The following is a 57,671-nucleotide window of genomic DNA, read 5'->3' as shown; positions in this document are numbered from 1 at the left end:
CAACCCCATCGAGCGAAACCCCTTCTGTTGAAATAGCAACGCCTGTTTTTTGTTTGGTAAACTTCACGGGCGTATTGCTGCCTAGTATCTTAACTCCTTTTATTTTAAGCCTGGCATCGGGTAATGTAATGGTGTTGCCTTCGGGCGATTTGAATATATGTAAGTAAATGAGTTTGCCCTTTTGCGTTGTTACACCCCAGGGTTGTGGTGATAGCGGTCCGCCCCGGGTACCATAAACACTTTCGCCATATTGTTGTAACCATTTGCCTGCGATAGCCAGCGTATCGGCAAATTCTGATTGTATTAAACCTGTTGGCATTGGTCCTACATTCAGCAGCAGGTTGGCATCGCGGCCGGCTGCTCCTACTAACAATTGCACTACCTGTTTTACCGATTTATAGTTGCGATCGGTAATATTATAACCCCAGGCGCCGTTGATGGTTTCGCAGGTCTCAAGCGGAAGTGCATCGGATGGTTTTTGAAAGCTTAATCCTGATTTATTTTCACCGGGCAAATCGCGTTCAAACATTTGGAAATCTTCACCGGCAAACGGTGTCATATGGTGGTTGTTGCCGATGATACATTGCGGCTGCAGTTTATGAATAAGCGAATAGATCTCATCGTACTTCCAGTTTATTCGCGAGTTGCGATCGGCATGGCCTTCGGGATTTGTCTGGTCCCAATGCCCGTCGAACCAAATACACATGATGTCGCCATAATTCGTGAGCAGCTCGGTGAGCTGGTCTTTCATAAATTGCAGGTACGAAGCGTAATTACTTTTGCCGGTGCGGCCCGTGCCTTTACCGGTTCTACCGGTTTCCCAGGGATAATCGGTGCGGTACCAGTCGAGCAACGAGTAATACAGGCCCAGCTTTATACCCTGTTTTTTACATTCTTCCGATAACTGCTTCAACACATCTTTACCATAAGGGGTATTGGTAATTTTCCAATCGGAGTATTTGGTGTCCCAGTTTGAAAAGCCATCGTGGTGGCGGGTGATGAAAACAATGTATTTCATGCCGGCGTTCTTTGCCGTTGCCACCCATTGTGCGGCGTTAAAGTCAACCGGGTTAAAGGCCCGCAGCAGGCGGCTGTAGTCAACCACTTTTATATTCCGGTTGTTCATTACCCATTCGCCATCGGCCAGCATACTGCTGAGGCCCCAATGGATGAACATACCATATTTGTCGGTTTGAAATTGTTGTCGGGCCTGCTGGTTTTGCGCAACCGGTTGCGCCAGTAATGTACTGCCTGCGAAGAAAAGGCTTGCAATTAATATGATGGTTTTCATGCAATGAAAGTAAGAATTTAGCAGCACTATACTACATGTTAGTGGGTTGGGTTGAACTTTTATATTATAATTTTGGTTTTTTAGTTGGCGAGTGGATGAGGAGGCAAGTTGACGAGTTGACGAGGAAGTTGAAATGTTGATAGAGGTGATAAAGTTGATTGAGGCTTTATGTGCGGCGGGCCCACGATCAACGCGAGGCCATGAGTTTCGGGTTATTGCCGATTGCCGATTCACGATTGCCGGCTCAGGAACGAGAACAACCAACTTACTACAATCACTCTTAAAAAGAAGGAACAACCAACATATGGAAATAGGAATAAGCACTTTTGTAGAACTGACGCCCGATCAGCAAACGGGTACATGTATTTCGCAGCACCAGCGTATGAAGGACCTGATGGAAGAAGTGGCACTGATGGAACAGGTGGGGCTCGATGTATTTGCCGTGGGCGAACATCACCGGCCCGATTTTATTGCTTCCTCCCCTGCCGTAATTCTGGCCGCTGCTGCCGCCATTACAAAAAATATAAAACTGAGTAGCGCCGTTACCGTACTTAGCTCCGATGATCCTGTACGGGTGTTCCAGGATTTTGCCACAGTTGATCTGCTGAGCGATGGCCGCGCTGAAGTAATGGCCGGTAGAGGTTCTTTTATTGAATCGTTCCCCCTGTTTGGCTACGACCTTAAAGATTATGATGCTCTGTTTGCCGAAAAGCTCGATCTGTTGTATCAATTAAATAAATCGGAAAAAATAACCTGGAAGGGCCAGCATCGCGCCCCTATTGATAACCTGGGCGTTTATCCAAGGCCTTATCAAAAAGAACTGCCCGTATGGGTGGCCGTGGGAGGAACTCCCAATTCGGTTATCCGCGCTGCCTATTATGGCTTTCCTTTAGCGATGGCTATTATTGGCGGCAGCCCCGAACATTTTGTGCAGCTGGCCGATCTGTACCGGGAAACCTATAAAAAATATAATCAGGATACCGGCAAAATACAAATTGGCGTGCACTCGCATGGTTATATAGCCGAAACATCGCAACAGGCGGCGGATGAGTTCTTCCCCAGTTACCAATATGTAATGACGCAACTGGGGCGCGAACGCGGATGGCAACCCATGTCGCGCCAGCAGTTTGATGCCATGCGTACGAAAAAAGGCGCCTTACTGGTGGGCAGTCCGCAGGAAGTAACCGAAAAGATCTTATACGAACAGGAACTGCTTGGGTTAACACGTTTCTTAATGCATATTAGTGTGGGCACTATGCCGCATGCCAAAGTGATGAAGGCAATTGAATTACTGGGAACGAAGGTGGCTCCTGAAGTACGGAAATACGCAAAAAAAGCAAGTGTTTGAGTTATTGAGTTGTTCAGTTATTCTGTTGTTCAGTTCCAAAACCCGAGAACTGAATAACTGAATAACTTACTAACTTGCCTCAATGATAACGCGTTCTGTCCTTTTAAGTCTAATAATTCTTAACATTCAATCATGTACTGCTCAATCCAAACCTTTTGCAGTTGGTAAGGTGATTGAAAAGGTAACCTGTTTGGCAGATACGGCGGAGTCGTACGCTTTGTATATTCCTGCCAAAGGAAATAAAACGGCGTTACCGGTCATTTACTTATTTGATCCGCATGGCAGCGGTTCACTCCCCTTGCACAAATACAAAGCCAGCGCCGATTCGCTGGGTTTTGTTTTAATAGGTAGTAATACCTCAAAGAATGGCAACGATCTTCAATATACGGAAGAACTCTGGCGCATACTGAGCGCAGATACCAGGCAACGACTGAACATAGACCCCCAACGTATATATACGGCCGGTTTTTCGGGCGGGGCCAAAGTAGCGGGTTATGTGGCTTTGAATCATCCTGAAATAAAAGGCGTAATTGCCATGGGGGCCGGTTTGCCCGATGGCGCGCCGGCTGGTAATTATGCATTTAGTTTTACGGCCATGGCCGGTGAAGGTGATTTGAATATGACCGACGTGGTGGCCGTAAATTCAGCATTTGATAAAACAACTACCCGCCACCGTATTATGTTATACCCGGCCAAACATGAGTGGGCGCCGGCCGGTATCATGCATAAAGCGCTTACCGGGTTTGAGTTTGACGCCATGTATCACAAACTAATACCGGTTAATGAAAAGTTGATCAATGCTTACATCAGCAATAGTAAAAACCTGGTAAAAGAAGCCACACCCATAAAAGCGGTGGAGCAATGCATGCTTACGATAAATACATTGAAAGGTGTAACAGACATTAGCTGGTTTGAGCAGAAGAAAACCGAAATTTCAGCCAGCGAAATATATAAACAACAAGTACAGGCCCGCCAACAGTTACTGCAAACCGAACAACAAACCAAGGCTTTGTATATGCGTCAGTTTGAACAGGGCGATTTTAATTACTGGACAAAAACCATCAACGAACTAAATATAAAAGCAAAAGCCGCTACTGCTGAAGGCGCCATGTACCAGCGTCTGTTGGCGTATTTGTCGCTGGGGTTTTATTCAATCAGTAATCAGCAGATAAGAAATAACCGCAACGACGTTGCCCAACATTTTGTGAACTTGTATAAACTAGCCGACCCCACCAATAGCGAAGCCTGGTATTTCTCGGCTCTTTTACATGCGAGAAGAAATGAGAAAGACCTTGCTGAACAGGATTTACGTAAAGCTGAAAAGCTTGGTTTCGATGATAAAGACAGAATACAGCAAGTTCGTAAGTTGTTCGGTTATTGAGTCGGCAATCGTGAAACGTGAAATGGCCCCCTCCCGGCCCCCCTCCAGACATCCCCCCGGAAGGGGGGAGGCCATTTCTTAAGTAAGTTTTTCTTTGTAAACCTTTCAACAATTAATCAATTTGTTGCACAGAAACCCTCTATCAACTTTATCACCTCTATCAACATTTCAACTATTACTCGGCCCGCTGCACATAAAGCCTCGTCAACTCGTCAACTTGTTAACTCGTCAACTTCTCCACCGCCTGCCTCGCATTCAAATCTGTTTCCCATTGAACCAACTTCCCCTCGGCCTGCAAATAAGTTGAAAAGAACAGCTTGATACTATCAATTAACGTATCTGGCAAGTCGCTCAATGTAGCAATATTCTCAAAGACCGAGCTTTGCTCAAGTATGCCAATATAACGGTCGTTGCGATACGTATGTTTACCCGCAGTTTGAGTTGCCTGTAAACAACCAGCTATACGCACATCCATTATACAACCGGGAAAACCGTGGTATTCCGAGATCACGAGTATATCGAGCGGATCGCCATCTTCACCTTTGGTGCCCGGTATAAATCCAAAATCATACGGAAATACCAAACCGGGCGCCAGCACCTTCTTCAACCGGAATAATTTAGATTCCTTTTCATATGTATATTTCTGGCGGCTTCCTTTGGGAGTTTCAATGATGATATCCATCAGTATATGTTTTGCTATTAATTGCATCAAATGATGTACCTTAATTGTGGTTTTAATTGGAGATAAGCGCCTGGTGCTGTTGATACATACATAACGGCTGTCGGTTTTCAGCGGTATAATATTTGTATAACATTAAACGCAAACATCGCTACCATGACTAACGAAACCCTACATCCTTCTATTCCCAACTTGTTTGAACTTCTCAACGACAGCAGCATTGACCGGGTAATGGCCATAGATCAGGATTGGCATATTATTGCCTGGAACAGAACGGCCGCCCAGGTTACCGGCATTGCGAAAGCTGATATCATAGGTAAACACATACTTGACGTATTTCCTAAACTGGCTGTAGATGCCGAAATGATGGAGGCCATTAAATTTGGCTTCGAGGGCAAAAAATCATTTGTACCGGTTAGGGCAGGCGCATTTAACCGACAGAGCTACGAGAACCATTTTATTCCCATTACCGATGAGGCCGGCGACGTAAAAGGCGTAATGAATATTATGCACGACGTTTCTCACCGCGAAAAAGCGGAAAAGAAACTGCAACCGTTGAATGAAGCCCTGGAACAACAATACCGCCAGCTTGAAACCGCTTCTACCGAAATGGCGACATTCACTTATATAACCAGTAACGAAATAAAGGAGCCGCTGCGCCTTGTTTATACGGCTTTTGAATTGCTGGTGAAATCGGAAGGCCGGGTGCTGTCGAATGGCGGCAAGGCCAATATCAGGCGCATACAGGGCTCGCTCAATCGTATAAACCTGTTGCTCGATGACATATGGGCCTTAAGCCATATAAACAGCTTCAAACAGGTTCGCACCGCAGTTAATTTAAATGAAGTATGTAAAGAAGCGGAGAATAAATTACAAAGAAAGATCAGCGAGAGCGGTGGCATAATTGAGACCAGGGAACTGCCCGTTATACAGGGTTATAGGGATATGCTGTTGACTTTATTTACCAATATTATTGATAATGGGTTGAAGTTTCAGGCCCCGGGTAATCAACCTCGTATTAGCATTACCAGTCGCGTGGTGCCAACAGATCAATTGCCTGCAGGTCATCAAAGTGAAGCGCCCATGGCGCTGGTTGAATTCACTGATAATGGTATTGGCTTCGATCCCGCACAGGCCAGCCGCATATTCATCATGTTTGAAAAGTTGAATGCAAAAAGTCAATACCATGGATCTGGTATGGGCCTGGCCATTGTGAAGAAGATCATGGAGGCGCATAATGGTTTTGTGCTGGCCACGGCGCAACCTGATAAAGGAACCAGTATACAGTGCTATTTCCCGGTTGAATGAAAACGCATTTCTGATTTTGGGATTTAGAGATTTTGAGATTTCATCAGGTATTAGCCGTCTGAAAAATCTCAAAATCCCGAAATCTCAAAATCCCAAAATTTCTTTTGGGCTACACCATAAACAACTTCTTATCCCACGAATATTTACCTTCGTGTTCCGCTTCTACATTAATGTATGCTTCGGCAATATCGGTGAGCATTTGATCGGTCATTTCTTCTTCCATTAATGTTTTATCGAGTATATCGGCGGCACGTTCCAAACCCAGGGTAATGGCCAGTGCTACCAAACCGCCATAGGAAGCTATTTCATAGTGTTCTATTTTTTGCGCGGCAATGATCAGTGCAGCATCGCGGGTCATAGTGTTTTCTTCGGTTTCGCGAAGAATGGTCTTTAGTTCTTTAATTAAACCATCCATGGCCTCGCATCTTTTCCCCTCCGGTTTTTGTCCGATCATTTTAAACACTTTCTCCAGGCGTTTTACATGTCGCTGGGTTTGTTTCATGTGTTCTTCTATGGCGTCTTCCAACTCTTCGGTAGTGGCGGCATTTTTCATTTCAGGCATCGTCTTCAACAATTCCTGTTCGGCATAATACATGTCTTTTACCTGGTCCAAAAAGAACTTCTGTAAATACGAAGGTGTTTCTTCAGAACCTTGCTGGCTGCCGCCTTTTTTCTTTGTTTCTGTTTCGGGGTTCATTCCGTTCTTTTTACCAGTTTCGGTTGCGGTGCCCATATTTTGCATTTTATTACGTTTATAATTAGTAAAGAAAGGATAGAGTGCATGCACTCTATCCCGATTTTAAGCCCTCTATGCACATTCCAGGTAGTTACCTGGATTTACTTTTACTTCTGTTTGAGCTGGAACTCGTACGGCTTTTTGATCCTTGCGACCGGCTGCTGCTGCGGCCCGATGATGAACGGCCCTGGCTGCTGCTGCGGCTGCTGCTGCTACCTGAACCTTCATGCGATGCGCGGCCACCCATAGCGCCTATACGGCGAACTTCATCTTTTGGCATACTGGCAAAACCACGGCGCGAAGTGCCACTGCTGCTTCTACCAGAACCCGAACGGCCGCTCATACCTCCTCTGTAATCATATTCATCTTCATTTTGGCCCATACGGCCTCCACGGCTTTGACGACCGTATTGATAATCGTCTTCATTCGATTGCATGCCGCCCATTTGACCCATGCGATGGCTTTGATCGCCACTCATGCTGCCAAAACCACGGCGCGAATGGCCCATATACGTTTGGCGGCCACCATATTCATTTTCATCTTCGTCTTCATCCTCATCATAGTCTTCGTCTTCTTCCTGACCATACTGGCCACGCATACCCATATAACCCTGGTCGTCTTCGTCATAATCTTCATCATATCCCTGGCCCATCATGCGGGTATCTTCATCGTCATCATAATCATCTTCGTACCGTTGACCATACTCACGCTGTCTGAATTGTTCGTCTTCATTCTGCTGGCCATAGCCACCTTGCTGACCCCAGTGTTGTGAACCCTGGCTGCCATAGCTGCCGCCCTGGTTACCCCAGCCGCCGCCCTGGTGTTGTCCCCAACTACCCTGGCCGCCCTGGTTGCCCCAATTACCGCCCTGGTTACCCCAGTTGCCACCTTGTTGGCCGTAACCGCTTTGACTGCCGCGATGCTGGCCATAGTCCTGGTTGTAATTTTCCTGTTCTCTGTAGCCACCTTGTCCATAACCACTGTAACCTCCGAAACCACCTTGTTGCCCACGATTACCGCCATACTGGCCGTATCCACCACCACCCTGCTGTCCACCGTATCCGCCATATCCGCCTTGCTGACCACCATATCCTCTGTTCTGTCCATAATTTTGCTGTTGACCATATTCATCGTATCTGCCTTGCCGGCCCATATTTCCTCCCTGCTGACCATATCCTTCAAATCCACCTTGTGAACCATAACGTCCACGGTTTTCTTCATTGCTTCGGCGGCCATAACCCTGCCTGCCCTGGCTTCTTCTGTTCATAATTAAATGGTTTAATCGTTAGAAAATTGATGATCCATGTATTGCAATTTTAATGCTCAGTGTGTTGATTCTTTTACTGTTGCAAACAATGATGTTGTTTTGGATGCACGACCGAGTTATACAACACGTGTTGATGTACGTTATGTATACGTTAATGTTGTTATTGAAAATTGAGCTGTAAAAAGGTTGTTTATTGCTGGTATGTATAAAAGACAAACGGTATGCTGAAGTATTAACCGTTAGCATAATAAAGCTATTTACATTTGAGAGAAAAATAAAAATATACCCCAGCAATATTTTTTGTTGATTATGATGCCCATATATTTCCTCAATATGTGTGTGATTACAAATGTGGTAAGCGTTAATTTCAATGGCACATTATTTTTAGTTATTCATCAAATGTTCTTCAAGGGGGTGGTTTATTGTAAACAAGTATTGTCCCTAATTGCGGACAAGGACATGAAAACTAAACCTGAGAATATACTCCGACAACCTGATCTGGGTAATGCCAGCGAAGGGACTGAAGAGCAAGAGAGGACTCCGGTACATCCGGAGTCTTTTTTTTGGGCCTAAGCTTCCCGCTATGAACAGTTGCAGGATACCTTCAAATATCCGTCAGATGTGTTCTTACATTCAGTACCTTACGGGCTTAATTAATGTCAATTTCATGTGTGCTCAAAAAAAGAAACCTGTTAAAGCCCAAAAGCCGCCAACTAAAAAAGCAGCCAGGGTTAAACCCGCGTTTCGCGCTGCTGAGAATTTGTTTCCTATAGCTGCAATTGGCGGTTCAGCGGGCGGTATTGAGGCCATTTCAAGGTTTTTAGCACACCTGCAACCCGATTTGGGTATAGCTTATGTTATTATTCAACATCTTTCTCCCGATCATTCCTCCATACTGCCCAGTTTATTGGAACGACGCACCGCGATGAAGGTGCACCTGGTGAAGGACGGTATGAAAATTCAGCCTGATAATGTGTATGTAATACCGCCGGCCGTGTATATGACCATAACGGATGGGCATTTGGTATTGGTAAAAAAACATCGGGGCGATAAACAACGGCATGTATTTGATCACTTCCTGCAATCGCTGGCGCCGGTGTATCAGCATAAAGCCATTGCCATTGTACTATCGGGCGTTGGTTTCGATGGCACGCAGGGTGTTCAGCTTATAAAGGCCGAAGGCGGCATTTCCTTTGCGCAGGACGATTCGGCCCTGTTTCAATCGATGGCCCGCAATGCCTATGAGTCGGGTTATATCGATTTCATTTTATCGCCCGAAGGCATTGCCGATGAGCTGGCCGTGCTGTCGCGCCAGCATTTTACTATTGAATCGCATGAAAAAAATGCGGAAGTAAATGAGCGGGCGTTAAAAAGAATTCATTTGCTGTTGCATAACCGGTTCGGAGTTGATTTTGCCCAATATAAAGGCACTACCATCAACCGGCGTATTTTACGTCGCATGGCCCTGAACCGATTGGATGAACTGGAACAGTACATAAAGCTGTTGCGCGAGAACCAAAGCGAGCTGGAATTGCTGTACCGCGATCTGTTGATCAATGTAACCAGTTTTTTCAGGGAGCCAAACCTTTTTACGACGCTTGCCAAAACTGTTTTTCCCACCCTGGTAAAGAACCGGAAGGCCGGTGAGCCTTTGCGTATTTGGATACCGGCCTGCTCAAGTGGTGAAGAAGCCTGCTCTATGGCCATTAGCCTTTTCGAATACCTGGGCGAAAAAGCATATACCACCGCTATTCAGATCTTTGCCACCGACCTAAGTGAAACTGCTATTGAAAAGGCCCGTACGGGCATTTACAGCAGAAACTCCCTGCAACACGTTTCGCCACAGCGGTTGTCGCAGTTCTTTGTAAAAATTGACGGCAGTTACCAGATCATAAAACCCATCAGGGACATCTGTATTTTTGCAACACATAACCTGCTTAAAGATCCGCCTTTTAGTCGTATGGACCTTATAAGCTGCCAGAACGTAATGATATACCTGGCGTCGAGTGCGCAAAAGAAAATATTACAGGCTTTTCACTATGCACTAAAACCAGGTGGTTACCTGGCCCTGGGTAAATCGGAGACCATTGGCAATGATACCGATCTGTTTGAGTTGGTAGATAAGGAGCAAAAGCTGTATATAAAAAAAGCCATCAGCCAGCCGCTGCCCTTCGATTTTTTTAACCGGCCGGCCCATGTTCCCCTGATGCAGCAAAGTTTTAATGACAAAACGGGCGTGCAGCCGGCGTCCGATATAGATATTGAAAAGGAAACAGATAAGCTGCTGCTGGCGCGTTACGTACCTGCCAGCCTGGTAGTGAACAAAGACCTGCAGATATTACGTTTTCACGGCGCCATCAATGAATACCTGCAACCTGCTGCAGGCAAGGCCAGCCTGCACCTGTTGAAAATGGTGAAAGATGAACTGGTGTTTGAATTGCGCGGATTGCTGAGCCAGGCCAAAAAAAGCAAACAGGCTATTAGTAAAGAAGGCCTGCACCTTAAAGATTCCAATTTTCATCGTTTGGTTAAAATTGAAGTAACGCCAATAAAATCACAGGTGCTTAGCGATCCGTATTTTCTCATCGTATTCAGTGATGATGTTGGGTCCAAACTGCAAAAAAGCAAACCGGCGCCCCCGAAAAAGGGAAGGCCCGACAGCAAGGACCGCCGAATAGATATGCTTGAGCAGGAACTGAAAGATGCGCGTGAGCAAATGAAGACCATGAACGAGGAGTTTGAGTCCATACGGGAAGAATTGCAGTCGGCCAACGAGGAAGTGCTTTCATCGAATGAGGAGTTACAAAGCATTAATGAAGAGCTGGAAACTTCGAAAGAAGAAATGCAAAGCACTAATGAAGAACTTATAACCATCAATGAAGAATTGCAGTTGCGCAATGCCGACCTGAAGGAATCGGTTGAATATACCGAAGCCATTGTACAAACCATACGTGATCCGCTGGTAGTGCTGCATACCGATCTGCGGGTGCGCACCGCCAATAAAGCTTTTTATACGTTATTCAACCTGAAACAGGACATTGATGGTTATTATTTCTTTGAGCTGGCCGGCGGGCTGCTCGATGTGCCTGCTTTGCGGCAGCAATTGAAGGAAACCGTTATGAAGGGCATCGGGTTCCAGGATTTTGAGCTTACGTATAATTTTCGCGAGCTGGGCGAAAAGACCCTGCTGTTCAATGCCATGCGTATGCATGGCGAAGGCGATAAACGCGCCCGTATTTTGCTGGCCATTGGTAATGTAACCGAACGTAAACGGGCCGAAGAATCGTTACGCAGAAGTGTTGAACAGTTTAAAGAATCGGAAGAAAGATTACGGGTGGCTATGGAAGCCGGTAAAATGGGCACCTGGGACTGGAATATCTTCAAAGACGAAATATTATGGTCAACCGATCATAATATCATGTTTGGCATTCCGGTTGACCAGCGCAGTGGTTCCTATGCAGCGTTTTTGGAACATGTGCACCCAAGCGACCGGGAGCATGTGCGTGAGGTTTTGAAAAAAGCTATTGATACCCGCCGGGATTTTGCCATGGAAATGCGCTCGCTGCATACCAATGGCCGTATTACCTGGATAGCAGCTTTTGGCCGCGCTTTTTATAACGGGCAGGGCAAGGCCCACCGCATGATAGGCGTGGTAATAGATATTACAGAACGCAAAAGGCTCGAAAGCCAGAAAGAAGAATTTTTAGGCATAGCCAGCCATGAATTAAGAACGCCCGTTACCAGTATAAAAGCATACACTCAATTGCTGCAGGAAATGCTGGTTGAGAAGAATGAAGCCGAAAGCATTGAAATAATTGACAAGCTCGACAGGCAGGTTGACCGGTTAACACACCTGATTGCCGATTTACTTGATATTACCCGTATAAGTGAAGGTCAACTAACGTTGCAACCTGAAGTTTTTAGCATCAACGATCAGATAATCGAAATAGTGGAACTGATGCAGCGCACCACGGCACAGCATGTTATTGTGAATGAACTGCAACAATTACCGGCCGTAAAAGCCGATCGCGAACGAATTGGCCAGGTGCTCATCAACCTCATCAGTAATGCCATCAAATATTCGCCCAACAGCCATCGTATAATAGTAAGTACGGCCCTGCAAAACAACCAGGTGAAGGTAAGTATACAGGACTTTGGCATAGGTATGTCTGAAGCAACACGGCTGCGGATATTCGACCGCTTTTTCAGGGCCAGCGATAACAACATTAAAACCTTTCCAGGTCTTGGGCTGGGCCTGTTTATTGCGTCGGATATAATAAAAAAACATGGCGGCGAAATTGGTGTTGAAAGTGAGCGGGAAAAAGGCACGCTTATTTACTTCACACTGCCGGTGTTTGAGAAATAAATTCAATTCTTTATGAAAAAGGTAATGATCATTGAAGACGACCCGGCCATTCTTGATGTATTGGGTATTTTATTTACACGTGCCGGGTATATTGTGGCTTCACATAAGAACGGGAATTTTATATTAAAGAATGCATTCGATATTCCCGACCTGTTCATTATAGATAACCAGTTATCGGGCATTGAGGGGATTGAAATATGTAAACACCTGCGGAAGCGACCTGAGACCATGGGCCTGCCCGTTATACTTTTATCGGCTTCGCCTTATTTGCAGCGGCAAGCCAGCGAGGCCGGCGCAAATGTATTTATGGAAAAACCATTTGCGAACAAGGAGCTGGTGCGTGTAGCCTCCACCCTGGTAGAAGCCGGTTAATTTTCAGGCGCTATATTGAATAACAGTTCTTTTAGGTTATTGATATGTGTTTCCAGTTCGCGGGCCTGGTCAGCATGCATTTCAGCCAGTGTGTGCATGTTCCTGCTCTCATCCTGCCGGGTTATTTTAACAAGCAGGTTCTTCCTTTCTTCCATCATGCGCAGGGCTACCCACAGGGTGCCGTTCAGTGCTTCAAATTGTTTTTTCAACAGGTCGTTCTGTGAAAAGGCATGGCCTATATGGCAGCGGTAACGCGTTTGATCTGCTTCTTTTATTTCCCACAGACCGCCACCGCAATCGGGGCAGGTATACACCGAATGGTTTCCCAGTTTACTAATTTCATCAATATTGGTGATGGAGTTTTCCATCAACCGGGTTTCGGCCTTAAGCTCGTACGGCACTTCTACGCCGGTTAATTTCTTCTCTGCAATGGTTTTCTGTATTGCTTGTCCCATAGCAGTAACTCCTAAGATGTGATCAACTACCGAGTTATCCAATACAGATTGTGGCATATCGGGGTAAGCCGCTTCGGCAGGGTTCTGTACCATACAGGTGCCGCCACATTTTTTTATGGCCTTCATGCACGAGGTGCCATCATCGAGCAGTCCGGTAAGAACAATGCCAATAGCCCTTTCGCTATAATGTACTGCTGCACTCCTGAACAACACATCAATAGAGGGCCGCCAGCGGTTCTCTGAAGGGCCTTTGCGCAGGTGCATGGCGCCGGCCGTAACAATTAAATGATGATCGGCCGGGGCTATGTATATATGCCCCGGTTCAATAGCCTGTGCATCAACTGCTGATGCGCAGTGCAGCGTGGTGCATTTTTGCAACCGGTTAACCAGAATGCTTTCGAGCCCATGCCGGGAAATATGCATTACTATAAAAAAAGCTGCATTAACATCCCGGGGCAATGATGCAATGAGTTTGCAAATTGCCTCCTGGCCACCAGCCGATGCACCAATAACAGTTATAAAAAAGGGCATGACTTGACTTGTGTTTAACAGGTTGAAACATTATGAGATTAAAAAATTATACCAACAGAAATATTTTTTTTTACGCTGTTCGAAGTTTTTATCTTTATATCACCTACGGTGTTCCTTTCTCCGTTTGTACATACATTTTTTCTTTAGTACCTATCAATCACTCCATTTTACGGGAGGGAAATTTCAGTTCATCTTTACTGTTTTAATGTACCACTTGCTTACTACAGATTGAATATTAACCTATAACCCGGGATCGGCCTGCAGAATACATGTAGGTGTTTTGTAATTGTTACATAAAGAAAGATGTGAAAATGACCGTTATTATGCAAAAAACGATCTTACTTATTGATGACGATGAGGAGGAGTTTTATATATTTAAACTTGCTTTAGACCTTGCAGCAATTAATTATCATTGCGTATGGGCCAGCGGGCTTGAACAGGCTACCCAGATGGTGAAAACATTGCGGCCCGATTTCATATTCATTGATATAAATATGCCCCGTTATGATGGCATTAACTGTTTAAAAAAGTTGAAAGAGATGGAGCAGATACGGCAGTCGACCTTTGTTATGTATTCAACTTATATCAGCGATGATGATCATGAGAAGGCGATGCAATTGGGCGCCGACCAATGTATACATAAACCTGAAAATATAAGAATCCTGTTGAAGCAGCTTGTAAGGTTATTTAATGATAAAACCCATTCTGCCTGATTGAACAGCGCCAAACCTGGCAACAGCATTTGCTTTTCTCAGATCTGTTGCAATTAGCCCGGTAAGTTTATTGTGCACTTCGGTAAATGATTGATGCTTCGTCCAGTCGAACGTATGATGTAATGAATGGTTCATAGGACCCCATCTATCCGGTTCCCCATCCATACTAATGATAATACTTGGTGTTCTTGTTGCAGCTGCAATGTGTGATACACCCGTACAATTTGAAATTAATAAATTGGCGTGTTTTATTAACGCAGCTACCACCCCAAGGCTTGTTTTGCCGGCAAGGTTAACCTGTTTATGTTGCATAAGGTTGGCCACATAATCCGTTATATAAGTTTCATCGGGAGTACCGGTAAGCACCACGCAATAACCGTGCTCGGCGCAATAATCGCCTAACGCGGCAAAATAACAGGGCGACCATTGGCGGTCGGTACTTCTTGAACCGGGATGTATTACCACATACGGTTCGTTATGTACAAAGGGAGCCACCTGTTGCAATTGGGCTTCTTCCTGTTCGGTAATGGGGAATTCCATTTGCAGGTCGTTAGCTGTAATACCGAGGTGCTGCATCAGTCGCAGGTGACGTTTTACTTCGTGTATTCCTTCGGGATATTCAGTAAACCACCAGTGGTTCATACGGCAATCTTTGCGGTGAAAACCTGCCAGCTGTTTGGGTTGTAGTTGTTGCAGCATTTCGTTCACTATAGTACCGTTGCCCTGCATTTGCAAAATGCAATCGAATTGCTCCTGTTGCATTTGTGAAACAAATTGCTGCCAGTTCTTTTCATCATAAGGTTGTTCGGGTAAACCGGGGTAACCGGGAAAAACAATAAGCCGGTTGATGTATTTATTATAGCGTTGTACAAAGGATGTTGCCCAGGGCAACCCTATGAGTGAAATGTCTGCTTTGGGGAATGCCTGCCGTAAAGCCCGCAAGGCGGGAACGGCGCATAACATATCGCCCAGTTGCAGGGCGCGAAAGATGGCGATCTTTGGCGTATCGGTTGTAAACTGCATCATATAAAAAAGGTCTTGAATTTTATGGCCCCGTATATAGTCCAATATACCGACAACAAGGGGATTACGGATGAGGTAAATGCTATCTCAGCTACATGTATCAAGCTCTTCGATGTTCGACGGAGCCTGATATATGTAAACCAACTGGTGAGCACTGCCCATATTATTATGCAAATGGTCATCAATGCTGTGGACCTGAATGAAAATATTATCGACAGCAGTAACATCAGGGTGATGGTATAATAATATCGTGGTGTTCGTTCCATTTTTGTTTTATTATACAACCAGGTGTGTTTCTTATATAGCAATGCATTGAACATGCCCTTTTTTTGCTCTTTGATACTAATACCCCAGGCGGCGGTACGAACGGGATGAACGATCACTGCTTCAGGTACTTTTATAATTGGTATATCCTTCTCGCTAAGGTCAAATTCCAACGCTGTGTCTTCGCGCCAGGCCATGGTGAAATCTTCATCGAGGCCGCCAATACTTTCCAGCGCTTTTTTGCTGCAGGCGCAATTGGCGGTTACAAAACGTGCCTCTTCCAATCGCCAGGTGTTCATTTCATAATCGGTGGGCACGCCTTGCAAAGGTACTTTGATTTTACCCGAAAAAGCAATGGCCGTATTGCGATATGGTGTATAGGCCAGCCAGTATTGATGCAGGCAATTGGGCGTTGGTAAAGTATCATCGTCGGTAAAAACTATCAACTCGCCCTGTGCCTTGCGCCACCCGGCATTACGAGCTGCCGCCGGTCCTTTTTTAACAGGTAATGAAATACAAGTTATAGTAACATTACCCATATACATATTAAGCCAGTGCTGAATGAACTGCAACGTTGGTTGATCGGGCCCGTCTGTAACAATGATGATCTCATAACGGTTGTCATCTATGTCCTGGTCAACCAGCGCATTTAAACACCGGTTTAATAAATGGGTTCGTTGCCAGGTGGGTATTACTACAGACATCTCGGGTTTCATGCAAAAGCATTTTTTTCAAGTAGGAATGAATTGATCACCAATGCATCAAATGGTGATGTAAAGAAACAGGCAATAGCATCTTTGGGTGAGCAAACAATAGGCTCGCCACGGGTATTGAATGATGTGTTTATCAATACCGGCACACCGGTAAGTTTATTGAACTCGTGTAAAAGATCATAATATAATTGATGTTGCTCTCTGTTCACCGTTTGAATACGGGCTGTGCCATCAACATGCCGAACGGCAGGAATTTTGTCGGCTTTGTCGGTATTAACGTTATATACAAATAACATAAAGGGCGAAACCGTTGCGTTTTCGAACCACTCACCGGCTTTGTCTTCCATAACCACCGGTGCTACCGGGCGAAAATCTTCCCGGTCCTTTATTTCATTCAGTTTATGTTGCATCTCTGCATCAATGGGTGAAGCCAGTATTGAACGGCTGCCCAATGCCCGCGGGCCAAATTCCATACGGCCCTGAAACCAGCCGATCACTTTGTTTTGCGCCAGGATGTTCGCTGTTTCTGCGGCCACATTGTGCAGCTTGCGGTAAGGCACCTTCATCCATTGCAATAATGTTTCTACCTCATCGTCGGAATAAGCAGGCCCCCAATAGGCATGTTGCATTTTTTGCATGGTGGCTGTTTTGCTGAACTTTCTATCTATCCACATGGCGGCCCCCAATGCAGTACCGGCGTCGCCGGCGGCAGGTTGTACCCAGATGTTTTTAAATGGCCCTTTATCGCGAATGACCGCATTTAACACACAATTCAATGCAACACCACCAGCCATACAAAGGTTCTCCGTTTTTGTTTGCCCGTATAACCATTCGACCAGTTGCAGTACGGTTTCTTCCAGTACTTTTTGTAAGGAATGTGCAATATCAAAAACGCGTTGTTCATACCCGCCGCCTCTTTGCCTTGCAGGGCCAAATATTTCCTCAGGCGAAAAATCATCTATGGTATAACAGCCGTTGGGTTGTACATGAATCAACGATCTGAACTGATGAACATAAACTGGTTTGCCATAAGAAGCAAGCGCCATTACCTTATATTCATCACTTGAATGCAGGAAACCCAGGTAAGTTGTCATTTTCTCATACAACATACCCAGCGAATGCGGCATACACACCTCCCCTATTTTTTCAAGTGAATTGCCTTCCCCTTTATAATAACTGGTGCTGGCCATTTCGCCGCGGCCATCGAGCGTCAAAACCGCCGCTTCCGAAAATGGCGAAGGGTAAAAGGCGCTGGCAGCATGCGCAATATGGTGTTCTGTAAAATGCCATTTATCCTGCTGCATGTTCCAACCGGCCAAACGCTTTTGCAAATGATGCGGATAACCATCGCGCAACTGATGCGGCGCCTCTTGTATATATGAAAGGAACAACTCATTTAACTTTTCGGCAAATACAGCATGTGGCTCATTGATGTTGCCTGCTGATAATAATGCAGGGTTAAATGAGTATGCAATATGATCTACGTCGTTTATTGTAATGCCTGCTTCCTGCAAACAATAATCAATGGCGTGAAAAGGTAATTCGTAAGCTGTGAACGGAATTGGTCTTTTTCCATGTTTTATATGTGTGAAGCGTTCATCTTCTGCGGCAGCGATCAATGCGCCGTCTTTTATAAGCGCAGCAGCCGAATCGTGGAAGGCTGCGTTAATTCCCAATGTATACATGTAACCGGTTTTTAGTAGTTGAACAATCGTGTTGCGATTGTATCAAATATCTTACCTCATTGTTTATTTCAATAATTCTATATAAACTGTAGACATTACTGCATATAAAAAATTGAATAACAGAGAAGCGCTTCTTTATTTCCCCAGTAACGCACGGCATTCTTTTTATGCATTTGGCATAAACAAGTTTCAATTTATTTTTTGTGTTATGACTTTTATGTTACGCAACCGGCTTAAAATATTTACCTGGCATATTCACGGCAGCTATTTGTTTTATCTTTCTCAATGTAATGTTGACATTTATATTCCCGTTAATGAAAAGAAGGATGAAGGCTATTATGGCCGCGGAAAAACATTTTTATTTAACGATAATGTAATAGAGGTCCCTGCTGATGAAGTGAAGCAACATTCATTTGATTGTATCCTTTTTCAATCGGAAAAGAATTTGCGCATTGACCAGTATGAAGTTTTGTCTGAGGAGCAACGTCAATTGCCGGCCATTTACCTTGAACATAATGCGCCCGAGCCGCATCCGGTTTACTCAGATCATCCGTTGTACGACCCTGAGGTAGTGCTGGTGCATGTTACGCATTATAACAAACTGATGTGGAAGAACAATGTTCCTCATGTTAAAGTGATACAGCATGGTATTCCCGAGCCTGCACATTTGTATACAGGAGATATAAACAAGGGAATTGTTGTGATCAATCATATTAAAGAAAGAGGCCGCATTACCGGTTGGGATATATTCGACCGGGTACGCGCTGAGGTGCCTATTGACCTTGCAGGTATGGGAACGGAGCAATACGGTGGCCTGGGCGAAGTGTTGTTTCCGCAGCTGAATGCATTCACTTCACGCTATCGTTTTTTATTCAACCCCATCAGGCATACCAGCTTTGGGCTGTCGGTTTGTGAAGCTATGATGGCGGGTATGCCCGTGGTATCGCTGGCCACAACAGAATATGCCAACCTGCTAGTGAACAAACAAAGTGCTTTTATAAACACTAATGTTGATGAGTTAATTGTTGGCATGAAAAAATTGTTAAGCGACCAGGCATTGGCCCGGGCCATGGGCCAACAGGCACGCGCAGTTGCATTGGAGCAATTCGGCATGGAACGGTTCACCCGCGAATGGGACGAGCTTTTTGAATTTGCAATCAATAAAAAAAATGTGAGTGTATGAATATGAAAAGAATTGCTTTTATCAGTGAACATGCCTCGCCATTGGCCTTGTTGGGTGGTGTAGACAATGGCGGACAAAACGTATACGTAGCCGAGTTGAGCATGCAGCTGGTGCGAAAGGGGTTTCAAATTGATATCTATACAAGAAGGGACTGTAGCACCACGCCGGAAGTTGTGGAATGGAAACCAGGTGTACGGGTGATACATGTAACGGCCGGTCCGCCTGAATATATACCCAAGGAACAGTTACTACAATATATGCAGGAGTTCACTTTTCATATGTTGTATTTTATGAGCCGCCATGAATTGTGGTATGATCTTATACATGCGCATTTCTTTATGTCGGCCCTGGTAGCGTCGAATATTAAGAAAGCGGCGGGTATTCCTTACGTGGTAACGTTTCATGCATTGGGTCTGGTGCGCAAGCTGCATCAAAAAACGGCCGATGGGTTTCCTCCTGAAAGAACAGTTATTGAAAAGCATATTGTAGAGGACGCCAATTTAATAATAGCCGAATGCCCGCAGGATAAAGAAGACCTGATGATGCATTATGGTGCCGATGCCGATCGTATTGCCATTGCGCCCTGTGGGTTCAATCCCAAAGAGTTTCACCCGGTAGATAAAGAAGCGGCGCGCGATTTTCTGCGTATTTCGCAGCGCGATAAAGTGATACTGCAACTGGGCCGTATGGTGCCCCGCAAAGGTGTTGATAATGTTATAAGGGCCATGGAGTATGCCTGCAGCTCGGTTAACAGGTTAAGATTGCTGGTAGTGGGCGGCGAATCAGATTCGCCCGATCCGGCGCAAACCCCCGAAATAGGCCGCCTGCAGCAAATAGCGAGGGATTGTAATATAAGTAATAGCGTAATATTCACCGGCCGCAAAGCCCGGTCGGTTTTAAAATACTACTATGCAGCTGCCGATGTGTTCATTTCCACACCATGGTACGAGCCGTTTGGTATAACCCCGTTGGAGTCAATGGCCTGCGGAACGCCGGTGATCGGGTCAAATGTAGGTGGTATTAAATACAGCGTTGTTGATGAACGTACCGGTTTTTTGGTGCCGCCGCATGAACCCGATGTGCTGGCTAACAGGATCATTCAATTATTAAAAGATAATGCACTGCATCAAACCATGAGCAGGAATGCTGTTAAACATGTGCGCAACAATTTTACCTGGAGTAAAGTAGCATCTCAAATACAAAAGATCTATAACACCGTATTGACCGGTGAGCAAAAGCCGGCGAAACAACCTGTAAAGCAGCTGATAACAGATCATGCAGCCCTTTTGAATATAATGAATCTGCTGCCCGCCTTTAAAAGCTCTATAGTATGAAAAAGGCCGTATTTATAGATAAAGATGGCACCCTTATCAAAAACATTCCCTATAACGTCAATACAGAACTGATAGAATTTGAAGAAAATGCAATAGCGGCCCTGCGATTGTTGCAGGATTGCGGCTATCAGTTGATCCTCATCAGCAATCAGCCTGGTGTAGCGCTTGGTTATTTTGCCGAAGATGAAGTAAAACAGGTATTCCAGTACATACAGGACAAACTGCACCAACAGGGCGTGATACTGGATGGGTATTATTACTGTCCGCACGATGTGCAGGGCGTTCGGTTATCGTATTCAAAAGCCTGTTATTGCCGCAAGCCCATGCCCGGTATGTTGCTGCGGGCCGCCATGGAACATGATATTGATCTGGAGCTTTCGTGGATGATAGGCGATATACTGAATGACACCGAAGCGGGCATTCGGGCGGGGTGCAGAACTATTTTATTGAACAATGGCAATGAAACGGAATGGGTGTTGAACGCCAACAGGCAGCCTTCCTATACCTGTAACAACTGGAAAGATGCTGCCGGGATTATTGCCCAATATGCTAAAGAAACTATTCGTGTGGAACAATTGTAAAAAGATATTATGTATACGGGCCGATAATATGGGCGACCTGGTAATGACAACACCGGCATTAAAGGCATTGAAAGAAACCTTTCTGTGTCATATAACCGTGCTTACCTCAACCATGGCGCAACATATTACCGGCTTTATTCCTGTTATAGATGAAACGATCATCTGCGACCTGCCCTGGGTAAAAGCGAATGCTGCAACAACAGGCGCCGGGTTGATGGAACTGGCGAATGAACTACGCAGTTATAATTTTGATGCTGCCATTATTTTTACGGTGTACAGTCAAAGCGCTTTGCCGGCTGCCATGCTTGCCATGTTGGCCGGCATTCCTAAACGGCTGGCCTATTGCCGCGAAAACCCGTACGATCTGCTTACGCACTGGTTGCCCGATAAAGAACCATACACTTTTGTACAACACCAGGTACAGCGCGACCTTAACCTGGTGGCTGTTACCGGCGCCAATACACAAGATGAAAGTTTGCTTGTAACCGTCAACGAAAATGACCGTTACAGCACGCATCACAAACTGCGACAGAGTGGCATTGAGCCAGGCAGGGATTATATTCTTTTTCACCCCGGGGTTAGTGAAGAAAAAAGAAAATACCCTGTGGAGCGGTGGATTGAATTGGGGAAACTGGTGGCCAATACGGGTTTGCCCATATTGCTTACCGGTACTGCTAAAGAAAGCGGGCTTACCGGGCCCATTGCAACCGGTATAGGCGATAATGCAGTTGATATGGCGGGCCGCCTTACTACTGGCGAGTTTATTGCATTAACAGATGGGGCGGCGGGTATTGTATCGGTAAACACCGCTACCATTCATATTGCTGCGGCAAGGCAAACACCGGTTATTGTATTATATGCACTGACAAATCCGCAGCATACACCGTGGAAGGTGAATGGGAAAATATTCCCGTACAATGTGGCTGAAGAGCTGCAAAGTAAAAATGAAATAATAACGTACGCACGCAAACACCGCATGGTGCAGCATGAAGCACTACCCCAGCCTGCAGATATTGCGAACGCATTGGAAAATTTATTACGCAATAGATCTTCCAATAAATATATTGCCCCCAATACCCTGATACTGTAATATGAAGTAAGAAGTAGGAAATACGAAGTAGGAAGTAGGAAGTTCGGGAGTTTTCATACCTCCTACTTCTTACTTCGGAATATTAGAAAGAGAGAATATAATTTTCAGTACTCAGTAACTTAATCAGTATCAAAATGTTTTATCATGGCATGGAGGCCTGAACCTACATTAACAGATAAGCAAGTGAACCGCGCTATGCGGCTGGTGATTGGTGATGGACTGGCATCGGAAGCTATGACCACACTTACCAGCGGCACCTTTTTAGTGGCCATGCTTGTTTTGTTGAATGCAAATAACTTTCAAATAGGGCTGCTGGCCGGTTTACCCACCTTTACCAATGTATTTCAGCTACTGTCGGTTTGGCTGGTGCGCCGTTTTAACAACCGGCGGGCCATTGTGGTAATCTGTTCTTTCTTAGCGCGAACACCCCTCATCATCATCGGGGTGCTTATACTGGTCTTTAAAAGCATACCCGTTGAAAGTATTGTGTTCATTCTTTTCTTTCATTATTTCTTTGGCTCTATTGCAGGGCCCTGCTGGAATGCGTGGATGAAAGACCTGATACCCGAAAAAGCCTTAGGCACTTATTTCTCAAAGCGAACCAGTTACACCACGTTATTAAATATCTTATTAGGACTGGCCGCAGCCTTTTTGGTTGATTACACAAAAAATAACCGTATAACGGCAGAAATAAATATATATGCCTGTTTATTTATTGGCGGTGGCATAGCCGGAATCATAAGCGCTTTGTGCCTGTCGAACACTTCAGAACCATTGGGCAAAGTTACCACTGGTAATATACTTACCGTGCTGCAACGCCCGTTGCGCGATCGTAATTTCAGAAAATTACTGGTGTTTAACTCAGCCTGGGTATTTGCGCTGAATATTGCCACGCCGTTTTTTGTGGTGTTTATGATGAAGAAGATGGGACTGTCAATATCATGGATCATTGCACTCACCATCACAAGCCAGATCTGTAGTATATTAACCGTACGCATGTGGGGGCGTTTTGCCGATCGGTATAGCAATAAGACCATTATTGGTATTTGTGCGCCGTTGTATATTCTTGTACTTATAGGCTGGTGTTACGTAGGTATTTACACCAAGGAATATCTTAATATTTTTTTACTGTTTGTAATACATGCCGGCACCGGTATTGCCAATGCAGGCATCAATCTGTCGTTAACCAATATTAGTTTGAAGTTATCGCCGGCCGAAGAATCGGTAGTATACCTTTCTACCAAAAACATTATAACAGCGCTGTTCTCTTTTATAGCGCCATTGATTGGTGGTTATATGGCCGATTATTTTAGTTCCCGCTCTTTATTGGTAGATGCGCAGTGGCAGAGCCCGCACTGGCATAAGGTCATTCATTTACTCGATTTGCATGAATTTAAATTCCTGTTCCTGATTGCGGCCGGGCTTGCCTTTATTGCTGCTGAGTTATTGCTTGCCGTAAAGGAAACCGGCGAAGTGGCAAAGAATGTAGTAAGGCGTATGATGCGCACCAGCATCAGGAACAATTTGAAAGAATATTTTCTTATTGGGCAGCTGATAGATCTGCACGATGCGTTTAGGAATTTGATCAGAAGGCGGGGAAAAGAAACCACGGAGAAGATTGGGCATCCACCTACGGAAAGCTTACCTAATTAAAATTCCCAAATCATTCTGCCACCCGTTCCAGTTCCCTGCCTTTGTACACATCGTACAAATTCAGGTCGTTCATATGTACATACCCTATATGACAACCGCAGGTGGTATTGGTACAAAGGCGGGGCTTTAAAATCGTGTTGAGCGCGCCTTCGTATATATTACCCAGTTTTTCTTTTATAAAATGGCAACGGTAAATATTGCCATCGCCATCAACACTTATTACGGTATGCCCGGTACGGCAGGCTTTGCCTTCACTTTTGTGGTAAACCATATTGTAAGGAACGTAAGGGTCAACGGCAACCAGGCGTTCGCGTTCTGCTTTGCTGTAATAATCAGCCTGCTTTTTTAAGGCGTTCACCCATAAATATCTTTCCTGGGGCAACAGCGTACGCATAAGCTCTATTTCTTCAATGGTTTCCTTAAACCCAACAATACCCACGCTGTACATAACGCCAAGGGCATCGAGCTGTTTACATTTATCGAGAAAGGCCCGGCGGCTAACCTGACCGGGGTGATAAGTGGCCCATAACGCAATTTTATCTTTATTGGCTTTTTGCAACCACCCAAGGGCACAGCTTAAATTGGTTTGAATGGCCACTTTTTGTACGTTAGGCATCTTGCTCAAATCGACCAGCGCCTGCTGGTAATGTTTTCTAATAAGCCCTTCGCCCCAGGGGGTAAAAAATAGTTTAAACTCGATGTCTTTTTGCTGTTGCACAAACTGTACAAACCGCTCAACCTGTTGTTTGTCGGTGGCCATGGTGGCCCGGGTATCTTTCCGTTTGGCAAACGGGCAATACGGACAGTCGTAATTACAACTCGATAAAACACCGCGGTATAGTATTGACAGGCTCATTGTAATTCAAATTCAGTGATCAGTTGTTTTATGTCTTCTGAATACAGGGCGGGGCCAATAGCATCGGAATAATCAAGCCCGCTTTCAGTAAGCCGCATAATGCCGTTTTTTAAACTGGCCATACCGGCTTTTATTAATTCCTGTAACAAGGGATATTTAAGCAAGGCATCGTGCCCATATAATGTTTGATACCTGTTTACATTAAGCCCGGTACCATGAAGAACTGATTTTATTACGAACCGGCGTTGCTGTTCTTCTTTATTTAATTCTATACCATAATCCACTTCGTTGAAATGGGTTTTGGCAATGTATTTCTCAATGATGGAACGAATGTTTTGCCGGGCCACTGCATATTCAGAAGAATAATGAACCGTATGGGTGTATGATCTTGCTCCAGCGCCCAGGCCTATCATGCCATCTTCCTGACAACTATAACTGCGAACCGCCTGTTTGTGTGGTGTATTGGCTTTGCGAAACATACGCATAGATACCTGATGGTAACCTGCGGCAAGCAGCATTTGTTTTGCCTCGCGGTAAAAAATAAACCGGTTGTCTTCGGGTCCCTGATTGAGTTTGGTAATACCTGTAAGCGGCCTTACATACAAGGGATACATAAATACTTCTTCTGCCTCGTACCTTATTACTTCCTGTACAGAATGCAGCCAGGAACTGAGGGTTTGTCCGTACGCCCCATAAATAAGATCGAGATTGATGGTAGAAAAAGAATATTGTTTTAAAAGATCGAGCGCGGCATATACCTCATTGTTCTTTTGCGGACGTCCCAATGCCTTTACTTCGGGTTCCAAAAAACTCTGCACTCCCATGCTTACCCGATCGATGCCCTGCTCGTTCAGCAGGCCTAATTTTTCGCGGGTAACAGTAGCTGGTGATACTTCAAATGAAGAAGGCATGTGCTCGGGTTTACCACCCAGTTTCCGGATGATGGCAAACAACTTCTCCAACTGATGCGGTTGTAAAAAAGAAGGAGTGCCTCCGCCTACTGCCAGTTGGCCAAAGCTTTGCGGCGCCACCAGGTTGTTAATAGCCAGGGCTTCGCGTTCGAGGGTTTGCAAATAAGCATCCACCATATTGTTTTGCGGATTGGCAATGGTGAACAGGTTGCAAAAACCACAACGCATTTCGCAAAACGGTAAATGAACATATAAAAAGAGGGCGTCTTTTTTTTCTTCCTGCCAAAGCGTTTGTAATTGCAGGTTATTCAACCGGCGGTAGCTGTGTTTGTGCGGGTAAGAGTAAGCATACCCTTCGTAAATATTATCGAAAAGGGTTTTAACCATTGTTTGCTTTTTTCAATACAAATGTGGCCATGGGTACTTCCCATACCGTAGCATGGCCTATACGATGACCGTAATAATTATCTTCTCCATAGGCAGTACCGTGATCGGAACAGATGATGCAAAACGTATCGCGGCCGGTTTGCCGAAAGGCTTCGAACAATGAGGGCAACTCACCATCTACATACTGCAGGGCCGCGCCATGCGATTGCAACGTGTCGGTTTGCGCACCGGGCTGGTAAAAATAGTTAGGCTGATGAATGGCCGAAACATTGATGAACATAAATAGTTGCTCTTGTTGCGCCGCGTTTACCAGTTCAATGGCTTTTTCAAATTGGTTACGGGTTGAAGCCGGATCTGTAACGCCATAGGATGGCTGCCAGTAGCTTTGTTGAAAAAAGGAAGGCAATACCCGCCCAAGTGCCGTTTGTTTGTTAAAGAAGCCTACACCGCCAATGCAAATGGTTTTAAAACCCATGCCGGCGAAACCGCTTACAATATCGGCTGTTTCAAATACCTGGGTATTGGCACCGGTTGTTTCGCTGCCGGCAAAACGGGCAGCAAATAAGCGAGGCGCTTTGGGGTTCAATGCAGGCGTTGGCAAAAAGCCGGCAAAAAGGGCATGATGCGCTGCATACGTAAAATTGCCGGGTGAATGGCATTGCTGCCAGCCATCGGCACAATATTGTTGAAAATTAGGTGTGCCACCATTACTATACAATTCAGCGGCTACATCGTAGCGTAAACTATCGAGTGTAATAAAAAGCACATGCATGCGCTGAACCACCTCGTTCATATTAACTGTTTGCTCCATGCAGTTATTTCAATTATGTTCTTAATGGTGATGGTTGGTTGTATGCCTGTCTTCCCTTCCCTGCCATGCGATACCCAACAGGTGTTCAGACCACATTCATTGGCGGCCTGAATATCGTTATACAGGTTATCGCCTATTACCAGGGCTTTGGATGTATTAAGCTGAAGCTTTTCTACGATAATTTTAAAATATCGTGGGTCGGGTTTTTCAAATTCCATTTCGCCGGAAACAAAGATGGCCTGGGGTTGAAAGAAATTTTCAAGTTGCGCCTGTTGAATTTTGGCGCGTTGTGTTTTGCTTCCGCCATTGGTGGCCAGTACCAGCTGATATTGCGTGCCGAGGGTTTGCAATACCCGTTGTACTGCTAAATCGGGTTCAACGTTCCGGCTGTTGTTTACATGCAGCAGGTGCTGTAATTCATGTGGTGTAACCTTGTTTTGTTTATTACTGTATTCGTGCAATAACCAGGTCGCAAATTCCTGCCGGTTGGTATAACCCCAATTATCGTATTGCATACAGTCGTCAACCGCGGTTTCCAATTGCGTGCCTTTATATCCTTGTGCGCTTAACCATTCATGCACACTCTTCCGCATGGCGGCATTGCGGTCAATAAGGGTATTGTCGAGGTCGAAAATCAGGGTATCGATTCGTTCAATCAGCATAATGTACCTGCTCCTGTTTTTTGATCATGGCCCTGATCTGTGCTTCGTAACAGGTTTCGCCTTCATGCAGCAAACCTGGCAGCAGATCGCCAAATGCATTTACTTCCAATACAACGGTCTTTTTAAGATGGGCAGTGAGCAAAATATCGATGCCCATGTATAGTGATCCCGGGAAACAGGCTGCCGCCTGTTCGGCCAGTTGTTTTATTTCATGGAGTTTATCGGTGCCTATAACAGCAATAAACTCATTCATATTGCCTCTGCGATTACCGAGGTGCAAATTGGTGATCACATTATTGCTGGTCCTTATAACCATATGCCGGGCCCTGCCGCCGATTGTGAGTACGCGCACGTCGAAGTAACGGCCCTGCAAGGTGGCCTTGGGCAACCATTCTTCGGCAAATACCATTTCGGGTATCAGCTGGTTTATAAGGTTGGCTATTTGCTGTTCACTGGTATAAGTGCGAATGTTCAATGAATTGTACAATTGCAATCCGGTTGGGGTTTGCACCATTTCGGCAGAGGTTACCGCCTGCACACGTTCACCGGCTTTGCGAAAAGCAATTACGCCGGAAGCAGAAGAAGCATGTGCCGGTTTGATAAATACTTTATGCAAACCATGAATGCTCATCAGGTCTACCAGTTCGTCGTAATTATTAAAACCCGCCAACCTGTGTGGCACGGGAACATGTTGCTTTTGTAACCAATGCTGGCATTCCGGTTTGTTGAATTGCAGTTGTATCTCCGCCGGCTGGTTCATTACCCATGGCAACTGCTGGTGGTCAATAACGCCCTGCATTTCCTGTAACCAGTTACAATAACCGGTATACCAGGGACGCATATTTTTTATAATGCCAAATTCATCAGGTGCTGAAGTAATGCAGCCGCCTTTTGCTATGAGCATGGAGCGAACGGCATCATTTTCACCCGGTGAATCTATTTTAATAATGTTCTCTTTCGGAATGATTGGCATTTCCTGTGCGCTTAACCAACCGGCATAAGAAATAACCTGGGGCATAGCATACCCCAGTTGCTGAACCGTGTTGCAAAAAGCAGTCACACGACGGTTTTCAGGATTACCTATTATGGTGAAATGCATAAATTCCAAATCTCAAGCTCCAAAAAAGAAATCACAAATTCCAAATCTCAAGCTCCAAAGAATAAAACACAAATTCCAAATCACAAGAACCAAAGAATAAAATCACAAATTCCAAATCTCAAGTTCCAAAGAAATCCCAAATCTCAAATCCTCTTAATAGGCGAACTGAGATTTAGAGCTTGGGTTTTGTATTTTTATTTGGATCTTGGTGCTTGGTTCTTGGAGCTTTTATTTGGATCTTGGAGCTTGGATCTTGGAATTTTTATTTGGATCTTGGAATTTTGTATTTGTATTTTTATTCAGCTACTTCAACATAGCGGTAATCGTCGTCCTCTTCTTCCTTATCATCGAGGTTGATGGAAATGCCTAAACCTTTCAATTGTTCCATCATTGCTTCAGAAAGAAAGTGGTGGCGCAGGTTCAGGTGCTCCAGTTTACGAATGCCTTCGCTTTTTAATAATGCTACAGCGCCTTTATCGGTAAGTGTACCCATCGACAGATCGAGCACTTTGAGTTGTTTTAATACCGGGGCATCTGCTGCGGCAATGGCTATTTCGTCCTGGATAGTGCTATCCATAAGGCCCAGCCAGGTAAGTTTAGGGAACAAGGTTCCCGATAAAATAGGTTTGAAGTCTTCAATGGTTGAATCAAAACCGTAGTTGTCGTCACCCAGCCATATTTCAAGCTTTTGCAGGTTGGGCAGTTTGGCTGCATTTACCTGGTCAATTACATCGGGACGTAAACCGCCGGTCTCAATAATAAGGGTTGTGAGCTTATCATGCGCCAGTTCGCTGAACGATAATCCTTCACCACCTCTTAGTTGCAGGTGCTCCAGTTGGGGGAACGCTTTTAAGATTGGGGTAATATCGGTTTGGTTGATCCAGCTGATCTCACACTCTTCATAAGTTATATCGCCAATGAACAGCGCCTTTAGTTCTTTAAAACTCTCTTTCAGGGCAACCAGTTTATCAACTACTTCATAGGTTGATTCTGATGAATCGGTATTGAACTGGCCAATGATCAGATCTTGTACACCGGCGCTTTGGGGATCGCGTACAAATGCTTCCAGCAGATCGGTAATGGTTACGCTTTCATCGTCATAGTCAACACGCAAACGGTAAACATATTTATCGGGCTCGATAGTGGTGGTGGGCTGATAATTTTGTACAGGTTTGTTAAGAAAGGTTTGTAAAAGCTCTGACACCATAGGAATTTGTTTTTTGTAAAAGTAAGGGTTTTGCTCATTGAACTACAGGCTGACACTAAGTGACAAAAATTAATTTTTGATAAAATCGGACCTGGGCAAAAAAAGAAAGGCGCCGGTATTGGGCGCCTTTTGTTGTGTTCTTTATATTTTCTCTGCTTTGTAACCTGCTTCTTCCAGTTTTTTGATCACGTCTTTTTCTTTGTTTGTTCCATTGGTATTTACCGTTAATACCTTGTCGGGCGATTGCAGGTCAACCTGCCAGTTATTAGCCCCTACTGTTTCATTAAGACCTGGGGTAACGGTGGCTATACAGCCGCTGCATTTGATGGTGGTTTTGAATTTTATTGTTTCCATATACTTGATTTTATAAGTGTGTTGTTTTTAAACGTAAACTATTTGTTACTACCGAAACGGAGCTCAATGCCATGGCGGCCCCGGCGATCATAGGATTTAACAGGAACCCATTGAATGCGTACAATATGCCTGCTGCCAATGGTATGCCTATCAGGTTATAAATAAATGCCCAGAACAGGTTCTGCCTGATGGTGCGCACTGTTTTGCGCGAAAGCACCAGGGCTTTGGGAATAGATTGCAGGTCGGAGGTGATGAGCGTCATTTTGGCCACATCCATAGCAATATCGCTTCCCTTGCCCATGGCTATACTTACATCGGCCTGCGCCAAAGCCTGTGAGTCGTTGATGCCATCGCCAACCATAGCAACCACTTTATTTTGTTGTTGCAGCTTTTTTACAAAATCGGCCTTGCCCGATGGTAACATGCCCGCAACAAATTGGGTAACGCCTGCCGCAGATGCAACGGCCGCCGCCGTTTGTTCATTATCGCCGGTGAGCATGTATACCTCAATACCCATTTGCTGCAACTGCTTTATGGCATTGGGTGAACTGGCTTTTATTTTATCGGCAATGGCAATTATGGCCAGCACCTGCTGCTGATTGGCAAAACAGATGACCGTATTGGCCTGTTGTTGCAAATGTTCAGCCTGTTTCACCAGGGCCGCATCAATTGGGATCTTGTTTTCAATAATGAGTTCTTTATTGCCCACATAATAACGGGTGGCGCCAAATACGCCTGTAACGCCTCTTGCGGTAATGCTTTCAAATTGTTTTATTTCCCCGGCTGTTACCTGGTCCTTTTTCAGTTCCTGGATCACTGCTTCGGCCAGCGGGTGTTCTGATTGTATTTCGAGGCTGTACAAGATCTGCTGCAACTCGCGATCGTTTTCTTTGCCTGGTAACCACACTATTTTTGAAACCACGGGTTTGCCCTCGGTAATGGTGCCGGTTTTATCTAAAATAATGGCATCTACTTTATACGACAATTCAAGGCTTTCGGCGTCTTTGATAAGAATGTTGTTTTCGGCTCCTTTACCAATACCTACCATAATGGCGGTTGGTGTGGCGAGGCCCAATGCACAGGGGCAGGCAATAACCAGCACGGTCACCGATGTGATCAATGCATTGGTAAACGCGTTATCACCTCCGGCCATCATCCATACAATAAAAGTGAGAATGGAGATACCTATAACAACAGGTACAAAAATGCCGGCAATTTTGTCAACCAGTTTTTGTACCGGTGCTTTACTACCCTGCGCTTCCTGCACCATTTTTATTATATGAGCCAGCATGGTATCGTTGCCTACTTTTTGGGCAAGAAATTGAAAACTTCCTTTTTGATTTACGGTACCCGCAAATACCTTATTGTTTTTCTCTTTTTGTACCGGCAATGGCTCACCGGTGATCATGCTTTCATCTACAAAAGAAGCGCCGGTAGTAACAATGCCATCAACGGGTATTTTTTCACCCGGGCGTACGAGAATGATATGGTTAGGCTGCACGGCTGCAACAGGCAGTTCCTGTTCCTTACCATCGATAATTACGCGTACTGTTTTAGGTTGCAGGCCCATCAGTTTTTTGATAGCCGATGAGGTATTTGATTTCGCTTTTTCTTCCAACAATTTCCCCAGTGAAATAAAGGCAATGATCACGGCCGCCGCTTCAAAATATACATGGGGGTGAATGCCGCGTTCATGCCAGAACGCGGGGTTGATGGTATTGAAGGCGCTAAACAAAAAAGCAATACCGGTACTAAGGGTTACCAGCGTATCCATATTGGCTTTACCATGGCGCGCCTGTTTATATGCGTTTATAAAGAACGAACGGCCAAACCAGGCAATTACCGGCAGGGTAAGTAACATGGAAATATAGTTGCCATATGGCATATTCATAAAGAACATGCCTATTATAACTACCGGTAATGATAGAACCGATGCCCAAATGGTGCGTTGTTTTAAAGCGTTGTAATGATCTTGCTGTGCAGCTTCTTTTATTTCGTTGCTGTTGGCTTCATCAATTACCAGGTCGTACCCAATGGAGCGTACGGTTTTTTGCAGGTTTTCGGGTGTAGCCAGCGCCGGATCATATTCAACCCAGGCGCTTTGGTTGGCAAAATTTACCCCTGCGGCTTGTACACCTGCGGCGCTTTTTAACATACTTTCAACACTTACCGCACAGGCGGCACAGGTCATTTCCAAAACAGGGAAGGTTTTCTTTATTGTTGACATATACAGATCCTTTATACAAAGGTGATACTATGTAAACAATCTGTTGTTATACAATAATGAGCATGGTGTATATAATTTTAAGGGGAAGGAAAACAGCTGCAAGCAATACAGGTTTTAGCCTTTAATTAACCTGGTGCACATAAAGCCTAGTCAACCCGTCAACTTGTCAACTCGTCAACTTACTCTTATCTTTGCAACATGCAATTGTATATAAAAAATATGGTGTGTGACCGTTGTATCCTTGTAATAAAGGAACAACTGGATAAGGCAGGCATTGAATATAATAGCGTAAGCTTAGGCGAGGTGCAGCTGAATAATGAACCTACCCCCGAACAGCTGAATAATTTAAATAATAACCTTACTGCTATCGGCTTTGAATTGCTCGACGATAAAAAAGAAAAGCTGGTTGAAAAAATAAAGAACATCATCATTTCCCTTATACATAGAAATGAAGACGGTAACAATAAAAAGTTGTCGGCTATACTTGAAGAAAGATTGCAGTTAGATTATCATTATCTCTCAAACCTTTTTTCTGCAACTGAAGGCAGTACTATTGAAAAATATACCATTCGCCAACGGATAGAGCGGGTAAAGGAATTGTTAACATATAATGAACTAAGCCTGAGCGAAATTGCCTGTCAAATGGAATACAGCAGCGTGCAGCATTTGTCGCAACAGTTTAAAAAAGAAACGGGATTAACGCCTACCCAGTTTCGTGAATTAAAGGAGAATACGCGGAAGCCTATTGATAAGGTTTAGTTGACGAGTTAACAAGTTGACGGGACTCTGTGTGCAGCAGACTGAGTAATAGTTGAAAGGTTGATAGAGGTGATAAAGTTGATAAAGGGAAAACAGTTCTTAGTTCTTAGTTCTTAGTTTTTAGTTTCAGGTCTCAAGTTTCAGGTTACGCGATGGCGTATAGTTTTCAGTTATATTTTGTATTCGCTTTTAGCTTTAAGCTTTCGGCTTTAAGCTGTATTTCACGTTTGCCGTTTCACGATCAGCGAGTCTATAAGATTCGGGTTCATTGCCGATTGCCGATTCACGATTGCCGGAAAGCGCGAGCCTCGAAATTAGGTGAGCCTTTCACGTTTCACGTTTGCCGTTTCACGTTTCACGATTAGCGAGGCCATAAGATTCGGGTTCATTGCCGATTGCCGATTCACGATTGCCGACTTCCATGTTACTAACCTATTTCATCCCCACTCCCTTTTTTTCTTTAAATTAGTATTAAAGAACACAGCAATGAATGACGAACGACGCGCTGAGTTTATAAAAGCGGCCACCTGGTATGGTTCGCTCGATGAAGCGGAGCAAATGCTGGCTTCGCACCCCGATATAGCTACCTGTGATATTCATACGGCATGTATTACCGGTGACGTGGATGCCGTAAAACAATTCCTGGCCGAAGACCCAAGGAATGTTACGGCGGTATCAGAACCATATGGGGCCAATGCACTGGTACATCTTTGTTTCTCCAAATACCTTCGATTTAATAAAGATAAAAGCAATGATTTTATTGCGGCAGCCACTGCCCTGCTCGATGCGGGCGCCGATCCCAATTCGGGCTTTATGGCACAGGGCCCATATCCCGGTTTTGAATCGGCATTGTATGGCGCTGCCGGTGTGAACCAACATGCCACACTAACAAAATTGTTGCTTGAACGGGGCGCCGATCCCAATGATGAAGAAGCGGTTTATCATTCACCCGAAACATATGAGAATGATGCCATGAAAGCAATTGTGGAAACAGGTAAGTTAATAAAGGAAAACCTGTCGGTAATGCTGATACGGAAATTAGACTGGCACGATTACGAAGGCTTGAAGTATATGCTCGATCATGGCGCCGACCCCAATGGAGAAAGAAAAAGGGGCTGGTATGCTTTGCATCATTCGCTGATGCGGGCCAACGGATTACCTTTTATTGAACTGTTGCTCGATCATGGCGCCGATCCCTTATTGATGAAAAATGGGTTTAATGCCATTTCACTGGCTGCCTGTGAAGGCCGGGCCGATGTGCTACAGTTGTTGCGGCAAAGAGGGGTTTCAACCGAACTTACAGGTCTTTATAAATTGATAGAGGCCTGCGCCGAGGCTGATACCAATGCAATCAATACAATAGTGGCCGAAAACACCTACCTGGTGCAGCAATTATTACTGATGGGTGGCGAACTGCTTTCCCGCTTTAGCGTAGGCGGTAATGCGGCCGGGGTACAACAATTATTGAAACTGGGCATACCCGCCGATGCGCCCTATAGAATGGGCGATGGATATTATGAAATTCCCACCTCGAGCCTGGCCATTCATGTTGCCGCCTGGCGCGGCTTCCCTGCTATTGTTCAAATATTGATCGAGGCAGGTTCGCCTGTTGATGTGCCCGATAAACATGGGCATACGCCACTTGCCCTGGCCGTAAAAGCCTGTGTAGATTCCTATTGGACATTAAGACGTTCGCCCGATTCGGTAAAGGCATTGCTGGCCGCCGGCGCCTCCCCTAAGCAAATACCATTACCAACAGGGTACGACGAAATTGATGTACTTTTAAAGGCTGCCAGTGAATAAAAAAACAATTTGTATATTTGCAGCCTCTTCCACGAATATTCGTTTAATGTAGTAGATAATTTCTTTCAGATAATAACATACAGCATCCGCAACGCGGAAAATTTTCTATTGTTAACTACTTGAAGAAAGGAATTATATGCTTATTCTGCAGCATCTGTCATACCTGCATCCCAACAGGGAGCTTTTATTTGATAATATTGATCTTACTGTAAACAATCGCGATAAAATTGCCCTTATTGGTAATAATGGCGCCGGCAAATCTACGCTGTTAAGGATCATTGCGGGTGAACTGGAACCGCATGAAGGAAAGGTTATTTACGATACGCCGCCTTATTATATACCCCAGTTGTTTGGGCAGTTTAATGAGCTTACCATAGCCCAGGCATTACGCATTGATACCAAACTGGCTGCCTTGAAAGAGATACTGGATGGAAAAGTAACTGAACATAATCTCTCCCTGCTAAATGACGACTGGACAATTGAAGAACGATGCCAGGAAGCGCTGCAATACTGGCAATTGCAGGAGCATGACCTTTCGCAAAAAATGTCGGAGTTAAGTGGCGGACAAAAAACAAAGGTCTTTTTGGCCGGCATTCATATTCATCAGCCACGGTTGGTTTTACTCGATGAGCCCAGCAATCACCTCGATACAGCCGGCAGGGAATTGTTATATCAATACATTGAAGAAACCTCCGATACGCTGATAGTGGTTAGCCATGATAGAAAACTGTTGAACCTGTTGAATACGGTTTGTGAATTAAGCAAACGCGGGCTCGTTGTATATGGCGGTAATTATGATTTTTATTATGAGCAAAAGCAAATTGCCGGCAATGCGTTGAGCCAGGATATTCAAAGTAAGGAAAAAGCTTTGCGCAAGGCTAAAGAGAAGGAACGCGAAACCATGGAACGGCAACAAAAGCTCGATGCCCGGGGTAAACGTAAACAAGAGAAATCTGGTGTTGCCCGTATTATGATGAATACGCTTCGTAATAGTGCCGAGAACAGTACCGCAAAAGCCAAAAGCACTCATGCTGAAAAGATCGACGGTATTTCAGGTGAACTACAGGCGCTGCGTAATGAATTACCCGATATTGATAAAATGAAGTTCGGCTTCGATAATACTGCTTTGCATAAAGGCAAGGTGTTGTTTACGGCAACCGGCATCAATCACAGTTATAATAAGGGTAAACCTATATGGCAGCACAACCTCGACTTACAAATAACCAGCGGTGAGCGTATTGCCATCAGGGGTTTGAATGGTTCGGGAAAGTCAACGCTGATCAAATTTATTTTAGGCGACCTTGAACCCACCACCGGGGCCGTGCAGCGGGCCGATAATAACTATGTTTATATTGATCAGGATTATTCATTGATCAATAATACACTCAGTGTTTACGAACAGGCTCAACAATATAACAAAACGGGTTTGCAGGAGCATGAGATCAAGATCAGGCTGACGCGTTTTTTGTTCACAAAAGAAGACTGGGACAAACCTTGTATTGCGCTAAGTGGTGGCGAGCGTATGCGGTTGATACTTTGCTGTCTTACCATTGGTAACCAGGCCCCCGATATCATTGTGCTGGATGAGCCAACCAATAACCTGGATATTCAAAACATAGAGATCTTAACAGCGGCTATCAATGATTATGAAGGCACGCTGATAGTCGTTTCGCACGATGAACATTTTATAGCGCAGGTAAATGTTGAACGTATTGTTGACATATAATCATGTAATTGAATTGTATATCGGACAATAAACACTGCTAATGTAGCACTAGCCTGGAATATAAATTTATTGATCGAGGTCACTTTTTTAAAAAATGACCCTTAATCATTTGTTACAAAAACACTTAAAGTGATAATACTTATTAGAATTCTTTAGTAACATTTTACTAATTGTAGAAAAGGCTTTGCTTTATATTTATTACTTATTATATTTGAAACAGTGCTGGCGCAACCAGACATTTCGAGATGGCCCCGTTTTATCCGATATCTTATGTGTTCCGTCCTGTTTTCCAGGTTATCCAATACCCGTGAAGAAGCACACACTCTATTAGTGTAATTTATTAAACCCGGAAACCCCATTGCCATGGGGTTTTTCGTTATTTCAAACTTTTGAAGGTTAACTCATTGATCCAGTTAAAACCGGTAAACAGCTTGCTGTATGTGTTATTTATAAAATTACCGGTTGCGGCAAGTGGGAAGTAATATACCTTGCCTTCACCATTCTCATATGTTGCAATTGCTATTAGGTTATTGTTATTAACATCGGCTGAGGTTTTCATATTCCGGTACATTTTCATAGCTGTTATTTCGGTACCAGCAGAGAAGGAATAAATGACAGTTGCTGTTTTTGCCTGTATATCCAATTTATATATTGAATTGTTGAATGCGTAATACAAATGCGGCAGCTTTCTTGAGCCAACGAATAAGTGTGCATTCAACAAGCCGGGTGCACTGAGCCCATCGTACCTGTTTATTGCCGGAGAGGCCGAGGTTGGGTTAAAGACATAGGCAAACAGCGAGTCGTTATTATTGTTTTTAAATATGGCGTTGTATTGGGTGGTGGTATTTATTCCGGCATAGAGCAATCTTTTACCTATGCTATTTAGATAAAATGACTGTGACGTGGTGGGCGTAGTGAACGGCACCAGGTTCATGGTATTGAGGTCGAGCCTGAAAAAGCTTTGCGAAATGTTATCGTACAACAAATAGCCAATGGAGCTGCTATAGATCTCAAAGGGCGCCATATAATATTTGCCATCGGGTGGCAGGTTGAGTTTGTTTGTGCCGCTGCTTACAAGGGTACGGCCATATGGCAGACCATTGTTCAGCATTACTTCATCGTCGCCGTTTACAAAATACTCCTGTGGTTTTGGTACCGCCGGCGCCTGCCAAAAGAAACCACTGAAACCGGAGATCTTTACCAGGTCGCTGTAATTGGCCTGTACCATATCGGCGGGGGAAAGAATGAAGATCTTTTGTTCGCCGCGATTGGTTTTTATTTCAGGTATACGCCTTGTGCCTGCAGGTAATTTTGCACCTTCGTTGGCTTGTGAATAGATGTTCCTGAAAATGGTATCGGCTGGTGTTATCATCGACAGGTCGCACTGGCCATTGTTTTCTTCAACAACCAGCCAGCCTTCGCTATAGGCAGTTAATACTGAAATGTATAATCTCTTTTGATACTCCACTCCTGTTGAGCGGTCTTTGGCATAAAGCATCAGGTAATAGGTGCCGGGTAACTCGGTAATTACCGCCTCCAGGTTTTGTGTGATGCCAATTGTTCGGCGGGTGGCGGGCACGCCGCCGGTTGGGTATAGCACCCACTCAAAACTAAACCCCTGGTTGCCCGGTATGGTTTGTTGCAGACTAAGGTTCACTTTTAATGGTGCAGGTAAAATAACAATTACAGTATCACTATCAGTGTTTAACACTACCTGGTTAATATCGCGATAGTCGTAATTGCCTTTATCCTTATAACAACCGGCCAGTATAACTGCTGTTATAAATAATATGAAGAAGTATGTGTTATACTTTGTCATGTATCAATTAATTAGGGAATGTTACAATCATTCCAAATTCATCTGTTAACGGCCCATTGGTTGTGTTATAGTTTTCAAGCGCCTCGCGGCATAATTTCTTATAAAATAGAAATTGTGATGGTGATACCATATCCTGCCCGGTTATAGGAAATTCCGTTCTTCCTGTTACATCTATGATGAATTTATATTTTACCTGGCTGTAAGCGCCAAAGTAAGCGCTTAGCAGGCTTTCCCAGTTCGATGGTTTGGTTAAAAGATCGTTGATCTTTATTAGGTATTGGGTGGCGCCCCCTGCCCTGCTGGTGGTTGCTGTGGTATTGGGAACACCTGGTAAAAAATCGGTTGATGCTGCTATTTCCAATAGTATTCGTACTTCCCTTGTTTTCATGTCGGGTGTTCTGTTTACCAGTACTTGTATATCGGTGGTAAATGAACCAGCTTTTACAATCGTTGGCAGTATAGTGTATTGCTGGCTGGTGGCTGTTGTGTTATCGGCCACTGTTTGTATGGCTACCCTTCTGTCTTTATCGCGGGCATTGCCCATAATTCGTAAGGGCACCTTTATAGTATCGGTGATTAAGCTGTTTGCCTTAATGGCAAATGAATAAGTGACGCTGTCCTTATTGGTGTTGTAAAAATCTTTATAAACATATATCATATCGGTTTGCTTATAGCTGGTGAGCTCGCTTTTCTTACAAGCCAGCCATACAAAAAGTGCCGGTATTAATATGTACAGTTTCCTGCTAATCATGTTTTACTGGTTGGTTAAAACCGGTTCGCAAATTCTACTTCATCATCAGGTATTGGTAATATCCAGGTAGCATCGTTCATTAGGATATTACTGCCATCGACCCGGGTTGTATTCCTGCGTTTAAAGTAATAGAATAACTGCCCCTCGGCATAGGTCTCTTTTTTATATTCTTTTAGAATTTCGGTTTCAAGTGCCGCAGCGTTAAGTGCGGTTGGTAAAGCTGGTATGCCTCTTTTGCTGCGAACGACATTTAAATAAGATACTCCATCAGCCGGTGTGGCGGCGCATTCAGCGGCGATATAATACATTTCTGAAAATCTTATAATCGGTATAAGTCCTTTTAACTGCATTACCGATTCCTGTTCCGAATAATCATCCTGCCAATATTTAGTGGCTGAATAACCGGAGCCATAGGAATTGAACCAATACAGATACCGGATGTCGGAACTGCCACCATTGGTTGTTTCATATAAATTATTCAGGTCGGTGGTAGATGTATATAAAGCAGGTATTCCGTTTGCGGCTTCTGTCTTAAAATAATCTTTTGCATAGTCTGCCAGTTTATAAGCATATATACTGAACAGTTGTTCTGTGGCATAAACCCGGTCGCGGTTATTGACAGCTGCCGCGGCGGCCGGTGTTACAAATGGAAATTGAGGGCCGCCTTCGTTTATTACTTCAAGCGCTGCTGCCAGGGCGGCCGCTTTGTCGCCTTTGTAAAGGTGGAGCCTTGCCTGCAAACCTTTCACGGCCCAATAATTCAGATGATTGCGGGTATAAGAAAGAAATGGATCATCGTTATAAACAGTATGAATGGTTTTGTTGAGCCGTAATAATTCAGCAGCAGCATTCAGGTCGGTGAGGCAATTGTTTATTACTTCGGTGACGGTTAGCAGTGGATATATTTCTTTATCGAAGGTTGTTACATAGGGTATCGATGGCTTGTTTGCATTTACTATGGGCGCTGTGCCAAACAGTCGAAGCAGATCGAAGTGCAATAATGCTCTTATTGCCAGGGCCTCGCCTTTCACAACATTGTAATTGTTGCCGCTGAAAACTGTTTTCCTGTTATCTATCTGCTCAAGTATATTGTTTACGTTGGCTACCCCGGCATATAAAGCGCCCCAGATATCTTTTATATACGTTTTAACGGCCGCATTTGTGTACTGGTATCTACTTGCTGCATAAAAAATATGGCTTGTAGAAAGCGTGTTATAGCGTTGCGCCAGCGCATCGGCAAATCCCATGGTAAGGTTTTGTCCGTAGGCTTTTTTATCGCTTAATAGCTGGTAGCAGCCTATGAGGGCATCCTTAAATCCATCTTCTGTTTCAAAAAGGTCCCGCTCCCGCACCTGGGTCTTTGGCGATACATCGAGCCATTTTTTACAGCCCATGCCTATTGTAAGGCTGGCTGCAATAAAAATATATATGAGGTATTTAAATTTCATTGTTACTGTTTACTAATGATCAAAAGGTGGTGCTTACGTTTAAAGTAAAGTTGCGGGCAAATGGATAATCGAGCCCGCGTTCCACCTGTATCGACGACCAGCGCTTAAGATCATTGGTAATAAATGTGATCCTTGTGTTATTGATATGTAGTTTTTTATTCAGCTTGTTCGATAATTGATATGACACGGAAATGCTTTCTGCATTTACAAAATTGTTCTTTTGTACAAAACGCGAAGTGGCATTGGTGGGTGTGGTTACCGTAACGCCGTTCTCATTCACCAGGCCTTTGAAGTATGTAACATCGCCGGGTTTTGTCCAACGACCAAGTAATACCCGTCGATCTGCATTATACGTGAAGTCTGTTACCTCTACCCTGTTCACCAACGTTTGATTATAGATCTGTGCACCAAGTTCATAGGAGAAATACAAACCCATGGAAAGACCTTTCCAGGTTATATTGGTGCCAAAGCTGCCCCGCAGATCGGGGATGGTATTGCCAACCGGTACTTTATCGGCCACGTTCCAGGTGTAAGAGATGGTACCATCTTTTCTTACAAATACTTCACGCCCGGTGCTGGGGTCAATGCCAAGTGAAGGCACAGCCCATATGGTATTTACACTCATGCCTTCCTGAAAACGGTATTGCGGCAATACCTGTTTATTGTAATCAGTTGAATTGGGATCGGTGCTGTTGGCGTCGTTTAACTGGTTCAGCTTTTTGAGGGAGTTTGAAATTGATTTTATATAATCCCGGGTATGCAGCCCATTGGCAAATATGCTCCAGTAAAGCCGTTTATGTTCATTTTTTATTGGGAATATGTTTAGCTTAAACTCATAGCCCCGGTTCCCGAGCCCGCCTACATTTTCTTTATAACTGGTAACACCCATCGATGGCGGTGAAGTGATATCGAGTATCAGCTGATCGGTATTTTCGCGAAATACATCGAAGTTTAGGTATACATGGTTTTTGAATAACCCAAGATCGATGCCCAGGTTTCTTTTCAATGTGCTTTGCCATTGCAAATTATTATTGCCAAAGCTGCTGAGGATAGCGCCAACCTGGCCGCGGTAGTTTTGATCGGTATAGTATTGGTAGGTGCTTATACCCATGAACGATTGAAACCGGCTATCGCCGGTGGTGCCCATACTGGCACGAATGCGCATAAGGTTGATGTGCTGTATATGGGCCAGTATCTTTTCTTTGTGCAGGTTCCAGCTTACGCCCGCGCTCCAAAAAGTGCCAAAGCGTTTTTCGCTGCCAAATTGGGAAGAACCATCTGTACGGATACTTAGATCGGCTGCATACCGGTTATCGTAACTATAGTTGAAGTTGGTATAGCCTGAGATCTGCCGGGTGGTGATATTCTCATAAACAGGTTTGGTATTTGAAGGATAACCATTTCCAAAATTTATCTGGTCGAGCCGTTCATTGGGAAAACCGGTTACGGTCACCGTCATAAAGTCGCTGTTTGTTTGCGCAATGCTTCCGCCGGTTGAATTAAGTAAAAGATGTTTGCCACTACGTTTGCTGTAATCCAATTGCAAGGTTCCATCGTAGGAAAAGAAATGCCCCTCGCCTTTTGTATAACTTCCTTTTTTAGTATTGTCTGTTTCGTTAGCGAATTTGGTATGTTTGGCCGGTAAGAATTTGTCGCTTTCGTCGTGTTGTTTTGTGATCTGCATTCGACCTGAAAGCCTGAGTCCTTTGCTCAACAGCCATTCTATATTGGTGGCATTGATGATGTTGGTGTACGACATTTTATTAACCACATTCAACGCTGCATTGTATAATGGGTTATAAAAAGAACTGGTAGCGCCCGGTGTTACGGGGTTCTTTATAGTTTCCAGTACGCTTACCACATGACCCGTTGAGTCGTATGGGTTCCAGTATTGGTTTTGTGCTGTGTAATCGCTGAACGGGCCATAATTTGAATTGTTGCCATTGATAAATGCGATGGATAAAACATTTTTTAGCATCAGGCCTTTATGCCGGTAACTGAAGTTCATGCCGCCACTGTAATTCCTGCGGTTGCTGTTCTTCATTACGCCGGTATTGTTGATGTACGAAAGATCGATACCATACCGTACAAAGGCATCACCACCTTCGAGGTATAATGAATGCCGGCTGCCAATACCGGTTGTTACCGGTTTCGATAACCAATATGTATTTACGCCTTTTTGCACAGCTGTTAACCTGGTCGCATATCGTTCTCGTAATACCGCATCGGCATCGGGTCTAATGCCGGTTGCATAGGCTGAATATACGCCAGCCAGTCGCTCAACCTCCAGTTTCTCGGCAGCATTGGTTAAGTCATATACCGTAAGATCGGGCGCTGTTACCTGCACCATACCGCTGTAGCTTATTCGTAACCTGCCCATTTGTGGTTGCCGGGTTTCTACCACAATAACACCATTGGCGGCTTTTGAGCCATACATTGAAGTGGCTGCTGCATCTTTTAAAATAGTAAAGCTGGCCACCCGGTTTATGTCGAGGTCGTATATTTTTTGCAGGCTTACTTCAAACCCGTCGAGGATAAATAAGGGTTGATTGGGATTGTTTGAGTAGTTGGCCATGAAGTCGGCGCCTGAAGCGGGGACGGCGGCACCGGTTGTTTGCTGCGGAAAGTTATTGGTGCCGCGCAAGGTGATCGTTGGTAACCGGTTGGGGTCGCTTCCAAATTGTATGTTATCGGAAATACGAATGGCGGGGTCAAATACTTTTAAGGCATCAAGCAAATTTACACCATTCACCTTACGCAATTCTTCACCCGAAATGGTGGTGGCTGCACCGGTAAAATTCTCTTTTGGCCTTTTGTATAAACCTGTTGTAACAATCACCTGCTCCAGCAACTGGTTTTTGGGTTTAAACAGGGAATCCGGGATATCCGGTAGTACTATAGATTCTTCAATTAATGTAGTTGGTTCTGTAGTTGAAAACCGTTTGGCCGATACAATTGCAAAGTTCTTATTATCGAGCCGGGATGCTTTTAACCCAAGTGGCGTTAATAATTCCTGCAACACTTTTTGCAATGGCGTGCTGCCGGGCACAAAGTGGTATGAGGTAGTTACATGTTGAAGCAGGCTGGTTTCGTAAGCAAAGTTTATTTTATAGTAAGCTGCAATGGAATCGAGTACTGATTGTATGGGCGTAGGTTGCTGCCAGGCAATACAAAACCCTACCACAATGGCAATAACATACACCTTGCTTTGAGTAAGCAGTTTTGTCAGTAGCACTTATTTAATGGTCGGTTTATTGCTTGCTTATTGATAACGTTTTGCCGTTAATAGTAATTTTAACCTCCAACATGTTTTCCAGTGCTTTGAAAAGGATCTCCTGATTTTCTGAAGAAAGGGTGCCGCCGATGGTGCGGTTCAACAATGAGCTGTCGGTAACCTCCACTTTGTAGCCGTAATTGTCTTCGATGAGTTTTACGATCTCGCTTAGCGGCGTGTTATCGAATTTCAGCTGATCTTCCTTCCATAAGGCAATATCGGTGGGATTGGTCGTAGTTTTGGAAAGTTGCTTTTTGTCTTTGTTATAACTGATCAATTCGCCGGGTTTCAGGTATATAGTTTCCGGTTTTGAATTTACCTGCACTTTCACACTTCCGGTTTGCAACACCACCTGCTCCTGTTCTCGCCTGGTATTAATGGTGAAGGTTGTTCCAAGTACCTCAACGTTCATGTTCGGCAAATGCACAATGAAACGTTCGGCTTCCTGAACTGGTGTACCGGTCTTATTTTTATGCACTACATCAAAATACGCTTCACCCGTCATCCACACTTCGCGCGGTGTATTGTCTTTTGGCTCCGAAGCAAATTCTATTTGTGAATTGGCGTTCAGCACTACCTTACTGCCATCGGGCAAAGTAAGGGTACGTTTTTCGCCATACGCTGTTCTTATCAGTTCGAGGTCGCTCTTCAGGTATTGGTAAACTACCAAACTGCCAGCGATCAATAGAACTGCTGCTGCCGCCGCTAACCAAACAGAACGACGCATAACAGCTACTTTACCATTTGAGGTTTCAGCAGCCGATATTACCGATTGCCAGATCCTGTTTTTTGTAGACTCTGCAACAACTTCTTTTTGAACATTGAGTGCTGCTGCAAGTTTACGGGCATCTGAAATATTATCAGCATGTTGAGGTTGTACCAGTAGCAGTCCGTTCCAGAATGCATCCCTGGTTTCATCCGGTTGTTTGATCCACAACAGGAAATCCTCATCCAACATAAAGTCGGAAACCGTGTATTGATAATATTTTATGTACTGATCTGACATAAGGCGTCGGCCCTTTTTCGGCATGCGCTAAACAATATGCACCGCAGAAAAGGGTGTTTAGGTGATTTGGCGATTAGTGTAAATGATAAAACGACTGTACATCATATTATTACCCCATCATTTTTAAAAAATATTTCAGAAATGGTATAAATAATCCGGCCGGCACTAAAATATGCCAGGCGGTTCCTTTCATTTGTTCTTTTAAGGCGTCAATTGCCCTGGCCATCAGCTTATAGGTGCCTTTGGCGGTAAGGTCCATCATAGTGGCCACCTGCTCGTATGAAAAGCCTTCTATATAGCGTAAAAAGATGGCTTCCCGCTGCCGGGGTGTAAGTGCATCGAGGGCAGTTGCCAATTTTTGTTGTAATGACAGCACTTCTTCCTGCAGGATCATTTTCTTTTCGGGCGACAGGTCGAGCACGAAAAGCGATTTCCCTGCTTCGTCAATTAAGGCGGTCTTATTTTTTGATTTCAGTTTGTCTAAAACAATACTTCTGAATGCCCTGAACAAATAGTATTTGATGGAAGTGGTTTGGGAAAGGTTCTGGCGGGTGCGAAGCAGCTTTACGAACAGGTCCTGTATAGAATCTTCGGTGAGAGAAATGTCATTAAGCCATTTATTTCCATAATTATACAGCTCGTCGAAATAACGCCTGTAAATAATTTCAAGGCTTTTGTCATCCCCCTTCAAAAAGGTATTCCATAACTTTTGTTCCTCTATATGTGCGTTTTGGCTGATGTCCATGAAACCTTAAAAGTGCCCCAATATTAAAATAAAATTACGTTTTACATAAATTATTGTAAAGCAGTTATATGCTTTTTTCGAAAACTCTTTCTTCTTACCTGGGGTAAAAAAAAATTTCACATCGTTTATTCTATTGCCGAACGGTGCATTGGGCATCAGAGCTTTATCCCATTTGACTAATGGTCGTTCGGCATTTTTACCGGTTGCAACCAAAATTCGCTGCAAATTATAGTATCTGCAGACAAACAACTATTATTAAAATAACTATTAAATGAAAATCAGGGTTTTATTTATTGTTTGTTTTTGTTTGGCCACCTTGTTCTCAACAGCGCAAACAAAACTCACTATGGTGCAGGGCACTATGAAAAAAGAGAATGCGACAGCGGTTGTTATTTTCGATGTAATTAATGGCGAAAAGATTGAACTGGCCTCGGCGCGCTTAAATAAACAACAACAGTTTGCTTTTGCATTGCCCGATATAAAGAACGGTTTTTATTATCTGAGCAACCAGGCTAAAAAGACATTGGTTCGCGTGTACCTTAAATCGGGCGACAAAATAAATATCGCTATTTCTGATGAAGGGTATCAGTATATACAGCCCACACCGGAAAATAGAATTTTGAAAGAGTGGGATGATCTTTCTTATCCCGTTACGCAAATGAGCGTATTTCCCCGGAAAGACACGGCCACTTATGCCAGCTTCTTCCCCACCCTTACTGCTTTTGTACCAAAGGCCGAAGCGTTTAAAAAGAAGGTGGTTACACCCAATGCGGCTTTCAATGCAGTAATGAAAAAGTTGATCGATGCAGAAATGGAACATGCTGCATTGAAATTTCTGTATACGCCTAATAGCAAACACCCCGGCAAAGATGATTTTGTGCCCTATTACGCAGGTGTTTATCAACCCAATAAATATGCCGATGGTGCTATTCTGAATTTTGCTTTTGGTACCGACCTGGTTAGAATGTATTTCAACTATGTTTATACAAGGGTAATAACACCAGACTCAACCAAAAGACTTAAACTGGCAGATATACTTCCTTACTTCGGAAATGATACCATAAAGGGTATATATGTTGAAGGATTTATGAGCAGTTATAAAACGCTTGAAACTTTTACTGCTGAAATAGAGCCCTATAAAAAATACCTGGTAAGCGATTCAATGCAGGCAAGGTATTTTCGCATGTTGAAGAAGGTGGGTACTTTTAAAAAAGGTGATATGGCGTTTAACTTTTCTTATCCCGATATCAACGGCAAAAAGGTTACTTTGGCCAGCCTGAAAGGTAAAGTGGTGCTGGTTGATGTTTGGGCTACCTGGTGCGGGCCTTGTAGAGCGCAGATCCCCCATCTGAAAAAGCTTGAGGAAGAGTTAAGGGATAAAGACATTGCCTTTGTTTCTATTTCAGTTGATGAAGAAAAGGATTTCGAAAAGTGGAAACAGTTTGTAGATAAAGAACAACTTAAAGGAATTCAGTTATACGCCAAAGGCTGGAGCGATTTCGCAAAGTATTATGATATCAGGGGCATTCCCCGTTTTCTGGTATTTGACCAGGATGGAAAAATTGTAACAGTTGATTCGCCCCGTCCTTCTCAACCTGAATTAAAAGAATTATTGTTAAGTACTTTGAACAGCAAGGCTACTGCAGCTGCAACTGCTACTAAGTAAGCCGAACCCTATAATTCGTTTTGTCCGTGTTCTGATTTTTAAGGTGGGTTGTTCGCCAGTTGGTGAACAGCTCACCTTTTATGTTTTTTGAGCAATTTGCACGATTATTGATAAATACCCGTTCTGTATTAATCAAAACCCGGATCAATTAATATTAACTATTATCTTAATGAAATTATTAGACCCCAAGCTATTAAGCCAGGAAGAGATCAGCCAGCGATTTGATATGAGCCCCTACGATATTATTGGCAGTTGCTCCTATGACGCCATTTTGTTTTTTGATGGCGATACCACTATTGATGGAAATCTTGACCAGGATGCGGTAAGAACATTTCTTAAGGAATTGAACAGCGATCAGGATGTTAGCGATATGCTGGTTATGATAAACGGCAACCTTTCTGTTAGCGGCGTGGTTGGCATGGGTGATTACAGTCCGCACCTACTGGTTTTGGGTAGTATACATTGCGAAGTGCTGTACAGTGGTGATGATACTATGTTCATTACCGGTGATGCACATGTTAAATATGCTTATTATGGTTATTATAACGATGGCACTATAACCGTTGAAGGCACTACTTATGTTCCTTATGTCTTGAACTCTGACCATCATTCTGCCATTAAACCCGAGGGCGCCATTCTAATAAATGTATATAGCGACCATAATGATTTTTTTGAGTACGACTATACCAATGAGGTATTGGAGGAAGTGGTGGTGCCTGCTGTATTGGATGATAAGGGCGAATTTAATGTCTGGAATTTTATTGAGGTGGTAAAACAGGGCCTGTCGCCATTTAAAGAAGGTGTAAAACCGCTGCGGAAACAGTATGAAGAAGAACTGGAACGGATCACTAGTGGTAATATTGATGCGGTGGAGGAATTGGATTGGAGTGATAAAAAACTTAAAGCGTTCCCTGCTTCCCTTGCCAGATTAAAGAAGCTGAAAAAACTTAACCTTTCAATAAATATCATTACAGAAATACCAGCCATTATTGGTGAACTGGAAAATCTGGAAGAGCTTAATTTGTCAGACTGCAGCATAGAGACAATCGACGAGGCCATTGGCAAACTTAAAAAGCTACGCGTTTTGATCCTGAGCTCAAATCATCACCTGAGCGCATTTCCAGAAGCAATTGGTGCGTTGAGTGAATTGCAGGTATTAAAGATCAATTATGTTTCAACCCCGCTGCCGGAAAGTTTGGCAAAACTTGAGAAGCTGGAAGAGCTTATCATGTATCAATGCTATAATGATAAAGATAACGTTGCTGTATTCCCTGAAGTTATAACAAAACTGAAAAATCTGAAACACTTCGATTTCAGGGCGAACTTAATAAAAGAATTGCCGGTGACTTTGGAGAACGTGCAAACGCTGGAATCGTTTATATGGACGGATGGACGTACGCAATCGCCGGTGTTCCCTGATTTCAGGCGTTTTCCTAATCTCAAAAAACTGGTGATCAGCCGCAAGTTCCATAGCTGGAAAAACAGGTTATTTGAACTTTCTACCCTTGAGCATTTGGAAATAGACCGCAACAAGGAAGAAAGCGAGCGCTTTATTCAGGATATGCTAGACACCTGGATAGAAATGGCAGAGGAGCAGAATGATGAGGATTGGAAGAAACAAATACAATGGATGCAGGAAAATAAAATTGACGAAGGTAAAGGCAAATTCTCGATCATTACAAGTCCGGGAATGAAATGGGAAGACCTGGCAGACATTAATAAACTGACGCATTTGCGGTATCTCGATCTTTCATTCAATCATCTTCCATCGCTACCAGAAACGTTCTATGAGCTTAAAAAGCTTACATACCTCGATGTGCGGTATAACAAGTTTTCGCCGGAAATAGAAGAAAGAGTTAACGCGGCTTTTCCAAATACTGAAATAGTTTGGAAATAAAAACAGGGGGCGGTTACCCCCTGTTTTGTTATGCTTTTTTCGGTTTACCTAATTTCACTTTAAAATCATCGGGTGTACCCGTGATGGTAAGGTTCATAAACCGGATCTTTTTATCCTTGTCGCGGTATTCAATAGCATCAATTTGATCTGGGTCAACTTCTTCTTTCTTTTTGCCGAACATTGCCCGCCAGCCAACCTGGGTTACCATTTTTAGCGGTATACGCACATAGTAAGCCATCTTCATATCGAGCGACTGTGTACCCGAAAACTCCAGAAAACCTAAGGAAGAGTTGATGTTCATTGTGGGAATGTTAAGGGTATTATCCTTAAAGGTAAACACATTGTGCAGGGTATCGAACCGCACAATATTCATGTTCTTGTCTTTAAAATATGCTCCCATAGCAGCCATAGGCGCAAAGTTGATCAACTCCCCATGGTAGATGTTTACATCCAACTCCGCCTTTGACTGATCGAGCATAGGCGTAAGATCGGGGTGCACGCGCATATAACATTTAATTTGTCCGGTAAGGCGTCCCTTTATATTCTTATTGATCACATAATCCTGGCCATAATAATCAAGCTTCAATAATAGTTTTTGCAGATCGATATTGTTCGCTTTTATACGGGTCCTCAAATATATTTTTTCAGGGTCGGCGCCATTAAAATGCGCTCTTGCGTCAAAAGCGCCACCAGCCATTTCTACATGCAATGTATCGAGGTACAGATGATGTGTTTCAAGCATGCGCACATTGGTATTAAGATTCTTCAACCACAAGCGACGGTATTTAACCTTACCAATATTTACCGATGCGTTAAAGTCAAGAAAGGGCACCTGGAAAATATTGAATGCTTTTGCATGCGCCGAGTTTGATACTGTTTTTACGGGTGCAGCAGGTGTTGTTCCTGGCGCACTGGCCACATCGGTTGCCGGTTCTTCTTCGGTGAATTTATAATTCGTCAACTGATCAACATCAAGAAAACGTGATGAGAAACGCAGGTAATTCTCTTTCTTTTTCCGTACGGTGTCGGTACCGGTATATAAACGCATGTTGAGATCGAAATCGCTGCGGCCAATTTTTCCGGTAAGCGTATCGATCTTTATAAAATTGGCGCCATTGAATTTCACATTACCTTTTATACTATCGAGCTCAAGCGCATGTTTTGCCAGTTTACCCGAAATATTGGCAATTTTTACATTGGCGAACTTCCATACGCTATCGTACCGCAATTGTGTTTTTGAACGTAGCCACAAGTTCGTAGCCACCTCATCGTGCCAGGCCTTGGGTACCATTTTTTTGCTTTTGCGACCCAACAGATCACTCATAGCCAACCGGGTTGATTTAAGATCAAATGCGATCTCTGTTCTTCCCCGCTTTACTTTATCAAACCACAAAGCGTAGTTGTTTACACGGCCGCTGAATAAAATGTCGGAGCTATCAATATGACCACCAAAATTTTTCAAACGCAACATGGTATCGGCTATAGTAAGTTCGGCGCCAAATTCTTTAAATGCGTGCGGATATCTTTTAAACGAGGCATTGAGGTGTTCGATCTTTATAATGCCTTTAGGTAAAGGCTTGGGATTTAAAAGCTCATTTACCGAAGTCTCAAGCGATGCGCCAATAGTGAAGCCATAAATTTCTTCTTTCCCTTTCCGGTTCTTGGCGGTATCGATATCCAGCAATTCCCGCAATACCATTTTCCGGCTGCGTGCGTTCACCCTGGCTATTACCGGTTTACTTTGATGATGGAAGATGGCGGGTAAGTCGCTCAGTGAGCCATCTATATAAAAATCAGACTGACCGATATTACATACCAGGGAATCGAGCTTCACAAAACCGTTCTTCATATCTGCATGCAGGTTCAGTCGTTCTACGTTGTATGGATAATTCGGAATGCGGAAAGTAAGGTTACGCACCGACAGTTCGCTTTGTATACCTTCGGTAAGTTTGTGCATCGATTGCTCGGGCATACTGATATCAACCAGTTCTTTAAAATTCATTTTAAGACTGATCTGTCCCGTAAGACGTTGCAGGTCTTTTATCCCAAGGAAAGCGCTGATAAACTCCAGCTCCAGTTTGGAGTTCACCTGCATAAGTATTTTCGGGTTGTCGAAATTGCGCATCACGAAATTGCCATCGAAAATCCCGGTACCGGGGCGGGCATGCATGCCCAGCAGGTGCAGTTCGGACGTTTTATTGCTTTTGCCATCGCCATTGGTAAAATAACCTTTAAACGCCAGCGAATCGAGCCGTTTGTTAGTTTCGGAATTATGCAACCAGGCATTGGCGCAGCCAAAATGTACGTCGATCCTTGGCATTTGTCCATTCGCAAGACTGCCTTTTATTGAACCATCAAAGTTCACATGGCCATCATAACGGAAACGTTTCAACTCCTTTGCTGCGGATTCAGGAACAAATGCGATCAATTGTTGCAGGTCGGGTTTGTCGCCCGCGAATTTAATATCAACTGTATTGTTGTCTTTTTTCAGGCTGGCATTACCCGTAATATTGAACTCGGCCTCTTCTACCTTTAATTTTCCTTTGTTAACGGTGAGTAGTTCACTGGCTTTTTCATAGGTAAGCGCAAGATCCGTTTCAAGGTGTTTTTGGCGGAAAAGTGTGGTATTGCCGGGACTGGTATAATCAACCAGCAGTTTACCGGTAAGGCTGGCGCCTATTTTCAAGCTATCGTGTTGTACTGAAGATTGAATGCGCTCGATCTTTGTAACCACCTGATGACCGCTTTGCTTATCAAGATAAGACACGGCCAGATTCTTTAACACGATCTTTTTAATATCCAGCTTCAGTGCTGTTTCAGCAGTATCTGTTTTAGCTGTTGTATCGGGGGCTATGCGACTGGCCTCAACGATATTCAACTGCCCATTGTTCTCCTGTACCATATCGAGGTGACCATTTTTTACACCGATCACCTTTACATTGTAATTCTGTTTCAGAATATCGGGTAAACTAAAGCCCGCAAACAATTTTTCCGCTGCAAACAAAGGTTTTTCCTGTGTGCTTTTGGTTGCATAAAAATGCACATTGTTCAACCGGATGGAGATATATGGAAAATTTTCAAATGAGATGTTGCTGCCGTCGATGGAAATAGTACCGGGGAGCTTTTTATTTATCTCTTTAATAGCCAGTTTAACCAGGCGCTGTTGCTGGGTGAGCAAAATTGTAAATGCTACACCTATCAACAAAACCAGGACAATAACAGGTATCAACAGAAAACGAACGAGCCTCTTTCGCGTCTTGCTTTTCATTGGACGAATTGGTTTGGGGGTTTCATTCAGTCTGCAAGGCAATGTTGTTGCAAAAATAACTGCTGAACGCCATAAATACACGATGTGACTGCCTAAATTAACATTATAACAGCCTTATTGTTAACGGCATAATTCAGCCACAAAGTATACGAAAGAGGGGTAAATAGCGTTGGGTGGCAAAAAAATGGGGAGGGATAGCCTATTTATTTAAAAAATGAATTATGTATTCTGTATGGGAGCGTTATTTCCAGGGGCACCAGATCACCCCATCTTTATGATCGTCGCCCCGTAAAATAAATGACAATTCAAAAGATTTTGGTTTTTGTTCTGCCTCGCTGAGTTTTGAAATGGTTACATCATAGGTTAAACCGAATTGCATGTTTTTCCACTTAAGTCCAATATATGGAATAATGGCATTTTTTGACCAGTACCAAACCCCTGCGTAAAGAACCTGGTCTTCTCCTGTTTCACTCAAAAAGACTCCTAATGCGGCCCCTACTGAAAAGTAACTGGCTTTTGATTGTTCCTGATAAATGCCGTTGGTATTTAGCAGCACGGCGTCGTTGATGTATGTTTCAAAATTCGCGTGCACCACTTTTCTCATGGCAAGATGTTTATTCGGGTCATCGAGCACGGTTTGTTTTGGCCGGTTCAAATGAAATGCGGCAATGCCCATATCGAAATTGCTTCTGTCGTTCGTATAGCTATATGTGATACCTGCGCTGGAAGAAATATAAGGTTTCATGTTTGATAAAGCAGCTTCTCCTGAGGGTAAATTGGTATCAAAACCATTTCCTGCAAATTGTTCGGGGTATATAAGCCGGTGGAACTCTATTCGTTTGCTGGCCACTATGCCCCCCACTCCTATTCCCAGGCGATGATCGCCGTTGTCATCTGATAAAGTTATATTATACGAAACATTTAATGACCCATACACGCTTTTATGAATGCCCGACATGGCATAATCGTACATCAGCATGCCGCCTAACCCGAGTACGCTTGTTTCAGGTAATTTATCTTTCATGACCTTGCTATCGTAAGAAACGGTGCCGGTTGCATATGGACTTGCAGGACCAATCCATTGGTTGCGGAAATTGGAGACCATTCGCCATTTGCTATTGATATTGGCGGTGAGGCCTGGATTAATATTTAACGGAGAAGAGAAGAATTGAGAAAAGCTCGGGTCCTGGGCAAATGCAGCCCCGGGAAATAATAACCAAAATATCGCTTTACAAATGAATTTGTGTTTCATAACGCAATTTTTTATCGTAATAGCATTGCATTACCTGCTTTTTTGAATACGGTTCCGTCATTGCCAACGGCTTCTACCGTCCAGGTGTATGTGTCCATTACCTGCGGAACGCCTTTGTAAATTCCATCCCATCCTTTTCCTAATACGTTAGTTTCGAATACCAGTTCGCCCCAACGGTTAAATACCCTGAAATACTTTAATTCAACAATATTGACTGTAAACGGATAGAGGAGATCGTTATGTCCGTCTTTGTTATGAGGCGACCAGGCGGTTGGTACCCATAAGTTTGGCGGTTCATTTACCTGTGTTCTGGCAATTACTTTTACGGTTTGGGTATCTACGATCAAACATCCGCCAGCATCAGTTATGTAGATGAGGTAATCCATCCGCTGGCCATAATTGAATACAGGGTTTGCTACGTCGTTCTTATTTAGACCGGTTCCTGGTGTCCACTTATACGCGTAATTATTGCCCAGGGATCTTGCCTTTAATGGTGTTGCTACGTTTACAGATGTTATCACTTCGCTATATCTGATCGATGGTTGCGACTGAATCATGTTGACAGTTGCAGATGCATTCACTGCATTGTTTGTACAGAAAGCATCAGATACACTTGTTATAGTATAGGTTGTTTTTATTGTGGGCGATACATCAATTTGGTAAATTGATGTAGTTATACCCACACTTGTTTGACTGGTTGTACCATTGGTATACGTGAGGGCAAATGGCGCTCTACCGTTGAAGGTTACTGTTAGCCTGGCTTTTGCACCCGGACAAACATCGTTACCTGCAATAGAGGCCGTTGGCAACTGGTTAAACTGAACTGTAACTGGTTTAATGGTTTCGCAGCCCGCAGCGTTTGTTGCTTTAATATAATAGGTTCCGCCGGTGGTTATGTTTTTGGGATCAGGGATCGGCCTGGTTGCGGCAGCGTCGGTGAAATAAGACAGGGTAAGATTGGGTTCACTACCTGCGGTTATAACCTGAGCGGTAAGATCGAGTGTTAATTGACCACAGGCCTGGGCCGGATTGTTTACAACCAGCTTTGGAGAAGCTTGCAATATCAGGTTGGTGATAATGATACTATCGCAACCAGCCTGGTTGGTAAAGGTAGATCTGTATGTTCCGCTTGACGTTGCAATAATGCCGTTTGGTAGTTTATAAGAGGTTTGGCAGGTTGAAATATTTTCTGTTACAGAAGTCGATGGTTTTATGGTAAGGGTTAATGTTATAATAGAGTCGCATCCGGCCGAACTGATGAGAGTATCCTTGTAAGTGCCAGGGGCGTTGTATTGAGAACTGTTCCAGGTATAAGGCAATTGAGTTGGGCATAAGGTTACTGTTTCACTGGTATTAAATGTTGGGGTTACGTTTAGTACAAGTGTGATGATAGAGTCGCAACCGCTGGTGCTGGTGAGCGTATCTCTATAGGAGCCGGCGGCGGTGATAGTGTTGCCGTTCCAATTGTATGGCAGTTGATTGGTACAAATGGTCGTTCTGGTGGTATCTCTGAGGATGCTGTTTACGGTCAGAATTAAGTTGGTAATAGAGTCACAACCTGCGATACTTCTGAGTGTGTCGCTATAAGTGCCAGCGGCGTTAATTGTATTACCATTCCAGATGTATGGCAGTTGGTTGGTACAGATGGTTGTCCTGGTGGTGTCTCTGAGTACGCTGTTTGCGGTCAGAACTAAGTTGTTAATAGAGTCACAACCTGCGATACTTCTGAGTGTGTCGCTATAAGTGCCAGCGGCATTGATTGTGCTGCCATTCCAATTATATGGCAGTTGGTTAGTACAGATGGTTGTCCATGTAGTATCTCTTAGAACACTGTTTACAGTCAGGATTAAATTGGTAATAGAATCGCACCCTGCGATACTTCTGAGTGTGTCGCTATACGAGCCAGCGGCGTTAATTGTATTGCCATTCCAGGTGTATGGCAGTTGGTTGGTGCAGATGGTAGTAAGTGTAGTATCTCTGAGAACGCTGTTTATGGTCAGTATTAGGTTAGTAATAGAGTCACAACCTGCGATACTTCTGAGTGTGTCGCTATAAGTGCCAGCGGCATTGATAGTGCTGCCATTCCAATTGTATGGCAGTTGGTTGGTGCAGATGGTTATTCTTGTGGTGTCTCTAAGTACGCTGTTTACGTTCAGGATTAAGTTGGTAATTGAATCGCAACCACTGGTGCTTCTGAGCGTGTCGCTATAAGTGCCGGCGGTATTGATAGTGTTGCCGTTCCATGTGTATGGTAATTGGTTTGTACAAATGGTAGTTCTGGTGGTGTCTCTGAGTACGCTGTTTACGGTCAGGATTAAGTTGGTAATAGAATCGCAACCACTAGTGCTTCTGAGCGTGTCGCTATAAGTGCCGGCGGTATTGATAGTGTTGCCGTTCCATGTGTATGGTAATTGGTTTGTACAAATGGTAGTTCTGGCGGTGTCTCTGAGTACGCTGTTTACGGTGAGGATGAGGTTGGTAATCGAATCACAACCGGCTCTGCTGGTGAGTGTATCTCTGTATGTGCCAGCGGCATTGATATTAATACCATTCCAGGTGTATGGCAGCTGATTGGTACAGATGGTGGTTCTGGTGGTGTCTCTGAGTACGGTGTTTACGGTCAGAATTAAGTTGGTAATAGAGTCACAACCTGTGATACTTCTGAGTGTGTCACTATATGCTCCGGCTACAGTAATGTTATTGCCATTCCAATTGAATGGAAGTTGGTTGGTACAGATGGTGGTTCTGGTTGTATCTCTGAGGACACTGTTTACGGTTAGTATTAAGTTGGTAATAGAGTCACAACCGGCTATACTTCTGAGTGTGTCGCTATATGCTCCGGCTATAGTAATGTTATTGCCATTCCAATTGAATGGAAGTTGATTTGTACAAATGGTCGTTCTGGTGGTATCTCTGAGTACGCTGTTTACGGTCAGGATTAAGTTGGTAATAGAGTCGCAACCTGCGATACTTCTGAGTGTGTCGCTATAAGTACCCGCGGTATTGATAGTGCTGCCATTCCAATTGAATGGAAGTTGATTTGTACAGATGGTTGTTTTGGTTGTATCTCTAAGGACACTGTTTACGGTCAGAATTAAGTTGGTAATAGAATCGCAACCACTGGTGCTTCTGAGCGTGTCGCTATAAGTACCGGCGGCAGTGATAGAATTGCCATTCCAATTGAATGGAAGTTGGTTGGTACAGATGGTTGTTCTGGTTGTATCTCTGAGGACACTGTTTACGGTCAGAATTAAGTTGGTAATAGAATCGCAACCACTGGTGCTTCTGAGCGTGTCGCTATAAGTGCCGGCGGTATTGATAGTGTTGCCGTTCCATGTGTATGGTAATTGGTTTGTACAAATGGTAGTCCTTGTGGTGTCTCTGAGTACGCTGTTTACGGTGACGATGAGGTTGGTAATCGAATCGCAACCAGCTCTGCTATTGAGTGTATCTCTATAGGTACCAGCAGCGGTAATATTAATGCCATTCCAGGTGTATGGCAGTTGATTGGTACAGATGGTGGTTCTGGTTGTATCTCTGAGTATTGTGTTTACCGTCAGAATGAGGTTAGTAATAGAATCACAACCGGATCTGCTGGTGAGTGTGTCTGTATATGTGCCAGCAGCATTGATATTAATACCATTCCAACGATATGGCAGCTGACTGGTACAGATGGTAGCCCTGGTTGTGTCTCTTAATACAGGATTTACGGTCAGGATGAGGTTGATAATCGAATCACAACCGGCTCTGCTGGAGAGTGTATCTCTGTA

At 44.0% G+C, this 57,671-nt stretch carries 41 protein-coding genes and 1 riboswitch (1 of these 42 running past the window's edge); of the genes, 16 read left to right on the top strand and 25 right to left on the bottom strand.

Annotated elements, in window-relative coordinates:
- On the bottom strand, positions 1–1,291 hold the 5' portion of the coding sequence (locus tag GGD38_RS10825) for an alpha-L-fucosidase (RefSeq protein ID WP_375300846.1). Its footprint begins 29 nt before the window's first position; 1,291 of the gene's 1,320 nt are visible here — the first part of the coding sequence; the start codon lies at positions 1,289–1,291; its stop codon lies beyond the left edge, outside the window.
- 304 nt (positions 1,292–1,595) lie between these two features.
- Here GGD38_RS10825 and GGD38_RS10820 point away from each other — a divergent pair, with 304 nt between their 5' ends.
- Both GGD38_RS10820 and GGD38_RS10815 read left to right on the top strand, forming a co-directional pair.
- The gene (locus GGD38_RS10820) at positions 1,596–2,639 is read left to right on the top strand and encodes an LLM class flavin-dependent oxidoreductase (RefSeq protein ID WP_375300847.1); all 1,044 of its coding nucleotides are present in this window, start codon (positions 1,596–1,598) and stop codon (positions 2,637–2,639) included.
- A 190-nt stretch (positions 2,640–2,829) separates the two neighbouring features.
- Complete coding sequence (locus GGD38_RS10815; protein ID WP_375300848.1) at positions 2,830–4,020, top strand: hypothetical protein; 1,191 nt, start codon at positions 2,830–2,832, stop codon at positions 4,018–4,020.
- A gap of 220 nt (positions 4,021–4,240) precedes the next feature.
- Here GGD38_RS10815 and GGD38_RS10810 read toward each other — a convergent pair whose 3' ends face one another.
- On the bottom strand, positions 4,241–4,702 hold the full coding sequence (locus GGD38_RS10810; RefSeq protein ID WP_375300849.1) for an inorganic diphosphatase: 462 nt from the start codon (positions 4,700–4,702) through the stop codon (positions 4,241–4,243).
- Between the two features lie 153 nt (positions 4,703–4,855).
- Between GGD38_RS10810 and GGD38_RS10805 the strand changes: the two genes are divergently transcribed.
- On the top strand, positions 4,856–6,007 hold the full coding sequence (locus GGD38_RS10805; protein ID WP_375300850.1) for an ATP-binding protein: 1,152 nt from the start codon (positions 4,856–4,858) through the stop codon (positions 6,005–6,007).
- Between the two features lie 109 nt (positions 6,008–6,116).
- Here GGD38_RS10805 and GGD38_RS10800 read toward each other — a convergent pair whose 3' ends face one another.
- Positions 6,117–6,740: a ferritin-like domain-containing protein gene (locus tag GGD38_RS10800; RefSeq protein ID WP_375300851.1), complete on the bottom strand. Its 624-nt coding sequence runs from the start codon at positions 6,738–6,740 to the stop codon at positions 6,117–6,119.
- A 94-nt stretch (positions 6,741–6,834) separates the two neighbouring features.
- Positions 6,835–8,010: a KGG domain-containing protein gene (locus tag GGD38_RS10795; protein WP_375300852.1), complete on the bottom strand. Its 1,176-nt coding sequence runs from the start codon at positions 8,008–8,010 to the stop codon at positions 6,835–6,837.
- Positions 8,011–8,410: 400 nt separating this feature from the next.
- Positions 8,411–8,547, top strand: a riboswitch (TPP riboswitch).
- A 130-nt stretch (positions 8,548–8,677) separates the two neighbouring features.
- On the opposite strand from GGD38_RS10795, the gene GGD38_RS10790 reads away from it, so the two are divergent.
- A complete protein-coding gene (locus tag GGD38_RS10790; protein ID WP_375300853.1) occupies positions 8,678–12,376 on the top strand; it encodes a CheR family methyltransferase in 3,699 nt (1,232 codons plus the stop codon).
- A gap of 12 nt (positions 12,377–12,388) precedes the next feature.
- Positions 12,389–12,748: a response regulator transcription factor gene (locus GGD38_RS10785; RefSeq protein ID WP_375300854.1), complete on the top strand. Its 360-nt coding sequence runs from the start codon at positions 12,389–12,391 to the stop codon at positions 12,746–12,748.
- Here GGD38_RS10785 and GGD38_RS10780 read toward each other — a convergent pair.
- Positions 12,745–13,734, bottom strand: a complete 990-nt coding sequence (locus GGD38_RS10780) for a chemotaxis protein CheB (RefSeq protein ID WP_375300855.1) — start codon at positions 13,732–13,734, stop codon at positions 12,745–12,747. The genes GGD38_RS10785 and GGD38_RS10780 overlap by 4 nt on opposite strands.
- A gap of 323 nt (positions 13,735–14,057) precedes the next feature.
- Here GGD38_RS10780 and GGD38_RS10775 point away from each other — a divergent pair, with 323 nt between their 5' ends.
- Positions 14,058–14,447, top strand: a complete 390-nt coding sequence (locus tag GGD38_RS10775) for a response regulator (protein WP_375300856.1) — start codon at positions 14,058–14,060, stop codon at positions 14,445–14,447.
- On the opposite strand, the gene GGD38_RS10770 is transcribed toward GGD38_RS10775, so the two are convergent.
- Genes GGD38_RS10770 through GGD38_RS10760 form a run of 3 tightly spaced genes read right to left on the bottom strand, consistent with a single transcriptional unit; the run spans position 14,418 to position 18,132 of the window.
- Positions 14,418–15,473 carry a glycosyltransferase family 9 protein gene (locus tag GGD38_RS10770; protein ID WP_375300857.1) on the bottom strand — a complete coding sequence of 352 codons (1,056 nt, stop codon included), beginning with the start codon at positions 15,471–15,473 and terminating at the stop codon, positions 14,418–14,420. The two genes, GGD38_RS10775 and GGD38_RS10770, sit on opposite strands and share 30 nt — an antisense overlap.
- Positions 15,470–16,450, bottom strand: a complete 981-nt coding sequence (locus tag GGD38_RS10765) for a glycosyltransferase family 2 protein (RefSeq protein ID WP_375300858.1) — start codon at positions 16,448–16,450, stop codon at positions 15,470–15,472. The genes GGD38_RS10770 and GGD38_RS10765 overlap by 4 nt, the downstream gene beginning before the upstream one ends.
- Complete coding sequence (locus tag GGD38_RS10760; protein ID WP_375300859.1) at positions 16,447–18,132, bottom strand: carbamoyltransferase; 1,686 nt, start codon at positions 18,130–18,132, stop codon at positions 16,447–16,449. Before GGD38_RS10760 ends, GGD38_RS10765 begins: the two co-directional genes overlap by 4 nt.
- A gap of 208 nt (positions 18,133–18,340) precedes the next feature.
- Here GGD38_RS10760 and GGD38_RS10755 point away from each other — a divergent pair, with 208 nt between their 5' ends.
- The 5 genes from GGD38_RS10755 (at position 18,341) to GGD38_RS10735 (ending at position 23,973) form a co-directional block, all read left to right on the top strand.
- Positions 18,341–19,315 (top strand): glycosyltransferase, encoded by a 975-nt coding sequence (locus tag GGD38_RS10755; RefSeq protein WP_375300860.1) that lies wholly within the window; start codon positions 18,341–18,343, stop codon positions 19,313–19,315.
- Complete coding sequence (locus tag GGD38_RS10750; RefSeq protein WP_375300861.1) at positions 19,312–20,649, top strand: glycosyltransferase family 4 protein; 1,338 nt, start codon at positions 19,312–19,314, stop codon at positions 20,647–20,649. The genes GGD38_RS10755 and GGD38_RS10750 overlap by 4 nt, the downstream gene beginning before the upstream one ends.
- The gene (locus GGD38_RS10745) at positions 20,646–21,230 is read left to right on the top strand and encodes a D-glycero-alpha-D-manno-heptose-1,7-bisphosphate 7-phosphatase (protein ID WP_375300862.1); all 585 of its coding nucleotides are present in this window, start codon (positions 20,646–20,648) and stop codon (positions 21,228–21,230) included. Before GGD38_RS10750 ends, GGD38_RS10745 begins: the two co-directional genes overlap by 4 nt.
- Positions 21,196–22,320: a glycosyltransferase family 9 protein gene (locus tag GGD38_RS10740; RefSeq protein WP_375300863.1), complete on the top strand. Its 1,125-nt coding sequence runs from the start codon at positions 21,196–21,198 to the stop codon at positions 22,318–22,320. Before GGD38_RS10745 ends, GGD38_RS10740 begins: the two co-directional genes overlap by 35 nt.
- Before the next feature lie 144 nt (positions 22,321–22,464).
- Positions 22,465–23,973: an MFS transporter gene (locus tag GGD38_RS10735; RefSeq protein ID WP_375300864.1), complete on the top strand. Its 1,509-nt coding sequence runs from the start codon at positions 22,465–22,467 to the stop codon at positions 23,971–23,973.
- A gap of 10 nt (positions 23,974–23,983) precedes the next feature.
- Here GGD38_RS10735 and GGD38_RS10730 read toward each other — a convergent pair whose 3' ends face one another.
- From GGD38_RS10730 to GGD38_RS10695, 8 genes are all read right to left on the bottom strand, one after another.
- Positions 23,984–24,829 (bottom strand): STM4011 family radical SAM protein, encoded by an 846-nt coding sequence (locus GGD38_RS10730; protein WP_375300865.1) that lies wholly within the window; start codon positions 24,827–24,829, stop codon positions 23,984–23,986.
- Positions 24,826–26,127 (bottom strand): STM4012 family radical SAM protein, encoded by a 1,302-nt coding sequence (locus GGD38_RS10725; protein WP_375300866.1) that lies wholly within the window; start codon positions 26,125–26,127, stop codon positions 24,826–24,828. The genes GGD38_RS10730 and GGD38_RS10725 overlap by 4 nt, the downstream gene beginning before the upstream one ends.
- The gene (locus GGD38_RS10720; protein WP_375300867.1) at positions 26,120–26,920 is read right to left on the bottom strand and encodes an STM4013/SEN3800 family hydrolase; all 801 of its coding nucleotides are present in this window, start codon (positions 26,918–26,920) and stop codon (positions 26,120–26,122) included. Before GGD38_RS10720 ends, GGD38_RS10725 begins: the two co-directional genes overlap by 8 nt.
- Positions 26,917–27,600, bottom strand: coding sequence for an HAD family hydrolase (locus tag GGD38_RS10715; protein WP_375300868.1), 684 nt, complete (start codon positions 27,598–27,600; stop codon positions 26,917–26,919). Before GGD38_RS10715 ends, GGD38_RS10720 begins: the two co-directional genes overlap by 4 nt.
- Positions 27,590–28,699, bottom strand: coding sequence for an STM4014 family protein (locus GGD38_RS10710; RefSeq protein WP_375300869.1), 1,110 nt, complete (start codon positions 28,697–28,699; stop codon positions 27,590–27,592). The genes GGD38_RS10715 and GGD38_RS10710 overlap by 11 nt, the downstream gene beginning before the upstream one ends.
- A gap of 295 nt (positions 28,700–28,994) precedes the next feature.
- The gene (locus GGD38_RS10705) at positions 28,995–29,906 is read right to left on the bottom strand and encodes an STM4015 family protein (RefSeq protein WP_375300870.1); all 912 of its coding nucleotides are present in this window, start codon (positions 29,904–29,906) and stop codon (positions 28,995–28,997) included.
- 141 nt (positions 29,907–30,047) lie between these two features.
- The gene (locus GGD38_RS10700) at positions 30,048–30,260 is read right to left on the bottom strand and encodes a heavy-metal-associated domain-containing protein (protein ID WP_375300871.1); all 213 of its coding nucleotides are present in this window, start codon (positions 30,258–30,260) and stop codon (positions 30,048–30,050) included.
- Between the two features lie 10 nt (positions 30,261–30,270).
- On the bottom strand, positions 30,271–32,487 hold the full coding sequence (locus tag GGD38_RS10695; protein ID WP_375300872.1) for a heavy metal translocating P-type ATPase: 2,217 nt from the start codon (positions 32,485–32,487) through the stop codon (positions 30,271–30,273).
- A gap of 198 nt (positions 32,488–32,685) precedes the next feature.
- Between GGD38_RS10695 and GGD38_RS10690 the strand changes: the two genes are divergently transcribed.
- The 3 genes from GGD38_RS10690 to GGD38_RS10680 all read left to right on the top strand — a co-directional run bounded on the left by GGD38_RS10690 (position 32,686) and on the right by GGD38_RS10680 (position 36,775).
- Positions 32,686–33,246, top strand: coding sequence for a helix-turn-helix domain-containing protein (locus GGD38_RS10690; RefSeq protein WP_375300873.1), 561 nt, complete (start codon positions 32,686–32,688; stop codon positions 33,244–33,246).
- A gap of 486 nt (positions 33,247–33,732) precedes the next feature.
- Positions 33,733–35,049 carry an ankyrin repeat domain-containing protein gene (locus GGD38_RS10685; RefSeq protein WP_375300874.1) on the top strand — a complete coding sequence of 439 codons (1,317 nt, stop codon included), beginning with the start codon at positions 33,733–33,735 and terminating at the stop codon, positions 35,047–35,049.
- A gap of 136 nt (positions 35,050–35,185) precedes the next feature.
- On the top strand, positions 35,186–36,775 hold the full coding sequence (locus GGD38_RS10680) for an ABC-F family ATP-binding cassette domain-containing protein (protein ID WP_375300875.1): 1,590 nt from the start codon (positions 35,186–35,188) through the stop codon (positions 36,773–36,775).
- Between the two features lie 376 nt (positions 36,776–37,151).
- Here GGD38_RS10680 and GGD38_RS10675 read toward each other — a convergent pair whose 3' ends face one another.
- The 6 genes from GGD38_RS10675 to GGD38_RS10650 all read right to left on the bottom strand — a co-directional run bounded on the left by GGD38_RS10675 (position 37,152) and on the right by GGD38_RS10650 (position 45,818).
- Positions 37,152–38,594 carry a PKD-like family lipoprotein gene (locus tag GGD38_RS10675; RefSeq protein WP_375300876.1) on the bottom strand — a complete coding sequence of 481 codons (1,443 nt, stop codon included), beginning with the start codon at positions 38,592–38,594 and terminating at the stop codon, positions 37,152–37,154.
- A 7-nt stretch (positions 38,595–38,601) separates the two neighbouring features.
- Positions 38,602–39,345 carry a DUF4843 domain-containing protein gene (locus GGD38_RS10670; protein ID WP_375300877.1) on the bottom strand — a complete coding sequence of 248 codons (744 nt, stop codon included), beginning with the start codon at positions 39,343–39,345 and terminating at the stop codon, positions 38,602–38,604.
- Positions 39,346–39,359: 14 nt separating this feature from the next.
- On the bottom strand, positions 39,360–40,793 hold the full coding sequence (locus GGD38_RS10665; RefSeq protein WP_375300878.1) for a RagB/SusD family nutrient uptake outer membrane protein: 1,434 nt from the start codon (positions 40,791–40,793) through the stop codon (positions 39,360–39,362).
- Between the two features lie 19 nt (positions 40,794–40,812).
- Positions 40,813–44,028, bottom strand: coding sequence for a SusC/RagA family TonB-linked outer membrane protein (locus tag GGD38_RS10660; RefSeq protein ID WP_375300879.1), 3,216 nt, complete (start codon positions 44,026–44,028; stop codon positions 40,813–40,815).
- Between the two features lie 16 nt (positions 44,029–44,044).
- A complete protein-coding gene (locus GGD38_RS10655; RefSeq protein ID WP_375300880.1) occupies positions 44,045–45,073 on the bottom strand; it encodes a FecR family protein in 1,029 nt (342 codons plus the stop codon).
- Between the two features lie 109 nt (positions 45,074–45,182).
- Positions 45,183–45,818 carry an RNA polymerase sigma factor gene (locus GGD38_RS10650; protein ID WP_375300881.1) on the bottom strand — a complete coding sequence of 212 codons (636 nt, stop codon included), beginning with the start codon at positions 45,816–45,818 and terminating at the stop codon, positions 45,183–45,185.
- Between the two features lie 271 nt (positions 45,819–46,089).
- Here GGD38_RS10650 and GGD38_RS10645 point away from each other — a divergent pair, with 271 nt between their 5' ends.
- Together GGD38_RS10645 and GGD38_RS10640 are read left to right on the top strand one after the other, a co-directional pair.
- Positions 46,090–47,484 (top strand): TlpA family protein disulfide reductase, encoded by a 1,395-nt coding sequence (locus tag GGD38_RS10645; RefSeq protein ID WP_375300882.1) that lies wholly within the window; start codon positions 46,090–46,092, stop codon positions 47,482–47,484.
- Positions 47,485–47,653: 169 nt separating this feature from the next.
- On the top strand, positions 47,654–49,381 hold the full coding sequence (locus GGD38_RS10640; protein ID WP_375300883.1) for a leucine-rich repeat domain-containing protein: 1,728 nt from the start codon (positions 47,654–47,656) through the stop codon (positions 49,379–49,381).
- 28 nt (positions 49,382–49,409) lie between these two features.
- Here the strand turns inward: GGD38_RS10640 and GGD38_RS10635 are convergent, their stop codons facing one another.
- The 3 genes from GGD38_RS10635 to GGD38_RS10625 form a co-directional block, all read right to left on the bottom strand.
- The gene (locus GGD38_RS10635) at positions 49,410–52,649 is read right to left on the bottom strand and encodes an AsmA-like C-terminal region-containing protein (protein ID WP_375300884.1); all 3,240 of its coding nucleotides are present in this window, start codon (positions 52,647–52,649) and stop codon (positions 49,410–49,412) included.
- A gap of 241 nt (positions 52,650–52,890) precedes the next feature.
- Positions 52,891–53,901, bottom strand: coding sequence for a PorP/SprF family type IX secretion system membrane protein (locus GGD38_RS10630; protein ID WP_375300885.1), 1,011 nt, complete (start codon positions 53,899–53,901; stop codon positions 52,891–52,893).
- A gap of 11 nt (positions 53,902–53,912) precedes the next feature.
- A partial coding sequence (locus tag GGD38_RS10625) for a gliding motility-associated C-terminal domain-containing protein (RefSeq protein ID WP_375303815.1) occupies positions 53,913–57,671 on the bottom strand: 3,759 nt, incomplete at its 5' end.

Source organism: Niastella sp. OAS944 (assembly GCA_024809215.1).
Lineage (GTDB): Bacteria > Bacteroidota > Bacteroidia > Chitinophagales > Chitinophagaceae > Niastella.
This window is presented reverse-complemented; position numbering and strand designations above follow the sequence as displayed.

Excerpts from the sequence above, each read along its gene's own strand:
- GGD38_RS10820 (WP_375300847.1), top strand. The coding sequence starts at position 1,596 with ATGGAAATAGGAATAAGCACTTTTGTAGAACTGACGCCCGATCAGCAA.
- GGD38_RS10810 (WP_375300849.1), bottom strand. The coding sequence starts at position 4,702 with ATGGATATCATCATTGAAACTCCCAAAGGAAGCCGCCAGAAATATACA.
- GGD38_RS10805 (WP_375300850.1), top strand. The coding sequence starts at position 4,856 with ATGACTAACGAAACCCTACATCCTTCTATTCCCAACTTGTTTGAACTT.
- GGD38_RS10800 (WP_375300851.1), bottom strand. The coding sequence starts at position 6,740 with ATGGGCACCGCAACCGAAACTGGTAAAAAGAACGGAATGAACCCCGAA.
- GGD38_RS10795 (WP_375300852.1), bottom strand. The coding sequence starts at position 8,010 with ATGAACAGAAGAAGCCAGGGCAGGCAGGGTTATGGCCGCCGAAGCAAT.
- GGD38_RS10790 (WP_375300853.1), top strand. The coding sequence starts at position 8,678 with ATGTGTGCTCAAAAAAAGAAACCTGTTAAAGCCCAAAAGCCGCCAACT.
- GGD38_RS10785 (WP_375300854.1), top strand. The coding sequence starts at position 12,389 with ATGAAAAAGGTAATGATCATTGAAGACGACCCGGCCATTCTTGATGTA.
- GGD38_RS10780 (WP_375300855.1), bottom strand. The coding sequence starts at position 13,734 with ATGCCCTTTTTTATAACTGTTATTGGTGCATCGGCTGGTGGCCAGGAG.
- GGD38_RS10775 (WP_375300856.1), top strand. The coding sequence starts at position 14,058 with ATGCAAAAAACGATCTTACTTATTGATGACGATGAGGAGGAGTTTTAT.
- GGD38_RS10770 (WP_375300857.1), bottom strand. The coding sequence starts at position 15,473 with ATGATGCAGTTTACAACCGATACGCCAAAGATCGCCATCTTTCGCGCC.
- GGD38_RS10765 (WP_375300858.1), bottom strand. The coding sequence starts at position 16,450 with ATGAAACCCGAGATGTCTGTAGTAATACCCACCTGGCAACGAACCCAT.
- GGD38_RS10760 (WP_375300859.1), bottom strand. The coding sequence starts at position 18,132 with ATGTATACATTGGGAATTAACGCAGCCTTCCACGATTCGGCTGCTGCG.
- GGD38_RS10755 (WP_375300860.1), top strand. The coding sequence starts at position 18,341 with ATGACTTTTATGTTACGCAACCGGCTTAAAATATTTACCTGGCATATT.
- GGD38_RS10750 (WP_375300861.1), top strand. The coding sequence starts at position 19,312 with ATGAATATGAAAAGAATTGCTTTTATCAGTGAACATGCCTCGCCATTG.
- GGD38_RS10745 (WP_375300862.1), top strand. The coding sequence starts at position 20,646 with ATGAAAAAGGCCGTATTTATAGATAAAGATGGCACCCTTATCAAAAAC.
- GGD38_RS10740 (WP_375300863.1), top strand. The coding sequence starts at position 21,196 with ATGCTAAAGAAACTATTCGTGTGGAACAATTGTAAAAAGATATTATGT.
- GGD38_RS10735 (WP_375300864.1), top strand. The coding sequence starts at position 22,465 with ATGGCATGGAGGCCTGAACCTACATTAACAGATAAGCAAGTGAACCGC.
- GGD38_RS10730 (WP_375300865.1), bottom strand. The coding sequence starts at position 24,829 with ATGAGCCTGTCAATACTATACCGCGGTGTTTTATCGAGTTGTAATTAC.
- GGD38_RS10725 (WP_375300866.1), bottom strand. The coding sequence starts at position 26,127 with ATGGTTAAAACCCTTTTCGATAATATTTACGAAGGGTATGCTTACTCT.
- GGD38_RS10720 (WP_375300867.1), bottom strand. The coding sequence starts at position 26,920 with ATGAACGAGGTGGTTCAGCGCATGCATGTGCTTTTTATTACACTCGAT.
- GGD38_RS10715 (WP_375300868.1), bottom strand. The coding sequence starts at position 27,600 with ATGCTGATTGAACGAATCGATACCCTGATTTTCGACCTCGACAATACC.
- GGD38_RS10710 (WP_375300869.1), bottom strand. The coding sequence starts at position 28,699 with ATGCATTTCACCATAATAGGTAATCCTGAAAACCGTCGTGTGACTGCT.
- GGD38_RS10705 (WP_375300870.1), bottom strand. The coding sequence starts at position 29,906 with ATGGTGTCAGAGCTTTTACAAACCTTTCTTAACAAACCTGTACAAAAT.
- GGD38_RS10700 (WP_375300871.1), bottom strand. The coding sequence starts at position 30,260 with ATGGAAACAATAAAATTCAAAACCACCATCAAATGCAGCGGCTGTATA.
- GGD38_RS10695 (WP_375300872.1), bottom strand. The coding sequence starts at position 32,487 with ATGTCAACAATAAAGAAAACCTTCCCTGTTTTGGAAATGACCTGTGCC.
- GGD38_RS10690 (WP_375300873.1), top strand. The coding sequence starts at position 32,686 with ATGCAATTGTATATAAAAAATATGGTGTGTGACCGTTGTATCCTTGTA.
- GGD38_RS10685 (WP_375300874.1), top strand. The coding sequence starts at position 33,733 with ATGAATGACGAACGACGCGCTGAGTTTATAAAAGCGGCCACCTGGTAT.
- GGD38_RS10680 (WP_375300875.1), top strand. The coding sequence starts at position 35,186 with ATGCTTATTCTGCAGCATCTGTCATACCTGCATCCCAACAGGGAGCTT.
- GGD38_RS10675 (WP_375300876.1), bottom strand. The coding sequence starts at position 38,594 with ATGACAAAGTATAACACATACTTCTTCATATTATTTATAACAGCAGTT.
- GGD38_RS10670 (WP_375300877.1), bottom strand. The coding sequence starts at position 39,345 with ATGATTAGCAGGAAACTGTACATATTAATACCGGCACTTTTTGTATGG.
- GGD38_RS10665 (WP_375300878.1), bottom strand. The coding sequence starts at position 40,793 with ATGAAATTTAAATACCTCATATATATTTTTATTGCAGCCAGCCTTACA.
- GGD38_RS10655 (WP_375300880.1), bottom strand. The coding sequence starts at position 45,073 with ATGTCAGATCAGTACATAAAATATTATCAATACACGGTTTCCGACTTT.
- GGD38_RS10650 (WP_375300881.1), bottom strand. The coding sequence starts at position 45,818 with ATGGACATCAGCCAAAACGCACATATAGAGGAACAAAAGTTATGGAAT.
- GGD38_RS10645 (WP_375300882.1), top strand. The coding sequence starts at position 46,090 with ATGAAAATCAGGGTTTTATTTATTGTTTGTTTTTGTTTGGCCACCTTG.
- GGD38_RS10640 (WP_375300883.1), top strand. The coding sequence starts at position 47,654 with ATGAAATTATTAGACCCCAAGCTATTAAGCCAGGAAGAGATCAGCCAG.
- GGD38_RS10635 (WP_375300884.1), bottom strand. The coding sequence starts at position 52,649 with ATGAAAAGCAAGACGCGAAAGAGGCTCGTTCGTTTTCTGTTGATACCT.
- GGD38_RS10630 (WP_375300885.1), bottom strand. The coding sequence starts at position 53,901 with ATGAAACACAAATTCATTTGTAAAGCGATATTTTGGTTATTATTTCCC.